We start from the raw sequence: 57,671 nt of genomic DNA on the forward strand, positions 1-57,671 counted from the left end.
TTTATTGCCGCTGAGTTTGACCGCCAGCTGACGGAAGCTGTGTACCAGCAGCGCTAAAGACGAAATAGTGAGAGAGGTTCCTGCTGCCATCGCCAGCGCGGACAGCATGCCCCAGCCGAACACGCCAATCACCTTACTGAAAAGCAGCACCATGATGGCACCCGAGCACGGGCGCATACCCATCGAGAGAACAATCATCAACCGCGCGCGCCAGTCGTCGCCGTTCTGCAACTGTTCTTGCGTGGGCAAATGCTGATGCCCGCAGCCGCAGTGTTCATCATGAACGTGGTGCGGCGTAAAGGATTTGAACGTTGGCTTTCGCAGCAGCGCGCGCAGCTTTTTCAGCGCCCGCCAGCAGAGGATCAGCCCCAACACGCCGACCAGCGCGTAGCTGCCCTTCTCAAGCCAGAAACTGCTCATGTGCAGCTGGCGCGCGGGAAGCTGTAACAGCGAAAGGACGACCACGACTAGCGCTATCGCCACGCCGCCCTGAAGCAGCGAGGAGGCCAGCGTCAGGCCGATACTTGATTTCAGCTTTGACGGATGCGTGGCGAGCCAGGTTGTGATGACAATTTTGCCGTGCCCCGGCCCCAGCGCGTGCAGCACGCCATAGATAAAGCTGAACGCCAGCAAGGAACCGCCCGCCTTTGTCGGATTCTCCGCCACCGCCTTCAGCAGACCACTCATCTGCTGGTTGACCTCACGCTGCCAGATAATGCTTTTCATCATGACCTGCGGCCAGGCCTGCCAAAGCCACATCGCGCCGCAAAGGGCGAACAGCAAAAAGATCGCCAGCGGCCAGAGGTGAAGCCAGCGGCGCTGTTTTCGAACCGGAGAGGAGATCACTGACATTGTAACGTCACCTCCTGCGCGAACTGTTTACCCAATTCCATGTCCTCAGGCGGGGCATCTTCCTTGTCGAGAGAGACCGCAAAGTTCAGCGTCTCTTCGCTGGGCTTCGGGGTATGAACGCCGATTTTGCAGCTTTTTTGCAGCGCGTCCGGCAGCCGCACGTCGCTGTCTTTGCCATAGCGCATGTCGACATAGTAGGTAGGGTCAAAAGTGGAAAAGCGGTACGTTTGCCCCGCCAGCGGCTGAGGGTGCGCCAGCGGGAGCACGAACGTCAGCACCGCCCGGTGCCCGTCGCGCGTCATCCCGTATTCCGTGGGTCGGTTCAGAAATTTGACCTTTTGCCCGTTATGCCAGAACTCGGTGAAGTAGTGCTGGCCGAGCACGTTGGCCATCACTTCTGCCGCCAGCTTTTTCCATATTTCGTCACCGGGCTTCGCGTTTCCCGCATCATAGAGCAGATCGGCCGAGGTGATTTCATCCATCGTCCAGCGCATTTTCAGGCCGCTGAGCTGCGTGCCGTCGGTGACCAGCTCGGTCTGGAGGTCAATAAAACTGTGAGGGTGTGCGCTGGCGGTGAAGCTGATAACCGCCAAAAATAACGCCATCGCACTTTGTTTAACTGTTTGCATCAATTCCTCACGTCAAAAATTCTGTGATGTTCCCCAGCAATCCTGAATGAAAGGCCTGCCGGCGCGCTTTTCAGCGTTCATCCTTTAGCTATTCTTATCAAACATTCACACTGGATACCCGACAGATGATGACGACGCTTGAAATTCCATCTGTGCTTTCCAGTTCGCAGCGCCGCTGCCAGGTGCTTTTGATGCTTTACCTGCCCGATGCTGCCGTCACCGCACAGAGCATAATTGCTGCCAACGGCGTGGACGACGCGATGGCACGGCAAGATATAGCCGAGACGCGCGATGAAATCCAGCGCTATCACCGGCTGGATATCGTCACGCACCACGACGGCAGCTACCGGATTGAAGGCACAGCCCTGAATCAGCGTTTATGCCTGCTGCACTGGCTGCGCCGGGCGCTGCGGCTTTGCCCGCAGTTTGTCTCGCACCAGTTTACCCCCGCATTAAAAACCGCGCTTAAACAACACGGCATCGCGCGTCCGCTTTACGACGATGCGAACCTGCGGGCGCTGATCGGCTTCTGCTCTCGCAAGCTGCAGCGCCAGTTTGAATGCCGCGACGTCCAGTTTTTACAGCTCTATCTGCAATACTGCCTTATTCAGCACCAGCTCGGGAATACGCCGCAGTTTTCCCACGTTCAGCGCAGCTGGACCCAGTCGAGAGGGGAGTATTTTACGGCGCAGGAGATCGTGCGCCACTGGAGACGGCGCGTCCCGCAGGGTGCCCACGGGGATGAACAGCTGTTTCTGGCGCTGCTGTTTATGATGCTCCGCACGCCCGACCCGGTGCTCGATAAACACCAGCAGGATCAGCGATTGCGCCGGGCCATCGTACGCATGGTCGCCCGCTTTCGCTCGCAGACCGGGATGAACTTCAGCGATGAGCAAGGGCTCACCGATCAGCTGTATATCCACCTTGCTCAGGCGCTGGACCGCTCGCTGTTTGAGATCGGCATCGATAATAGCCTGCCGGAGGAGATCCACCGTCTCTATCCCCGGCTGTTACGCACCACGAAGGAAGCGCTGTTTGAGCTGGAAGCGGAGTTTGGGCTGCGTTTTTCCGATGAAGAGATGAGCCTCGTGGCTGTGATTTTCGGTGCCTGGCTGATGCAGGAGACCGATCTGCACGAAAAACAGGTGATCCTGCTGACGGGAGAAGATAAAGCCAGTGAGGACCTGATTGAACAGCAGCTTCGCGAGCTGACCCTGTTGCCGCTCAACATTCGCTATCTGACGCTGCAGGCTTTTCAGAAAGAGGGGGCACCGCGCGAGGCCGCGCTGGTTATCACCCCCTACCCTACGGCCCTGCCGCTGTTCTCGCCGCCGTTGATTCATGCCGTTGAGACATTGAACGCGCAGCAGCAAGAACATATTCGCGCCATGCTGGAATCGTAGTTACGCGCGTGCGGCCACTTTCGGTCGAACAAACATTGCCGGTAGCGCCACCAGCGCCATTACCCAGAACACGCCATGCCCCAGGTGCTGGTAAAGGAACCCCGCAAAGACCGTCATGATCGCGATACTGCCCCCCATGGCTACCGCAGAATAGACGGCCTGCAGACGAATAACGTCTCCGCCCTCGCGCGCTGCGATATAGCGCATGGCCGCCAGATGGCACACGGTAAAGGTGCCGCAGTGAAGGATTTGCGCCACAATCAGCCACGGCAGATCGGTCGTCCAGCCCATAATCCCCCAGCGCGCCACGCCGCACACGGCGGAAAGCAGCAGCAGGTCACGTGCGCCAAAGCGTCGAAACAGCTTCTTGCTCAGGGCGAAAATAATGACTTCGGCCACCACGCCCAGCGACCAAAGATAGCCCACTGCAGAAGCAGAATATCCCGCTCCCTGCCAGTAGATGGCGCTGAAGCCATAGTACGCCGCATGTGCCCCCTGAAGCAGACAGACACACGCCAGAAAACGCCAGCTCTGTGCAACCAGGCTCCGCCACGCGGGCCAGCCCGCGCTCTCCTGATGGCGACTTTCCCCTTGCGGCATCACCGACGGTCGCAGCAGCATGCCCAGCAGCATCGAGGCAATACCGATACTCAGCAGGGCAAGAATGGCGCGGTAATCGTAAAGGCTGACCAGTTTCCCCACCAGCGCAGAGCCAATCACAAAGGCGATAGAGCCCCACAGGCGCACGCGACCGTAGTCCATGGTGATCTGCTTTTGCCAGGTGTTCGCCAGGGCATCCGTCAGCGGTACCAGCGGCGAGAAGAACAGGTTAAAGCCGACCATCACCACCATCAGCCAGGCAAACTGGTGGCTGACCCAGAAGCAGGCCACAAAGACCAGGGTCAGCAGAGCAAGAATGCGCACGGCCTTGATCAGTAAGGAGGGATCGCTGACGCGCGGGGCAATCAGCAGGCTGCCGAGGAAACGCGCCACCAGCCCGGCCCCGAGCAGGACACCGATGGTCTCGGGCGTCAGGCCGATACCCTTAAGCCAGACGCTCCAGAAAGGCAGAAAAATGCCGTAGCTAAAGAAATAGGTGAAATAACTGAGCGCCAGCCAGCGCGTGGAATGCAAGACCATGAATCCCTCCCGAAATCGAGGCCATAGTCTGGCGAGAATATAAAAATTAAGCAAGTAGATAGCCTGCTATAAATTAACGAAAATTTAACATCTTGTGCAATCGTCTGGCTTATGGCAGGGAATGAAAATATGTATTACGTTTAAATTACTCCACTTGCAGAGGTTTTTCTGCCATGAACTCACTACGTTATCTCGATTTCGGCCAGTCACGTCACCTGCTGCTGCTCATTGGCCGCATCGCACTTGTCGTGCTGTTTATTATCTTTGGTTATCCAAAACTGACGGGGTTTAGCGGCACCGTACAATACATGACCTCGCTGGGAACGCCGATGCCCATGCTGGCGGCCATTATTGCGGTAGTGATGGAAGTGCCTGCCGCCATTCTGATCGTACTGGGCTTTTTCACACGTCCTCTCGCGGTACTGTTTGTGTTCTATACCCTGGGCACGGCGATTATCGGTCACCATTACTGGGATATGACCGGTGATGCGGTCTTGCCGAATATGATTAACTTCTATAAGAACGTCAGTATTGCTGGCGCCTTTATTTTGCTGGCCATTGTTGGGCCGGGGGCTATTTCCCTGGACCGGCGTTAAGCCATAAAAAAAGGCCGCAAGCGCGGCCTTTTTTATTTCTGCAGGGCAGAGGAATTATGCGTAGACCGGGAAGCGTGCGCAGATATCCAGAACTTTACCTTTGACGCGCTCGATAACCGCTTCGTCATTGATGTTGTCCAGAACGTCGCACATCCAGCCAGCCAGCTCTTTCACTTCCGCTTCTTTGAAGCCGCGGCGAGTTACGGCCGGAGAACCGATACGGATACCGGAGGTCACGAACGGGCTCTTAGGATCGTTTGGCACGCTATTTTTGTTCACGGTGATGTTGGCGCGGCCCAGGGCAGCGTCAGCTTCTTTACCGGTCAGGTTCTTATCAACCAGATCCAGCAGGAACAGGTGGTTTTCAGTACCGCCGGATACCACTTTGTAGCCGCGGTTCAGGAACACTTCCACCATCGCTTTGGCGTTCTTAGCAACCTGCTGCTGGTAAACCTTGAACTCTGGCTCCATCGCTTCTTTCAGCGCTACCGCTTTTGCCGCGATAACGTGCATCAGCGGGCCACCCTGCGCGCTTGGGAACACCGCGGAGTTCAGTTTTTTGTACAGCTCTTCGTCACCGCCTTTCGCCAGGATCAGGCCACCGCGTGGACCCGCCAGGGTTTTGTGGGTGGTGGTGGTCACAACGTGAGCGTGTGGAACCGGGTTCGGGTAAACGCCTGCGGCAATCAGACCCGCAACGTGCGCCATGTCAACGAACAGGTAAGCACCGATGCTGTCTGCGATTTCACGCATTTTTGCCCAGTCAACGATACCGGAGTAAGCAGAGAAGCCACCGATGATCATCTTCGGCTTGTGCTCTTTAGCCTGCTTCGCCATGTCTTCGTAGTCAATTTTACCGGACTCATCAATACCGTAAGGGATGATGTTGTACAGTTTGCCGGAGAAGTTAACCGGGGAGCCGTGAGTCAGGTGGCCGCCCTGCGCCAGGTTCATACCCAGAACGGTATCGCCCGGCTGCAGCAGCGCGGTGTAGACCGCGAAGTTAGCCTGAGAGCCAGAGTGCGGCTGCACGTTTGCATAGTCAGCGCCAAAAAGTTCTTTCGCACGGTCGATAGCCAGCTGCTCAACGATATCAACGTACTCGCAACCGCCGTAATAGCGTTTGCCCGGGTAACCTTCAGCGTATTTGTTGGTCAGCTGAGAACCCTGCGCCTGCATAACGCGCGGGCTGGTGTAGTTTTCGGAGGCGATCAGTTCGATGTGCTCTTCCTGACGTACTTTTTCCTGCTCCATAGCCTGCCACAGTTCGGCATCATAATCGGCAATGTTCATTTCACGCTTTAACATCCGCATCTCCTGACTCAGCTAACAAGTAAATTTTGGCCTGAAAAGGCAGTCCTGTTGGACGACGGGCAACAGTATAACTGATTAGTTCTGTGATAACAGGTCTTGACAAACGATTTTACGCAAACGTTTTCCTACCCGCCACGCAAGGGTTTGAGGAATAAAGCTCTCGCCCTTTCCGGCGGATTTCTTTTCAGGTTTGTGATGCATATTTTTCATCTTGCAAAGAACCATTTACAACGCAGGGGTATTTTTTATAAGATGCATTTAAAATACATCATTAAAGTCACATCGGAAGGAAGCAGCTATGCTCGACGCTCAAACCATCGCTACCGTAAAGGCCACCATTCCCCTGCTGGTGGAAACCGGCCCTAAACTCACCGCCCATTTCTACGATCGCATGTTCACGCACAACCCGGAGCTCAAAGAAATTTTCAACATGAGCAACCAGCGTAACGGCGATCAGCGTGAAGCGCTGTTCAACGCCATCGCGGCCTACGCCAGCAATATTGAAAACCTGCCAGCATTGCTGCCTGCGGTGGAAAAAATCGCGCAGAAACATACCAGCTTCCAGATCCAACCTGAACAGTACAACATTGTGGGCGGACACCTGCTGGCAACCCTGGACGAGATGTTCAGCCCGGGTCAGGAGGTGCTGGACGCCTGGGGTAAAGCCTACGGGGTACTGGCAAACGTGTTTATCAACCGTGAAGCGCAGATCTACAGCGAAAACGCCAGCAAGAACGGCGGCTGGAAAGGCACGCGCGCGTTCCGCATCGTTGAGAAAACGCCGCGCAGCGCATTAATCACCAGCTTCGAATTTGAGCCGGTGGACGGTCAAACGGTGGCCGATTACCAGCCAGGGCAGTATCTGGGCGTGTGGCTGAAGCCTGAAGGATTCCCGCATCAGGAGATCCGCCAGTATTCCCTTACCCGCAAGCCAAACGGCAAAGGCTACCGCATTGCGGTGAAGCGTGAGGACGGCGGTCAGGTTTCCAGCTGGCTGCACAACGAAGCTAACGTGGGCGACGTGGTGCATCTGGCCGCGCCGGCGGGCGATTTCTTTATGGCCGTTGACACCAATACGCCGGTCACGCTGATCTCTGCGGGCGTCGGCCAAACGCCGATGCTGGCGATGCTCGATACGCTGGCAAGATCACACCACGGGGCGCAGGTTAACTGGTTCCATGCAGCCGAAAACGGCGACGTGCACGCTTTTGCGGATGAGGTGAAAACGCTCGGGGCCTCCCTGCCGCGCTTCACCGCGCACACCTGGTATCGCCTGCCGACGGAAGCTGACCGCGCAGCTGCCCGCTTTGACAGCGAAGGTCTGATGAATCTTAGCCAGCACGAAGGCCTATTCAGCGCACCGGACATGCAGTTCTACGTCTGTGGACCGGTGGCGTTTATGCAGTATGCCGCGAAGCAGCTGGTTGAGCTGGGCGTGAACAAGGACAACATTCATTACGAATGCTTCGGCCCGCATAAGGTGCTGTAATGCAAAAAGCCCCTCGTTTGAGGGGCTTTTTTCGTCGGATGGCGGCTGCGCCTTACCCGGCCTGGAAAATATTTAAATCGCCGCGTCGTCTTCTTCGCCGGTACGGATACGGATCACGCGCGCCACGTCGAAGACGAAGATTTTACCATCGCCAATCTTGCCGGTCTGCGCCGTGCGGATAATGGTGTCCACACAGGTATCGACGATATCGTCGCTGACCACGATTTCAATTTTCACTTTCGGCAGAAAGTCGACCATGTACTCTGCGCCACGGTAAAGCTCGGTGTGGCCCTTCTGACGACCAAAACCTTTCACTTCCGTCACGGTCATCCCGGTGATGCCGACTTCCGCCAGCGCTTCACGCACATCATCCAGTTTGAAAGGTTTAATAATCGCATCAATCTTTTTCATGGTGGGTCCTTAAACTCTTGCCTGTAAGCTGCCTCGTAATCGATTGCTCACAGTATCATATTCAAGCGAATTTTGCGGTACTACTCTTTAAAATCGTTCGCTTCAAGCTCATGACGTGACAGCAGCTTGTAGAATTCGGTGCGGTTGCGTCCGGCCATGCGCGCCGCGTGGGTCACGTTGCCTTTAGTGATCTGCAATAGCTTGCGCAGATAGTTCAGTTCGAACTGATTGCGCGCTTCTGCAAACGTCGGCAGAGCCGTGTTTTCCCCTTCCAGCGCCTGCTCCACCAGCGCGTCGCTGATCACCGGTGACGAGGTCAGCGCCACGCACTGCTCAATCACGTTCACCAGCTGACGCACGTTACCCGGCCAGCTTGCGGCCATCAGCCGCTTCATCGCATCGGTGGAAAATGCGCGCACGAACGGTTTATGGCGGTCGGCCGCCTGGCGCAAAAGATGGTTCGCCAGCAGCGGAATGTCTTCCGCACGTTCCGCAAGCGCAGGGATCTTCAGATTAACCACGTTCAGACGGTAGTAGAGATCTTCGCGAAACTCGTTGCGGGCCATCACTTTTGGCAGATCGCGATGGGTCGCCGAAATAATTCGCACGTTAATATCGATATCGCGGTTGCTGCCCAGCGGGCGCACTTTGCGCTCCTGCAGCACGCGCAGCAGCTTGACCTGCAGCGGCGCGGGCATGTCACCAATCTCGTCCAGGAACAGCGTGCCACCTTCCGCGGCCTGGAATAGCCCTTCCCGGCTGCTTACCGCCCCGGTGAATGCGCCGCGGGCGTGACCAAACAGTTCGGATTCAAGCAGCTGCTCCGGGAGCGCGCCACAGTTAATCGCAATAAAAGCGTTCTTGCTGCGCGGGCTGGCGTTATGGATCGCCTGCGCCAGGATCTCTTTCCCGGTTCCGCTCTGGCCGTTGATGAGCACGCTGACGTCAGACTGCGCCACCATCCTCGCCTGCTCTAGCAGGCGCAGCATCACGGGGCTGCGGGTGACGATAGACTCCCGCCACGCCTCATCCCCCGCCGGAGCAGCATGTTCCAGCGCGCTGTCGATAGCCTTATACAGCGCGTCTTTGTCCACCGGCTTGGTCAGAAAGCTGAATACCCCCTGCTGCGTCGCGGCAACCGCATCCGGGATAGACCCGTGCGCGGTCAGGATAATCACGGGCATACCCGGCTGCTGCTTCTGGATCTCCGCGAACAGCTGCAGGCCGTCCATTTCATCCATCCGCAGGTCGCTTATCACCAGATCGATTTTCTCGCGGCTGAGAATTTTCAGCCCCTCCAGCCCGCTTTCCGCGGTCACGACGCTGTAGCCCTCACTCACCAGACGCATCCCCAGCAGCTTTAATAGCCCGGGATCGTCATCCACCAGTAAGAGATGGGCTGGTTTACGGCTCGTCATGCTTCACGTCCTCTTGTTTCGGCGTATCGCTGTCCGGCGCAGCGGATGAACTCCCCGGCTGATATTTACGCGACGAGAGCTGTCTTTCGATATCGGTCAGGTTCTCCAGCTTACGCGTCGTGGTATCCAGCTGGGTACGTAAATGTTGCTGCTGCTGACGCAGCGTATCAAGCTCGCTGTCGGTTGACTGTTGCAGCTTGCTGTAGCGGGAGCGCTCTTCAGAAAGCTGAAGCTGTAGCGTCTGGCCATCGCGCCAGAGCTGGTATACCGGGCGTACCTGTACGGGTAGATTGACCACAAACGTGTCCAGTCGGGTTACATTGACGCGGCGTTCGATGGGGGTGATTTTGGCATCAGCCAGCAAAATGCCGCGCTTGAAAGCGTCCTGCCAGGTGTCGTCGTCCAGCATCGCCGCCTTCGAGCGGGCGTCTACCGGCGCCAGACGCTGGGCGCAATCTATTCCACGCAGCCAGAAAAGCGGGTTGCTTTCGACGTCATGCCCTGACAGGTTCCAGATGTCTTCGCAGCGGGTCGAGAGGAAATCGGCCAGCTGGTTATCGGGCCATTTATCTTCTTGTTTATCGCTAATGGCACTTTGCGGCACATGGGAAACACACCCTGCCAGAAATAAACAGGGCAGGCTCAGGCGAAGCGTGCGGCGGGAAAACACCGCGCGTACGGCGCGGGAAAAAACGTGTGACATACTCACCAGACATAGATTCATTTTATTGATTTTTCCGGCTCAGGGGCAGTTCAATACGGAAGCAAACATCCGAACGTTCGTCCGTGGCAATGTTTAGCTCACCCTGCATGCGTCGTATGCAGTCCCGGGCAATGCTCAAGCCCAGACCGCTTCCTTTCACCGCACCTTTCCGCTGATGACTCCCCTGGAAAAAGGGCTCGAAGATCATGGCTTTTTCGTCATCGGGGATCGGGGTGCCGGTGTTAGCGACGTCGATAAACACCCGGGAACCCTTCGTATAGCTTCGGATATAAATGTTACCGGATTCAGTACCATAGTGCACCGCATTGGAATAAAGATTATCCAGCACGCTCATTAGCAGCATGGGTTCAGCCAGACAGGTCGGCGCATTCAGCTCTACACCGGTATGCATCATTTTAGCTCTTGCTGGCAAGCTATGGGCGGATATCACCATATCCACCAGCGGTTCAATTTCGACGTTTTCCAGTACGACCGCCCCATCTGCCAGCTTGCGGTTGTAATCCAGCAGTTGCTCAATCAGCTTCTGTAGATTCCGGCTGCTGTTATCCAGGATCTCGACAATTTCTTTCTGTTCGGGCGTAAGCGGCCCTGCAACTTCATCCGCCAGCAGTTCCGTTCCTTCGCGCATGCTGGCCAGCGGCGTTTTAAGCTCATGGGAGATATGGCGCAGGAACTGATGACGCTGTGATTCAAGCCACGCCAGGCGCTCGGACAGCCAGATAATGCGCTGGCCTACGGATCGCAGCTCGCGAGGACCTTTAAAGGCGACCGTATCCCCGAGCGATTTCCCCTCCCCCAGGCGGTTGATCATCCGCTGGATACCCTTCACCGGGCCGATGATCATGCGGGTAAAGAGCAGAACCAGCCCGAGGCTCACCAGGAACAGCACCAGCGCCTGCCAGCCGAAGAACTGGCCGCGCTCGGCAATCTCCTGCTGAAGCTGCTGACCGCGGGAGAAGATCACCGTACGCGTTGACTGCACCATCTCGGTGTTGGCACTGGCAAAAGCTTCGAGGCGTGCGGCGGCAGCGGAATCCGGGCCGCTGTTGCTGCATTGCAGCTGCGCGAGATCGTTCAGATCCTGACGTAACGCCTGATACAGCCTGTCGTCAGGCAAAACCCCCGCATGAGCGTCCAGCATTTCGCTGTAGCGTTTGCGCTGACTCTGATAAACCTTTTCCAGCGTTCGATCGTCAAGCACGCAATACTGACGATAGCTACGCTCCATCTCCAGGGCGGCGTTGGTCATCGCTTCACTGCGTCTGGCGTCGATGAGCGTCGTGCGATTGGTCAATGCCGCCTGCGCGCTCAGCGCGTTCAGACTTTGCCACGCCTGCCAGGCAAGGATCAGCAGCGGCAGCAGAATCAGCAGGAAGGCCATCATGACGAGCTGCCGCAGGGAGCGGGGGAAAACGGGCCAGCGTTTCAACGCATTACTCTCTTAATGGGGGTTTACGCAGAGCGTAACTGAGTCTGCCCTTCAGATACAACAAAGCCGGGTAAAAACCCGGCTTTGTCATGGAATGAGGCGGTGCCTAACTCGACGTTTCGCCCTGGCCTGATAAAGCATCGCTATGATCAGTAGTTGGACGGCAGGCACCTTTTTGTGCGTCATTCGAAGTTTATGTAGCGCTTCCCGAAGGGGCTGACATAAGAAGGTGAATGAGCCACTGGTTAATATTATGCAACACCCGTGCCAGAATGCAAAACAAAATATTAACATATTGAAATATAACGCTTTTACTCGTTAAGTTTGTTAATTATCGGTTGAATGATTTTCAGGCTAAGTGTCGCTATTAAGCAACACCTTAACGGAAACCTTTCCTGCCATATATATATCAATAACTTAAATGTCTCTTTTTGGAGACACTTAAGTTGCCGGTCTGTCGCAATTATGCGACACAAATAAAAAAGCCCGGTTGAGCTTTCGCTTACCGGGCCTGGAAGGATGTGGGACTAAAACTTAACCCAATTGCTTACGCGCATTGCGGAAGATACGCATCCATGGGCTGTCCTCGCCCCAGTTTTCCGGGTGCCAGGAGTTGCTCACGGTGCGGAACACGCGTTCCGGATGCGGCATCATGATGGTCGCGCGACCGCTTTCGCTGGTTACCGCCGTAATACCGTTAGCGGAGCCGTTCGGGTTAGCCGGGTAGGTTTCCGTGACTTTGCCGAAGTTATCGACAAAGCGCAGTGCCACCAGGCCTTTGCTCTCCAGCTGAGCCAGATGCGCAGCATCACGCACTTCTACCTGACCTTCGCCGTGGGACACCGCGATTGGCATCTGTGAACCGACCATTCCCTGCAGCAGCAGAGACGGGCTCTGGGTCACTTCCACCAGGCTGAAGCGCGCTTCGAAGCGGTCAGACTGGTTACGAACAAAGCGCGGCCAGGCTTCACTGCCCGGGATCAGTTCGCGCAGGTTAGACATCATCTGGCAGCCGTTACACACGCCCAGCGCCAGGGTCTGCGGACGGTGGAAGAAGGTTTCGAACTCGTCGCGCACGCGGCTGTTAAACAGGATGGACTTCGCCCAGCCTTCGCCTGCGCCCAGCACGTCGCCGTAGGAGAAGCCGCCGCACGCCACCAGCGCCTGGAAATCTTCCAGACCGGTACGTCCGGCCAGCAGATCGCTCATGTGGACGTCGATAGCGTCAAAGCCCGCGCGGTGGAAGGCCGCAGCCATCTCAACGTGGGAGTTAACGCCCTGCTCGCGCAGCACCGCCACTTTTGGACGCGCGCCGGTCGCAATGTACGGCGCAGCGATGTCTTCGTTAATATCGAAGGAGAGCTTCACGTTCAGGCCAGGATCCTGGTCATTGGCCTTCGCGTTGTGCTCCTGATCGGCACATTCCGGGTTATCACGCAGGCGCTGCATCTGCCAGGTGGTTTCCGCCCACCACATGCGCAGCGTGGTGCGGCTTTCGCTGAACACGGCATGGCCGTCTGCTTCAATGACGAAGCGGTCGCCCTGAACGGCTTTACCCAGATAGTGCACGCAGTCTGCCAGTCCGTGCTTCGCCAGAATCGCTTCAACCGCATCGCGATCCGCCGCACGCACCTGAATCACGGCGCCCAGCTCTTCGTTGAACAGCGCAGCCAGACGGTCTTCGCCAAGCGTAGCGATGTTGGCTTCCACGCCACAGTGGCCGGTGAAGGCCATCTCTGCCAGGGTCACCAGCAGGCCGCCGTCGGAACGGTCATGGTAGGCCAGCAGCTTACGCTGCGCCACCAGCGCCTGGATGGCGTCGTAGAAGCCTTTCAGCTGCGCAACGTCGCGCACATCGGCAGGCTTGTCGCCGAGCTGACGGTAAACCTGCGCCAGCGCGGTGGCGCCCAGCGCGTTGTGGCCTTTACCCAGGTCAATCAGCAGCAGGGCGTTGTCTTCGGTCGCAAGCTGCGGCGTAACGGTGTGACGCACGTCTTCCACGCGGGCAAACGCGGTGATCACCAGCGACAGTGGAGAGGTCATCTCGCGCTGCTCGTTGCCTTCCTGCCAGCGGGTTTTCATCGACATGGAGTCTTTGCCCACCGGAATGGTCAGGCCGAGGGCTGGACACAGCTCCTCACCCACCGCCTTCACGGCTTCATACAGGCCAGCATCTTCGCCAGGGTGGCCGGCTGCGGCCATCCAGTTTGCGGAGAGCTTGATACGTTTAATGTCGCCAATCTGCGTCGCGGCGATGTTGGTCAGCGCTTCACCGACCGCCAGACGGGCAGATGCGGCGAAGTCCAGCAGCGCCACCGGGGTGCGTTCGCCCAGCGCCATCGCTTCGCCGTAGTAGCTGTCGAGGCTCGCGGTGGTCACGGCGCAGTTCGCCACCGGGATCTGCCAAGGGCCGACCATCTGGTCGCGGGATACCATACCGGTCACGGTACGGTCGCCGATGGTCACCAGGAAGGTTTTCTCTGCCACAGCAGGCAGGTGCAGCACGCGGTTAACCGCTTCTGCCACGGTGATGCCCTGGCGATCCAGCGCTTTGCCCGCCGCCTTACGGGTCTGCACGTCGCGGGTCATCTTCGGCGTTTTACCGAGCAGGACGTCGAGCGGCAGATCGATCGGCTGATTGTCGAAATGGGTATCGCTCAAGGAGAGATGCTGCTCTTCGGTCGCTTCACCGATGACGGCATACGGCGCGCGCTCGCGGCGGCACAGCTCGTCAAACAGCGGCAGCTGGTCCGCCGCAACGGCCAGCACGTAGCGCTCCTGGGATTCGTTACACCAGATTTCCAGCGGGCTCATGCCCGGTTCATCGCTCAGGATGTCGCGCAGGTTGAAGCGACCGCCGCGGCCGCCGTCGCTCACCAGCTCCGGCATGGCGTTGGACAAGCCGCCCGCGCCTACGTCATGAATGAAGAGGATTGGGTTGGCATCACCCAGCTGCCAGCAGCGGTCGATCACTTCCTGGCAGCGGCGCTCCATCTCAGGGTTGTCACGCTGCACGGACGCGAAGTCGAGATCCGCATCAGACTGGCCGGAGGCCATCGAAGAGGCCGCACCGCCGCCCAGACCGATGTTCATCGCCGGGCCGCCGAGTACGATCAGCTTCGCGCCGACGACGATCTCGCCTTTCTGCACGTGATCGGCACGGATGTTGCCGATCCCGCCTGCCAGCATGATCGGTTTGTGGTAGCCGCGCAGCTCTTCGCCGTTGTGGCTGTCCACTTTCTCTTCATAGGTACGGAAGTAACCGTTCAGCGCCGGACGGCCAAACTCGTTGTTAAACGCCGCGCCGCCCAGCGGACCTTCGGTCATGATATCCAGCGCGGTCACGATGCGCTCTGGCTTGCCGAAATCTTCTTCCCACGGCTGTTCAAAGCCAGGGATGCGCAGGTTGGAGACGGAGAAACCGACCAGACCCGCTTTTGGTTTCGCCCCACGACCGGTCGCCCCTTCGTCACGGATTTCGCCGCCGGAGCCGGTCGCCGCACCCGGCCATGGGGAGATCGCCGTCGGGTGGTTGTGGGTTTCCACTTTCATCAGAATATGCGCAGGCTCCTGATGGAAGTCATAGCGCCCTGCTTCGCGATCGGCGAAGAAGCGGCCCACCTCGGAACCTTCCATCACCGCGGCGTTGTCTTTATAGGCAGACAGCACGTGGTCAGGGGTTTGTTCCATGGTGTTTTTGATCATTTTGAACAGCGACTTCGGCTGCTGTTCGCCGTCGATGATCCAGTCGGCGTTGAAAATCTTATGGCGGCAGTGCTCAGAGTTGGCCTGCGCGAACATGTAGAGTTCGATGTCGTTCGGGTTGCGGTTGAGCTTAACGAACGCGTCCTGCAGGTAGTCAATTTCGTCTTCTGCCAGCGCCAGGCCGAGACGCAGGTTGGCGTCGATCAGCGCCTGGCGGCCCTGCCCCAGCAGGTCCACGCTCTGTACCGGCGCAGGCTGATGGTGGGAGAAAAGCTTCTGTGCGTCATCGAGAGAGGCAAATACGCTCTCCATCATGCGGTCGTGCAGCTCAGCCGCAACCGCCTGCCACTGCGCGTCGCTCAGGGTTGAGGCTTCCACGTAGTACGCCACGCCGCGCTCCAGACGGTTAATCTGGCTCAGGCCACAGTTGTGGGCGATGTCGGTGGCTTTGGAAGACCAGGGGGAGATGGTGCCCGGACGCGGCGTCGCAAGGATCAGTTTGCCGGTTGGCGTATGGCTGCTGAGGCTTGGGCCATACTTGAGCAGGCGTTCCAGCTGTACGCGCTCCTCTGCATTCAGGGGGGCATTCAGGTCAGCAAAATGGACATACTCAGCGTAAATATTGCTTACCGGAAGGTCGGCCGCCTGAAAACGTGCCAGCAGTTTAGTGATACGGAAGGCAGACAGTGCAGGCGAACCACGCAGAATTTCCATCATAAGTCTCTCGTCTTCGAAGCGCCGGGGCGCTTACAGTGTGCGCAAGGGGGGAAAACGGGCGTCATTATAGAGAATCCTGAGCGCCGACGAAACCGTTTGCGTCGAAATAAAATTTGCCCAGAGGTTTAACAATAGATGTGACCTGTCTCTCTAATTGGTTGCCAAGTGGCGCAAGTTTACGCAAAATGCCGCTCATTCAATGGCAAACCTTATTATTAACATGGCTACAGCAAACTGAGGCAACCGGCGTCGCAGAGAATTAACTAATTGAAAAAATTAAAGATTAATTATCTGCTCATCGGCATTGTAACGTTGCTGTTGGCAGTGGCCCTCTGGCCTTCTATCCCCTGGTTCGGCAAAGCCGAAAACCGTATCGCCGCCATTCAGGAGCGGGGGGAATTGCGCGTCAGTACCCTCAACTCCCCGCTCATTTACAGCGACATCAACGGCAAAATCATTGGTCTGGATTATGAGCTGGCACAACAGTTCGCCGATTATCTTGGCGTGAAGCTTAAAATCACCGTCCGCCAGAATATAAATCAGCTTTTTGACGACCTCGATAACGACGATGCCGACATGCTTGCCGCCGGGCTGGTGTATAACAGCGAGCGCAGCAAGAACTACCAGCCGGGCCCGACCTACTATTCCGTTTCGCAGCAGCTAGTTTACCGCGTCGGGAGCCTGCGCCCGCGCTCGCTGGCTTCGATTAACGATCGGCAGCTGACGATTGCGCCCGGCCACGTGGTGATTGACGACCTGCGTGAGCTCAAGGAGAAAAAATATCCCGACCTGAGCTGGACGGTGGATCCGAAACTCGGCACGACGGAGCTGCTTGAGCAGGTAAAAGACCAGAAAGTGCCCTACACCATTGCCGATTCGGTCGCAATCAGCCTGTTCCAGCGCGTGCACCCTGAAATCGCCGTGGCGCTGGACGTTACCGACGAGCAGCCCGTGACCTGGTTTAGCCAGCTTGATGACGATCAGACCTTCTCTGCCGCGATGCTTGATTTTTTCAACACCATCAATGAAGACGGTACCCTGGCGCGTCTGGAGGAGAAGTACCTCGGGCACGGCGATGACTTTGACTACGTTGACACCCGCAGCTTCCTGCGCGCGGTAGACAGCGTCCTGCCGGACCTGCAGCCGCTGTTCGAAAAATACGCCCAGGAAATTGACTGGAAACTGCTGGCGGCTATTTCGTATCAGGAATCCCACTGGGATACCCAGGCCACGTCCCCGACTGGCGTGCGTGGTTTGATGATGTTAACCAAAAATACCGCGCTGAGCCTGGGCGTGAATGACCGTACCGATGCCGAACAAAGCATCAGCGGCGGCGCGCGTTATCTGCAGGATATGATGGCCAAAGTACCGGAAACGGTGCCGGAAGAGGAGCGGATCTGGTTCGCGCTGGCGGCCTACAATATGGGCTATGCGCATATGCTGGATGCGCGAGCATTAACGGCCAAAACGAAAGGCAACCCGGACAGCTGGTCAGACGTAAAGCAGCGCCTGCCGCTGCTGAGCCAGAAGCCATGGTATAACAAACTGACATACGGCTACGCGCGCGGGCATGAAGCCTACGCCTACGTGGAAAATATCCGTAAATATCAGATTAGCCTGGTCGGGTATCTGCTGGAGAAAGAGAAAGAGGCGACAGAGGCCAAACGGCTGGCTCAAAGCTACCCTGTCGTGGCGCCGGACGAACTTAATCGCCCAACAGCTTCAATTCTGCCTTTTGCTGCTTTTTCTGCTGACGGCGCATTCGAAAGAAATCACTTAATAGCCCCGAACACTCTGGTGCGAGCACCCCGCCGATAGTCTTCACCTGGTGGTTCATTCCGGGGTGCCCCAACACGTCCATCAGTGAGCCGGCCGCGCCGGTTTTTTCATCCCGCGCCCCGAAAACCAGAGTCCCGATCCGGCTGTGCACCATCGCCCCGGAACACATCACGCACGGCTCCAGCGTCACATACAGCGTGGTATCAAGCAGGCGATAGTTTTGCAGCACCAGACCGCCCTGACGAAGCGCCATAATTTCGGCGTGCGCGGTAGGATCGTGGCGGCCAATCGGACGGTTCCACCCTTCGCCAATCACCTGGTTATTGTGGACCAGCACGGCGCCTACGGGCACTTCGCCCTCGTCCCAGGCACGCTGAGCGAGCGTTAGCGCGTGGCGCATCCAGTATTCATGATTGTATTCAGGGTTGGACAACGGTTGATACTCCAGTCGAAAAGCGGCGGCATTATACACACCCCTTATGGATAAGACTATTCGAGTTGCTGGAGTTCACCTGACGGCGTGACGCGCCAGCGATGCTGGCAAAAATAGAGCAGCGGGTTGTCCTGTTTACTGTCGCTGTAGCCGCTGTACAGGCGCAGCGGCGTACCAATGCGTTTCTCCAGCTGGACCACTTTTTCATGCCCCAGACAGCGCAGGGTTAGCACCCAGCCGCCGTAACCGCGGGCAATTTGCGTGGCGATAAGATTAACGCGCGGAAGCCAGGGGGTATCAAAGTAGACCTGCTCCACAAGCGTCTGCGGGGAGCCTGTAATCAGCCAGATGTCGGCATCGTTCGCGTCGAGGTAGCTGGTCAGGCGCGCCTGTACAACAGGAAAGGCCGCAACGTGACCGCGAAACCAGTGCGCAAAATCCTTTTCGAGCTGTTTGAGCCGCGCTTCGCTGTGCCCAAAGGTACATCCCCACAGCAGCAGACTCATCGGCCATCGCGCCGCACGGCCTTTCACCAGCAGCGCGATACCGATAACCGGTAAGAGCGGTAGCACGAGCAACGCATTCAGAGGCTGACGCCGCAGCAGGTAACGCATAAACGTACCAAACATATCCTGCTGATGCAGCGTTCCATCCAGATCGAAAAAGACAACGCGACGCGCGTGATTTGCCAAACCTTACTCCTCTGGGTCGTTGAATCCTAATAGCCAGGTAAAAAGGAACCCGGCGATCACCGCTACTAAATAGCCTAACAGATAGAGCATCACTTTTCCGGTCACGATGGTTAATGCCAGCGGTAAACCGGAAAGCCCAAAGGTGATCACGGTGGCGACTTTCCAGTAGCTGATCAGCGCCCCGCCTACCGCTCCGCCCAGACAGGCCGCGAGGAAAGGTTTACCCAGCGGCAGCGTAACGCCGAAAATCAGCGGCTCGCCGATGCCGAGCAGGCCGACCGGGAGCGCGCCTTTAATCATTTTCTTCAGACGCGCGTTGCGGGTTTTCATCAGGACGGCAATCGCCGCGCCGACCTGCCCCACGCCCGCCATCGACAGGATAGGCAGCAGCGCGTTATAGCCGTGCGCCTGCACCAGCTCGACGTGGATCGGCACCAGCCCCTGGTGCAGGCCGGTCAGCACCAGCGGCAGGAAGGTACCGGAAAGCACAGCGCCAACCAGCAGCCCGCCGCGGTCAATCGCCAGAGACGCACCGTGGGCGATGGCTTCAGAGATCCACCCGCCTAACGGCTGGAGGGCCACAATCGCTACGCTACCGGTAATCAGGGTGGTCAGCAGCGGGTTGAGGATAAGCTCAATCGAGCCTGGCAAAACCGCGCGCAGCCGTTTCTCGATCCAGCACATCAGGATGACCACCAGCAGCACCGCGATCACCCCACCGCGGCCCGGCTGAAGCGCCTCGCCAAACAGCGTTATCTGCGCCAGCTGCGGGCTGGACAAAATGCCCGCCATCACCCCGCCCATCGCCAGCGATCCGCCAAACACCTTCGCGGTATTCACCCCAACCAGAATGTTCATGATGGCGAACACCGCGCTGCCGAAGATCCCGAGAATCCCCAGCAGGTTCGGATACTGCGTGGCGAAATCCCCCACGATATCCGGCCGCTTGAGGATATTGATGATCCCGGTGATCAGGCCCGAGGCAATAAACGCCGGGATCAGCGGAATAAAGACGTTGGCCAGCTGTCGCAGCGCATCGCTCATCGGGGCTTTGTATTTGGCTTTCGCCTGCGCTTTGGTGCGCTCAGTATCGTCAATCGACACGCTCGCGCTAACGCCCATCAGCGCGCGCATGGCGTCAACAACCTGCGCCGCTTTCCCTGGGCCGACGATCAGCTGGTGCTGCTGGCCCTGCTTCACGTAACCGCTGACGCCGGATAGCTGCTTCAGACCCGGCACGTCAAGCTGGTCGTCGTCATGCACCTCGACGCGCACGCGCGTCATGCAGTTTTCGAGACGCTGAATATTTTTTTCCCCGCCTATCCCCTGAAGGATATCGCTGGCGAGCGCTGCTGTTTTGTCCATACACGCCTCTGTTAGTGTTCTAATGCCGCCCGTAAGAAGCCGTTATGCGCATCGAGTTTTGCTCTCGCGGTCGCCGCATCCAGCCCGCTTAAAATCATCAGAATGGCAGGTTTAACATCATGATCGGTTTGTTTGAGTACCGCTTCGGCCTCTTCACGGCCTGCGCCCGTCGCCTCCATCACCATGCGGCAGGCTCTGTCCACCAGCTTGACGTTGGTGGCCCGCATATCCACCATCAGGTTCTGATACACCTTACCGAACTTCACCATCGCGCCGGTGGAAATCATATTGAGCACCAGCTTTTGCGCGGTCCCGGACTTGAGGCGCGTGGAGCCGGTCAGCGCTTCCGGCCCGACCACCGGAGAGATAGCGATAGCGGCCACCTGCGCAATCGGGGAGCCCGGATTACAGGAGATGGCCACCGTCGTGCAGCCGGTCTGGTTGGCGTATTCCAGGCCGCCAATGACGTACGGCGTGCGCCCGGATGCCGCCAGACCGACCACCAGATCCTTCTCCGTCAGATTCAGCGCCTTCAGGTCATCCTCGCCCAGCTGTTTGTTATCTTCCGCCCCTTCAACGGCTTTCAGCAGCGCACCGGGACCACCGGCAATTAACCCAACGACCAGACCATGCGGCACCCCAAAGGTGGGCGGACATTCTGACGCATCCAGGACCCCAAGACGCCCGCTGGTACCCGCCCCCATGTAGATAATGCGTCCGCCGGCCTTAAGGGCTTCCGCCGCCGCATCGACCGCTTTCGCCACCTCGGGTAATGTCTCTTTCACTGCCTGCGCGACCAGCGTATCCTGTTGATTAAAGCGGTTAACCAGCTCCAGGGTGGAGAGCGCATCCAGATCCATGGTTTGCGGGTTACGCGTTTCAGAAACAAGTGAGCCAAGATTCATTTTTGCACCTCAAGAATTTTTAATTCATAACAATCACACTATAATGGAATATAAAATTCATTCAGGCGAGCAAAATTCGTATTTGCGCAGATAATCACATTTTCGCCAGGAGACCGTATGAACTGTTTAATTCGCATTCGCCAGCGCTACGCAGGCTTTGCCCAAAGCGACAAGAAGCTGGCGGATTTTCTGCTTTCTCAACCCGATCGCGCGCGCCACCTCAGCTCGCAGCAGCTGGCGAGTGAAGCCGGCGTGAGCCAGTCGAGCGTGGTGAAATTTGCCCAGAAGATTGGCTTTAAGGGATTCCCCGCCCTCAAGCTGGCTATCAGTGAAGCGCTGGTCAGCAACCCCAATCCGCAGTCCATGCCGGTGCATAATCAGATCCGCGGAGACGATCCGATGCGGCTGGTTGGAGAAAAGCTGATCAAAGAGAACGTGGCGGCCATGCATGCGACGCTCGATGTGAATACCGAAGAGAAGCTGCTGGAGAGCGTGGCGATGCTGCGCGGCGCGCGGCGAATCATTCTGACCGGCATCGGCGCGTCCGGACTTGTGGCGCGTAACTTTGGCTGGAAGCTGACAAAAATTGGCCTTAACGCCATCGTCGAACAGGATATGCACGCCCTGCTGGCGACCGTACAGGCGATGGATCCTGACGATCTGCTGCTGGCCATCTCCTATTCCGGCGAGCGTCGTGAAATCAACATGGCCACCGATGAAGCGCTGCGCGTCGGCGGTAAAATTCTGGCGATCACCGGTTTTACGCCGAATGCCCTGCAGCAGCGGGCCACGCGCTGTTTATATACCATTGCCGAGGAGCAGGCCACGCGCAGCGCGGCTATCTCGTCCACCAGCGCACAAATGATGCTGACGGACCTGCTGTTTATGGCGCTGGTGCAGCAGGATCTGGAGCGAGCGCCAGAGCGCATTCGCCACAGCGAAGAACTGGTAAAGAAACTGGTTTGACGCGTATAATGCCCGCCCAGTTTGTGTTGTTTCTGAGAATTTCCTGATGGCGCTGTTAATTACCAAAAAATGCATTAATTGCGATATGTGCGAGCCCGAATGCCCGAACCAGGCCATTTCGATGGGCGACAGCATTTATGAGATTAACAGCGACCGCTGCACCGAATGTATCGGCCACTATGAAACGCCGACCTGCCAGAAGGTGTGCCCGATCCCCAATACCATCCTGAAGGATCCGGCGCACGTCGAGAGCGAAGAGCAGCTGTGGGATAAGTTTGTCCTGATGCACCACGCGGACAAACTTTAACTTTCGATGATCACCGTCGCGCTGGCATAGTGGCGTTCATCCGCGATCGTCACGTGCATGTGATTCACGCCCAGCTTCTCTGCAAGCTTTTGCGCCTCGCCCCATAAACGCAGGCTTGGCTTACCCAGCTCATCGTTAAACACTTCAAACTGGTTGAACGCCAGACCGTTACGAATGCCGGTCCCGAAGGCTTTGGCCGCCGCCTCTTTTACCGCAAAGCGCTTTGCCAGAAAACGCACCGGCTGTTGATGCGCTTCCCAGATGGCCCATTCGTTATCGCTCAGCACGCGCCTTGCGAGGCGATCGCCGCTGCGGGCGATCACCGCTTCAATGCGGGCTATTTCAACGATATCGGTACCCAAGCCCAGAATGGCCATTACTGACGCGCTTCCTGCATCAGGCGTTTCATTTCTGTAACCGCCTCTTTCAGGCCGCTCATCACCGCGCGGCCAATGATCGCGTGACCGATGTTCAGCTCGTGCATTTCCGGAATGGCGGCAATGGCCTTCACGTTATGGTAGGTCAGGCCGTGACCGGCATTGACCTTCAGGCCCAGGCTTGAGGCATACGTGGCCGCCTTAGCAATACGCTCCAGCTCTTTCGCCTGCTCGGCATCGTTTTTGGCATCGGCATAGCAGCCCGTGTGGATTTCGATATACGGCGCGCCCACGTCGGCCGCCGCTTTAATCTGGGCGAAATCAGCGTCAATAAACAGAGAAACCAGGATACCGGCATCCGCCAGGCGCTTGCAGGCATCGCGCATTTTGTCGAGCTGGCCGGCCACATCCAGACCGCCTTCGGTGGTCACTTCCTGGCGTTTTTCCGGCACCAGGCAGCAGAAATGCGGCTGAGTCTCACAGGCAATCGCCAGCATCTCTTCGGTGACCGCCATCTCCAGATTCATACGGGTGTCCAGCGTCTGGCGCAGAATGCGCACGTCGCGGTCGGTGATGTGGCGGCGGTCTTCACGCAGATGAACGGTAATGCCGTCGGCGCCAGCCTGTTCAGCGATAAATGCCGCCTGAACCGGATCGGGATACGCCGTGCCGCGCGCATTACGCAGCGTGGCGATATGATCGATGTTGACGCCTAACAGTAATTCAGCCATGACAATCCTCGGTTTTCTTTTCGATTCTGTGGTCTAACGTTTCGGCACAAACTGCCTGAATAATTCGCGGCTCTTTAAGGGCTTGCCGCCAAGATACGGCTTGAGGGCAATCCGGGTAAAGCGTTTTGCTGCGCGCAGGGTATCCCGATCGGGAAACTCGCGCTCATACAGCGCCCGGAGCTGGCGCCCGGTAAAGGTGCTGTTGTCGATCACGACGCTGGCAATAAAGCCTTTTTCTTCGCGGTAGCGGTAGGTCATGGAGTCTTCCACTTCGTCACCGCTGCCCGCACAGTGCAGAAAATCGACCCCGTACCCAAGATGACCCAGCAGCGCCAGTTCAAAACGCCGCAGCGCAGGCTCGGGCGTGCCGGTTGCGCCAGCCAGCGCCTGGATACAGTGCAGATAATCAAAGAAAAGTTCAGAGAAGCGAGTCTCATGTTCAAGAACGCGAGAGATGAGTTCATTGACATACAGACCGCTGTAGAGCGTGATGCCGGAGAGAGGAAGCGCCAGGGAGACGGCTTCGGCGCTGCGCAGGGTTTTAACTTCCCCTCGCCCACCAAAGCGAACCAGCAGCGGCGTGAAAGGCTGTAGGGCGCCTTTCAGGTTAGAACGTTTGGAACGTGCGCCTTTGGCAACAAGGCGCACGCGGCCCGACTCTTCCGTGAAGACGTCCAGCATCAGGCTGGTTTCGCTCCAGGGACGACTATGCAGAACGAAGGCGCGCTGCCATCCTTCCATCATACTCGTCGTCTTGAGTTACTGGTCTTCGCCGTAACCGAGGCTGCGCAGAGCACGCTCATCATCGGCCCAGCCAGATTTCACTTTCACCCACAGTTCGAGGTGAACCGGCGCTTCGAACATCTCCATCATGTCCTTACGGGCTTCAATGCCGATGGTTTTGATCTTGGCGCCTTTATTGCCGATCACCATCTTCTTCTGCCCTTCGCGCTCAACGAGGATCAGGCCGTTGATGTCGTAGCCGCCACGCTCGTTGCTCTGGAAACGCTCGATCTCCACCGTCACAGAATACGGCAGTTCAGCGCCCAGGAAACGCATCAGCTTTTCACGAATGATTTCAGACGCCATAAAGCGCTGAGATCGATCGGTGATGTACTCTTCCGGGAAGTGATGAATCGCTTCCGGCAGATGCTTACGCACGATGCCCGCGATGGTGTCCACGTTCAGACCCGTCTCTGCAGACAGCGGAACGATGTCGAGGAAGTTCATCTGGCTACCCAGCCACTGCAGATGCGGCAGCAGATCGGCTTTTTCCTGCACGTTGTCCACTTTGTTGACCGCGAGGATGACCGGCGTTTTGCCGTCACGCAGCTTGTTCAGCACCATCTCGTCGTCCGGCGTCCAGCGGGTGCCTTCCACAACGAAGATCACCAGCTCCACGTCGCCAATCGAGCTGCTCGCCGCCTTGTTCATCAGACGGTTGATGGCACGCTTCTCTTCCATGTGCAGGCCCGGGGTATCGACGTAGATCGCCTGATACGCGCCTTCAGTATGGATACCGACGATGCGGTGACGCGTGGTCTGCGCCTTACGCGAGGTGATAGAAATCTTCTGCCCAAGCAGATTATTCAGAAGAGTGGATTTGCCAACGTTCGGACGTCCGACGATGGCAATAAATCCGCAATAGGTCTTTTCTTCGCTCATTCCAGCTCCAGCATTTTTAACGCCTGTTCGGCGGCAGCCTGTTCAGCCTTACGACGGCTTGAACCTGTGCCCACCACCGGTTCACTCAGGCCACTGACCTGGCAATGGATGGTAAATTCCTGATCGTGCGCTTCGCCACGAACCTGCACCACCAGATAAGACGGCAGCGGCAGATGACGTCCCTGCAAATACTCCTGCAGACGCGTTTTCGGATCTTTTTGTTTATCGCCCGGGCTGATTTCGTCCAGACGGGTCTGATACCAGTTAAGGATCAGCTTTTCTACGGTCTGGATATCGCTGTCCAGGAACACACCACCAATTAATGCTTCGACCGTATCGGCAAGAATAGATTCACGACGGAAGCCGCCGCTTTTCAGTTCACCCGGCCCAAGACGCAGACATTCGCCCAGTTCAAATTCGCGCGCGATTTCCGCAAGGGTATTACCCCGAACCAGTGTGGCGCGCATGCGGCTCATATCCCCTTCATCCACACGCGGGAAACGATGATAAAGCGCATTCGCAATCACGAAACTTAAAATAGAGTCGCCTAAAAACTCGAGACGCTCATTATGTTTGCTGCTGGCACTGCGGTGGGTTAATGCCTGTTGCAACAACTCCTGATGATGAAAAGTGTAGCCCAGCTTCCGTTGAAGCCGATTAATTACGATGGGGTTCATGCGATACCAATAAATGAATGCGTCAAAAATGCAGCACACGAAACCGACCTGAGAAAACCAACGCGGTTTCGTGTGCCGTGGCACCCTTGCAGGGCCAACCTTAAACTTCGGGGGAATATTCTATACACAACGACAGGGGATGTCGTTAGTTCGAAGAGATTTATCGTGGAAATAATTCACGTAGCCGCTAATTAAAGCGGCTACGCGTTCATTTATTGAGAATTAATGGATTCCGCCGATACGATTCAGGCGTACACCGGTCGGCCATTCGCCTTCCTGCTTCTCAAAACTCATCCAGATGGCGGTAGCTTTACCGACCAGATTCGCTTCCGGCACAAAGCCCCAGTAACGGCTGTCCGCTGAGTTATCGCGGTTGTCACCCATCATGAAGTAATGCCCTGGCGGTACAATCCAGCTCGCGAGCTGCTGGCCCGGCTGACGATAGTACATACCCAGCTGATCCTGCGCGATCGGCACGGTGAGGATTCGGTGCGTCACATCGCCCAGCGTCTCTTTACGCTCAACCAGACGAATGCCGTCCTCTTTGGTTTCACCTTTCGGTACCTGGAAGAATCCGCTGGTCGCTTCGCCGCCGTTACGACGAGCAAAGGTCTGCACAAAATCACTTGGCTCAACGTTTGAGTAGGTGACTGGCAGCGCGTTTTCGCATGCGGTACCGGAGCTGCAGCCCGGCTGAACGGTGACTTCTTTCGCAACCGGATCGTAAGTCACTTTATCACCCGGAAGACCTACCGCGCGCTTGATGTAGTCGAGGCGCGGATCTTCCGGATATTTGAACACCACGATGTCGCCGCGTTTCGGATGACCGGTTTCGATCAGCGTTTTCTGGTAGATCGGATCTTTAATGCCGTAGGCAAACTTCTCTACCAGAATAAAATCACCGATCAGCAGCGTTGGCATCATTGAACCTGATGGGATCTGGAACGGCTCGTAAATAAACGAACGTACGACCAGCACAATCGCCAGCACCGGAAATACCGAGGCGCCCGTTTCCAGCCAGCCCGGTTTCGGGCCGACTTTCTTCAGGGTTTTCGCGTCAATCTCATCGCCAGTGGCTGCCTGTGCGGCAGCCTGACGTTCGCGACGTTTTGGGGCGAAGATAAACTTATCCAGACACCACAGCAGACCTGTCACCAGGGTAGCAATGACCAGGATCAGGGCAAACATGTTCGCCATGCCAACTCCTTAGGGTTATTTGCCGTCTTTACCAACATGAAGGATGGCAAGGAATGCTTCCTGCGGCAGCTCGACGTTACCGACCTGCTTCATACGCTTCTTACCTTCTTTCTGCTTCTGCAGCAGCTTTTTCTTACGGCTGACGTCACCGCCATAGCACTTCGCCAGTACGTTTTTACGCAGCTGTTTCACGGTGGAACGCGCGATAATATGGTTGCCAATGGCCGCCTGAATCGCGATATCGAACTGCTGACGCGGGATCAGATCTTTCATCTTCTCAACCAGCTCGCGGCCACGGTATGGCGCATTGTCGTTGTGGGTGATCAGCGCCAGCGCATCCACACGCTCTCCGTTGATCAGCACGTCCACACGCACCATGTTGGAGGCCTGGAAGCGTTTGAAGTTGTAATCCAGTGACGCATAGCCACGGGAGGTCGACTTCAGACGGTCGAAGAAGTCGAGTACCACTTCCGCCATCGGGATTTCGTAGGTCAGCGCCACCTGGTTACCGTGGTAAACCATGTTGGTCTGCACGCCGCGCTTCTCAATACACAGCGTAATGACGTTGCCCAGGAACTCCTGCGGCAGCAGCATGTGACATTCGGCAATCGGCTCACGCAGCTCGTGAATATTGTTCAACGGCGGCAGCTTGGATGGGCTGTCGACGTAGATCACTTCTTTCGAGGTGGTTTCAACTTCATATACTACCGTCGGCGCGGTGGTGATCAGGTCCAGATCGTATTCACGCTCCAGACGCTCCTGAATGATCTCCATGTGCAGCAGACCAAGGAAGCCGCAGCGGAAGCCGAAGCCCAGCGCCGTTGAGCTTTCTGGCTCATAGAACAGGGAGGCATCGTTCAGGCTCAGCTTGCCAAGCGCATCACGGAAGTTTTCGTAGTCGTCAGAGCTAACCGGGAACAGGCCCGCGTAAACCTGCGGCTTCACCTTTTTAAAGCCTGGCAGCGCTTTATCTGCCGGGTTACGCGCACCCGTCAGGGTATCACCCACCGGCGCGCCGAGGATGTCTTTGATGGCGCAGACCAGCCAGCCTACCTCGCCGCATGTCAGCTCGGTGCGGTCAACCTGTTTTGGCGTGAAGATACCCAGACGGTCGGCGTTATAGACCTGTCCGGTACTCATAACCTTGATTTTGTCGCCTTTGCGCATGGTGCCGTTTTTAATACGCACCAGGGAGACAACGCCCAGATAGTTATCGAACCAGGAGTCGATAATCAGCGCCTGCAGCGGGGCATCCGGATCGCCTTCCGGGGCCGGAATATCACGCACCAGACGTTCCAGCACGTCGGTGACGCCGACACCGGTTTTCGCGGAGCAGCGCACGGCATCGGTCGCGTCAATGCCGACAATATCTTCAATCTCTTCCGCTACGCGCTCAGGATCGGCGGCTGGCAGGTCGATCTTGTTCAGAACCGGCACAACTTCGAGATCCATTTCCATCGCGGTGTAGCAGTTTGCCAGGGTCTGGGCTTCAACGCCCTGCCCGGCATCCACCACCAGCAGCGCGCCTTCACAGGCCGCGAGCGAGCGTGAAACTTCATAGGAGAAGTCAACGTGGCCTGGGGTGTCGATAAAGTTTAGTTGATAGGTTTCACCATCAGCCGCTTTGTAATCAAGCGTAACGCTCTGCGCTTTAATGGTGATACCGCGTTCGCGTTCCAGGTCCATGGAGTCCAGAACCTGGGCTTCCATTTCACGATCAGACAGGCCACCGCAAATCTGGATAATACGGTCAGACAGCGTCGACTTACCGTGGTCAATGTGAGCAATGATCGAAAAGTTACGTATGTTCTTCATATAGTTAAATAATTATGCCTTACGAATTCCTGGAGGCCGCTGTTCTTAGCCTGACGTTTTTCAGTGCGAAAACGCAGCATTCTACACTACATCCTCGCTACCTGGAAATGCACTTAGAGACTGGTATAGCGTGAAGAAAGGACGTTTTCTGTTTTAGGGTGTAAAAAAAGATAAAGCCCGATGGATCACCGGGCCTCAGAAGAGAGCGTTTCAACACGAAGCTGGTCTGGCGCCAGCCCAACGCTGAGAATGACAGGCTGCCACTCCTCGCGCGCGGCGAGTGTTGGGGAGAGACCTTTGGCAAGCCAGAATCCCCCTACGCCACCCAATGCGGCACCGCACATAGCGGCCACATCGGTACCAAACAGCATCTGAAACAGACCACCCATGATAAACAGGCCGACCAGCGGAGAGAGATACACCAGCATAGCGGAGCTGAGCAGGCTGCCTTCCGCGATGCCCAGTTCCACCTTCTGCCCGGCCATCAGCGGCTGTTCGCTTGGCACTGAAATCGTGTGCGATGTTTGTGGTCCGAGCTTGTTCAGCACGCGGCTGCCGCAACCGGCTCGGGATGCACAGCTATTGCATGAGGCTTTAACATCGCAGCTCACCAGCGCAATGCCGTTTTGCCACGAGACTACCGTCGCCCACTCTTTGATCATTGTGCGGCCCTGAATTTAATGCTGTCGGAGATGCGCTTCGCCGTTTGCGGAGGGAGTTCTCCCACAATGGTGATCTCTGCATTATCGCGTACCGTTGTACTCACCGTACGGCGCCCGGTACGCAGCATTTGTTCAGCGCTGTTTGCCGTTGCGCGATTGATATTCACCGAGAAGCTAAACAAACCATCTGAATAGAGGCGCGATTCCACCGGCGTTTCAATCGTTGGCAGCTGACGACGGCTGCTGGACACTTCGCTAAACCCTTGTGGGATCCAGGCAGGTACCCAGTTGAAATTAACGGAATCCCCGGCAGGAACAGAAAGTAGCGGCGGCAGGCTGGCCTTAGCCAGATTCTGCATGCTGTTGCCAACCTGATTGTTCACGCTGAAGGAGATAACGCGGAACTGTTCCAGCGTTTCACCGTCACGGTCAAGCAGGTCTACACGCATCGGGAGTTTAGTTTCAGCGTCGATCCAGACAATATAGCTGTAACGCGTTCCATCCCGGGCGACAACGCGGATCACCTCGCAAAGTCTGTCCGCAATACGCGTACGCCCTACCGAAATAAAATCGTAGTAAGGGGCAAGCCGTTTGAAGTCGGTGTAAATGAGTGACGGCAGGGAATCAACGATATAGTCGCCATTCAGCGTGAAAGGCTCCAGGCCGGGCTCGAAATAGCTGATTTCGTTACCACGCTGGACAACTTCCCGACGCGGACCATCCATCTGTAAAAGCTGGGCGAGCGGCTGGTTATCAAGACGGGCATGGCGATAGCGTAACGACTCGACGCCCTGCTTGTTGATGCTGATAAATGCCAACTCGTAATTGAGTGACTGGCTGGCCAGATTCATTTGCTGCAACAACGCCCCGGATGATACATCAGCCGAGGCGTTGGCAGAGAAGAACAGGCTACCCGCCATCAGAGACATGGCGAACCAAAGTTGCTTCATTACTGCGATTGCGTTCCTAAAGTTTGGTTTCCGGGCACCTGCACAGCAGCTTGCTGTGTCTGCGCCTGCTCAAACTGAAGCTGTTCAGAGTGCAGACGACGCTGCAACTCGTAATCCTGCAACATCGCATTAATGCGACGGCGCTGCTCCTGAACCTGCTGTTGCTGGCCGCCGCTGGCGGAAGCATCAGCCGGTACGCCCAGGCTTACCGGGCTGGCTTTGCCCATCATCGGCAGTGTGTTAAACACTGGCGCTTCTGGCTGCTGATTAGTTTCAGACTGAGTATTATAGTGCTGGACGCCAACAATAACTGCAAGCGATACGCATGCAGCCACACCCATTTGGGTAAGCTGGCTGGCCCACGGGCGCACCTTTTGCCAGAATGGCATTTTCTGCCACTGGTGAGGTGCGGGTTGAGCTTCAGGAATCAGCGGAGTGGTCTGATGAACAGGCTCATTCTCAATCGCCGCCATTACGCGGGCTGAGATATCGAAATGGAGAACCTCGCCGGTGTCACCGCGAAGGGTGTCACGGATGAGATGGTAACTCTCCCAGGTCTCTTGCATTTCGGGAGAATGAGACAGCTCGTTGAGCAGCTCACTATCTACCGTTTCACCATCCATTAAAGCGGAAAGTTTTTCTTTCTGCATGCCTAATACCTTTTCCAGTATCCCGCTATCGTCAACGCCTGATAAGCGGTTGAACTTTATTATCAATAGCTTCTCGCGCACGGAAAATTCGTGAACGTACCGTGCCGACCGGACAATCCATGATAGCGGCTATCTCTTCATAGCTCAGACCATCAAGCTCCCGTAACGTAATTGCCATGCGTAAATCTTCCGGGAGCGACTCGATCGTGCGAAAAACGATTTGTCTCAGTTCTTCTGACAACATTAAGTTCTCAGGGTTCGAAATTTCTTTCAATGCGCCGCCACTTTCGAAGTTTTCGGCGTCGATTGCGTCCACATCACTAGAAGGCGGACGACGGCCCTGAGCGACCAGATAATTCTTAGCCGTATTGACCGCAATACGGTACAGCCAGGTATAAAAAGCACTATCTCCCCGGAAAGAATCCAGCGCGCGATAGGCCTTAATAAAAGACTCTTGCACCACATCAGGCACATCGCCTGACGGTACATAACGGGAAACCAGGCTCGCCACCTTATGCTGGTAGCGCACCACCAGTAGGTTAAAGGCTTTCTGATCTCCCTTCTGGACCCGTTCAACCAGGACCTGGTCCGTTAACTGCTCGCTCATCCGAGGTAATGTCTCCCCAAACCTAAATTCCACGCGTTATCGAAACGCCACTCTAAAAATACCGCACTTTGAGCAAGCACCGAATTAGAGTGTCTGATCTTCAATAAGTTCCGTAACGCCTTTGTTTTTGTTCATCGCGCCGCAGACTGTTCATTTTCTCTCATTATAAGTCTGTTCACGATACGCACCAGTTTCTGACAAGAAACATCTTTTTCCCGCCAGAAGAGTAACGCAACACAGGCTTTATTTCACCACAAAATCTGACGCTAACGATCTGCTTCGCAAAATAATTTCACTCATTTACCCTCCGTTTACCTCAACTTAAGCGTTTAGCCATTGCAACAGTCGCTAAAAAAATACGTGCGATATATCGCATTCGAGTGCTATTCTGACCCAACACTGTTTAGTAAATTAAACAACAATCATGAACACAACACCTGAACTCCATTGTGATGTACTGATCATCGGCAGCGGTGCTGCCGGTCTCTCTCTGGCGCTGCGCCTGGCCGAGCATCAAAACGTTATCGTTCTGAGTAAAGGGCCGATAAGCGAGGGTTCCACGTTTTATGCCCAGGGTGGCATTGCCGCGGTGTTTGATGAGACAGACAGCATTGCATCCCACGTTGAAGATACGCTGATTGCCGGGGCCGGGATCGTGGATGCACACGCCGCAGAGTTTGTCGCCAGCAATGCCCGTCATTGCGTGCAGTGGCTCATCGACCAGGGCGTCTTATTCGATACGCAGGTTCAACCCAACGGTGAAGAGAGCTACCACCTGACGCGCGAAGGCGGCCATAGCCACCGCCGCATCCTGCACGCAGCAGATGCCACCGGAAAAGAAGTGGAAACCACGCTGGTCGGTAAAGCACTGAACCATCCTAATATTCGGGTTCTTGAGCGGAGTAATGCCGTTGACCTGATTATCTCTGACAAGATTGGCCTTCCCGGCACGCGTCGCGTGGTGGGCGCCTGGGTCTGGAACCGTAATAAAGAGAAGGTGGAAACCTGTCAGGCAAAGGCTGTAGTACTGGCTACGGGCGGGGCCTCCAAAGTGTATCAGTACACCACGAACCCGGACATTGCCTCCGGAGACGGTATCGCTATGGCCTGGCGCGCCGGCTGCCGGGTGGCGAATCTTGAGTTCAATCAGTTTCACCCAACCGCCCTGTTCCACCCTCAGGCGCGCAACTTCCTGTTGACGGAAGCCCTGCGCGGCGAAGGCGCCTATCTGAAACGCCCTGACGGCACCCGCTTTATGCCGGACTTTGACGCCCGTGGCGAACTGGCTCCCCGCGATATCGTTGCTCGCGCCATCGATCATGAAATGAAGCGTCTTGGCGTTGACTGCATGTATCTTGATATCAGCCATAAGCCAGCAGCGTTTATTCGCCAGCATTTTCCAATGATTTATGAAAAGCTGCTCAATCTTGGCATTGATTTAACGCGCGATCCGGTGCCGATTGTGCCAGCCGCCCACTATACCTGCGGTGGCGTAATGGTTGACGATCATGGGCGTACCGATGTGGACGGACTTTATGCTATCGGTGAGGTCAGCTATACCGGGCTTCACGGCGCGAACCGTATGGCTTCTAACTCGCTGCTTGAATGTCTGGTGTACGGCTGGTCGGCCGCAGAAGACATCACGAAGCGCATGCCCTACGCCCGCGAGACTGAGCACCTGCCAGCCTGGGATGAAAGCCGCGTGGATAACCCGGACGAGCTGGTCGTGATCCAGCACAACTGGCATGAACTACGGCTGTTTATGTGGGACTACGTCGGAATTGTGCGCACCACAAAACGTCTTGAACGCGCATTGCGCCGCATCACTATGCTGCAGCAGGAAATTGATGAGTATTATGCCAATTTCCGCGTATCCAATAATCTGCTGGAGCTGCGCAATCTGGTGCAGGTTGCCGAGCTGATCGTCCGCTGCGCGATGATGCGTAAAGAGAGCCGCGGGCTGCACTACACCCTGGACTACCCGAATCAGCTTGCTGAGTCCGGCCCGTCGATACTCGCCCCGCAGGTTTACATAAACAGATAAAACGCCTGGGTCAGGGCAGTGTAATCTTCGGAATAACGCTGGTCTGGCCCACGGATCACCATTCGATCGTTAAAGCATTCCCCCTCTTTCGGCGAGAGCGCCAGCAGTACGCGGTGCGGCAGTCGTCCTTCCGTATCCGAAATATCGGTACGCAGGCGTAACGTCCAGCCGATCTCCTGCGCGATACCGATGAACGTGTTGCCGGTACTCTCAGGCAGGACCACGCAGAAAAAACCTTCTTCGGAGATAAGCTCGGCAGCACTGGTGAGCAGGGCCTTGTGATCGAGGGAACCGGTATAACGCGCCTGCTCACGCTCGGGGGTACCGCACTCAACGCCGGGCTCGTAGTAAGGAGGGTTGCTGACGATCAGATCGTAACGCGCGGTTTGTTCAGGCGCCCAGGCGAGCACATCGGCGCATTCCACTTTCATGCGGGCAGCCCAGGGGGATTCGGCTACATTTTCATTCGCCTGATCTGCCGCTCGCGCATCCAGCTCGACGGCATCAATGGTGACATGCTCTTCCGTGCGCTGCGCCAGCATTAACGCCACCAGCCCGCTGCCGGTACCGATATCAAGAATACGCTTAACCCCTGCGACAGGCGCCCATGCACCCAGTAAAATACCGTCCGTACCGACCTTCATGGCACAGCGATCGTGAGCGACAAAAAATTGTTTAAACGTAAAACCATCGCGGCGCAGCTGCGCTTTGAGTTGAGACATGTCGGGGCAACCTTCTAAGTGAAACTGGAGTAGCATAGGGGAAAGCGAAGTGGCCGAAAAGCGATATCCATACAAACAGATGAAGATTACAGCCGTAACGTCTATAATCAGCGCCCCACACAGAGGTAGAACATGACTGTAACGACTTTTTCCGAACTTGAACTCGATGAAAGCCTGCTCAATGCACTTGAGAGCAAAGGCTTTACACGCCCGACCGCCATTCAGGCAGCGGCCATTCCGCCTGCGCTTGAGGGCCGCGATGTGCTCGGTTCTGCGCCAACCGGCACGGGGAAGACAGCAGCCTATTTGCTGCCTGTGTTGCAGCATCTGCTCGACTTTCCGCGTAAAAAATCTGGCCCGCCGCGTATTTTAATCCTGACGCCGACGCGCGAACTGGCAATGCAGGTTGCCGATCACGCGCGTGAACTCGCGGCAAATACTCATCTGGATATCGCCACCATTACCGGCGGCGTCGCGTACATGAACCACGCAGAAGTGTTCAGCGAAAACCAGGACATCGTCGTTGCGACGACGGGCCGCCTGCTGCAGTACATTAAAGAAGAGAACTTCGACTGCCGCGCGGTTGAAACGCTGATCCTCGACGAAGCCGACCGCATGCTGGACATGGGCTTTGCACAGGATATCGAGCACATTGCCGGGGAAACACGCTGGCGTAACCAGACGATGCTGTTCTCTGCCACCCTCGAAGGGGAAGCGATTAAAGACTTCGCCGAGCGTCTGCTGGAAGATCCGGTAGAAGTGTCGGCGACGCCGTCCACCCGTGAGCGTAAGAAGATCCACCAGTGGTACTACCGCGCGGACAACCTTGAGCACAAGGTCGAATTGCTGAAACACCTGCTGAAGCAGGAAGATGCGCTGCGCACAATCGTGTTTGTGCGTAAGCGCGAGCGCGTGCACGAGCTGGCAGAAATGCTGCGTAACGCCGGGATCAACAACTGCTATCTTGAAGGCGAGATGGCGCAGATCAAGCGTACCGAAGGCATTAAGCGCCTGACCGACGGTCGCGTTAACGTGCTGGTTGCTACAGACGTGGCCGCTCGCGGGATCGACATTCCGGACGTCAGCCATGTGATTAACTTCGATATGCCGCGCAGCGGCGATACCTATCTGCACCGTATTGGCCGTACCGGTCGCGCGGGCCGCAAAGGTATTGCTATCTCACTGGTTGAAGCGCATGACTACCTGCTGCTGCAGAAAATTGGCCGCTATGTTGACGAGCCGCTGAAAGCGCGCGTTATTGATGGCCTGCGCCCAACCACGCGTGCGCCGAGTGAAAAAATGACGGGTAAACCGTCCAAGAAAGCGCTCGCGAAACGTGCTGAGAGAAAAGAAAAAGAAAAAGAGAAACCGCGCGTGAAGCAGCGCCACCGCGACACCAAGAATATTGGTAAGCGACGTAAGCCAAGCTCTGCCGCACCAGAGACGAAAACTGAAGAGTAAAAAAAGCCGGGGAAATCCCCGGCTTTTTTATTCCCCCCTGCTGAAGCCGTTACAGGCTTTCAGTAAAGGTACGGGCGATGACGTCGCGCTGCTGTTCTGGGGTCAGAGAGTTGAAGCGTACCGCATAACCAGACACGCGAATGGTCAGCTGTGGATATTTTTCTGGGTGCTCAACCGCGTCCATCAGCGTTTCGCGACGCAGTACGTTTACGTTAAGGTGCTGACCACCTTCCACGCGCACTTCCGGTTTCACTTCCATTGGAATTTCACGGTACTCGATTTCGCCCAGTTTGTTCACCGGCACGATTTCATCTTCAGCAAAACCCGCTTTCGCAACGACACAACGCGCTTCGTTTTTCTCGCTGTCCAGCAGCCAGAAAGAGTTGAGCAGATCGTCATTTGCAGCTTTAGTAATCTGGATACCTGTAATCATGTGTTGCCTCCCTTAGGCTACATTAACTGATGTCGGCCTCTCGCGGCCAATTGGTAAAACCATTGTTTCTTGTGTGTATATATATCATTCACACCCCGGTGATTTATTGATTTAAATCAACAAAAACACCAACCACACAAAGAGTGTGGCTTGAATTTATTGTTTTAGATCAATTTCATGACCTTACCAATTCAATTTTACCTGCACATTTTCAACATAAATTTAGCCACTTAGCGCACATTTCAGCGTGTAATTTTGCTCATCGGGGTTAAACAGGTAAGCTAGTCACAGATTGAGATTCGCAGGAGAGCGAGATGACAACACCTTTAACCTGGCATGACGTGCTGGCAGAAGAAAAGCAGCAGCCTTATTTTATCAATACGCTGAGCACCGTTGCCGCTGAGCGTCAGTCAGGACAGACGATTTACCCGCCGCAGAAAGACGTGTTCAACGCCTTTCGCTACACCGAACTGAGCGATGTGAAAGTGGTCATTCTGGGCCAGGATCCCTATCACGGCCCGGGCCAGGCGCATGGGCTGGCATTTTCCGTACGTCCGGGCGTGGCGATCCCCCCTTCTCTGCTCAACATGTATAAAGAGCTTGAAGGAACCGTGCCCGGGTTTACCCGGCCAAACCACGGCTACCTGGAAAGCTGGGCGCGTCAGGGAGTGCTGTTACTGAATACGGTACTCACCGTACGGGCTGGCCAGGCGCACTCGCACGCCAGCCTGGGCTGGGAGACGTTCACCGATAAAGTCATCAGCCTGATCAACGAGCATCGTGAAGGGGTCGTGTTTTTACTCTGGGGATCGCATGCGCAGAAGAAAGGGGCGATTATTGACCGTCAGCGCCATCACGTGTTGAAAGCGCCGCACCCGTCACCGCTGTCTGCACATCGCGGTTTCTTTGGCAGTAATCATTTTGTTCTGGCGAACGAATGGCTGGAAAAACGTGGCGAAACGCCCATTGACTGGATGCCTGTGCTACCGGCTGAGAGCGAGTAGTAATTGAATGTGCCGGGTATGCCCCGGCACATGAAGAGGCTTATGCCTTATTCTGACGCCACCACTCGGCCAGCAGTACGCCGGTCGCAACGGATACGTTCAGACTTTCCACATTGCCTGTCCCATCGATTGAGACGCTCAGATCCGCACTGGAGAGCGCCGCGTCAGACAGACCATCGCGTTCCTGACCTAATACCAGCACCATTTTACGCGGCAGCGTCGCTTTAAACAGCGGCGTACCGGCATGGCTCGAGGTGGTCACGATGGAATAGCCCGCTTTACGGAACTGCTCAAGAGCATCCAGCACGCTGTCGCCGGTGATCGGCTGCACGTGCTCGGCTCCGCCTTCCGCAGTACGGATCGCGGCACCGGATTCCAGCAGTGCAGCATCCTGCAACAGCACGCCTTTCACGCCAAAGTGCGCGCAACTGCGCATCATTGCGCCCAGGTTATGCGGGTTGCCCACATCTTCCAGCGCCAGCACGCAGTCATCGGCATCCGCCTGGCTGACCCACTGCTGCACGGTCGTGCCGTTACGTTTTTTGATCAGGAAGCAAACGCCGCCGTGGTGTTCAGTACCGGAGGCTTTGGTCAGCTCGGCATCATCAACCACGTGGTAAGCTTTCCGGTTCGCGGCCATCCAGCGCAGGGCTTCTTTGAAGCGCGGGGTTACGCTCTGGATAAACCAGGCGCGGACGATACACTCAGGACGGCTCTGGAACAGCGCCTGGCAGGCGTTTTCACCATACACGCGAGTCTCTTCCGCACGCTGGCGGCGCAGCACTTCCGGGTCGATAAAGCTTTTACCGCTGATACCGCCGTGATCGGCTTTTTCCGGCGTCTCATCGCCAGGGGCGCGAGAAACGGTACGCCACGGGGAGGCATTATCACGTGAGAAGTCTTCCCGCGGCCGGTCATCGCGTGGACGGTCACTACGCGGGCGGTCGGAACGCGGACGGTCATCGCGTTTGCGATCGTCACGTTTGCGGTCATCACCGCGGTTATTTCTGTCATCGCGGGCGGGGCGACGGCCACCGTCAGCACGAGAAGAAGACGCCGGACGCCCGCCACCTTTTCCGGTACGCGGATTTTGGGTGCGTTTATCAGAGTCATCATCACTGCGGACATACATCACTTTGACCTTGCCGCTTTTGTTTTTCATTTCGTCGTTCATGCTTTTCTCCACCAGCGCTGCGCGAAGCGCGCAGATTACCCGATGTGCCAGCGCATAGCCATAATTTCGTACAAAAGCCTGTGACTATTGTTCTCATTGAATAAAACGCATTGTTGTTTCAAACAGGCTCATTGATAATATGTAACATATTAGAAACATTATCGGCGTTCCGCCGCTGTCCCACGGCTCTATCAGAGGTTAGTTATGAATACCGTATGTGCCAACTGTCAGGCTCTTAACCGCATTCCGGACGATCGGATGGAAGATGGTGCGAAATGCGGACGTTGCGGCCATGAATTGTTTGATGGTGACGTCATTAACGCAACGGGTGCTACGCTGGACAAACTCCTCAAGGACGATCTTCCTGTCGTGGTCGATTTTTGGGCGCCATGGTGCGGTCCTTGCCGTAGCTTCGCGCCAATCTTCGAAGATGTGGCCGAAGAGCGAAACGGAAAAATGCGGTTCGTTAAGGTCAACACTGAAGCTGAGCCCGAACTGAGCGCCCGTTTTCGCATCCGCAGCATCCCGACCATTATGATTTTTAAAAATGGTGAGGTGATCGATATGCTCAACGGTGCAGTTCCAAAAGCACCTTTTGAAAGCTGGTTAAACGAGTCGCTGTAACATTCACGGGGTACATCTTGTGCCCCGCTGCCGCCTCTGCGAAAATAGGGTTTTTCCTGCATTTCGCCCATGACTGATAACGCTGTTCTTCAACTACGCGCCGAACGCCTTGCGCGCGCCACTCGACCGTTCCTCGCCCGAGGCAACCGTATTCGCCGCTGTCAGCGCTGCCTGCTGCCGCTGAAGGTTTGCCTGTGCGAGACGCTGGCCCCGAGTACGGCACAGAGCCGTTTTTGTCTGGTCATGTTCGATACCGAGCCGATGAAACCCAGCAATACGGGACGCCTTATCGCCGATATTCTCCCGGATACTGCGGCTTTTCAGTGGTCCCGAACGGACCCCCCTCAGGCCCTGCTCGACTTAGTGGCTAGTCCGGACTATCAGCCGATGGTCGTTTTCCCCGCCTCTTATGCAGGCGTGGATCGCCAGGTGCTTTCGACGCCGCCATCCGGTAAACCGCCGCTATTTATTATGCTGGACGGCACCTGGACCGAAGCGCGAAAAATGTTTCGCAAAAGCCCGTATCTCGACGCGCTGCCGGTTATTTCTGTCGACCTTTCCCGCGTCTCCGCCTACCGCCTGCGTGAAGTGCATGCTGACGGACAATACTGCACCGCCGAAGTGGCCATTGCGCTTCTGGATCTGGCGGGTGATACCGCTGCGGCTGGCGCCCTGGGCAACCATTTCTCCTGTTTCCGGGAACGCTATCTGGCGGGAAAAACCGTTCATAAGGGCAGCGTCACAGCAGCCGAGACGGAAAGCGTTTAAAATCATCAGGTCGCTTGCATTCACAGGAGGCCTGCATGAGCCAGCGAGGGTTAGAAGCGCTACTTCGTCCTAAATCCATTGCCGTCATCGGCGCATCAATGAAACCGGATCGTGCTGGCTATCTGATGATGCGCAACCTGCTGGCCGGGGGATTTAATGGTCCCGTTATGCCCGTCACGCCCGCGTATAAGGCGGTTCAGGGAGTGCTTGCATGGCCTGATGTACAGAGTCTGCCTTTCGTACCCGATCTGGCCGTACTGTGTACAAATGCGAAACGGAATCCGGAGCTGCTGGAATCACTCGGCAAGAAAGGCTGTAAAACCTGCATTATTCTCTCGTCTCCGCCTGAACAGAAAGTCGAGCTTCTGGCCTGCGCCAGCCGCTATCAAATGCGCATTCTTGGGCCAAACAGTCTCGGCCTGCTCGCTCCCTGGCAGGGCTTAAATGCCAGCTTCTCTCCGGTTCCGATCCGCAAAGGCAAGCTCGCGTTTATCTCGCAGTCGGCTGCGGTATCGAACACTATCCTCGACTGGGCGCAGCAGCGTGAAATGGGATTCTCCTACTTCATTGCCCTGGGCGACAGCCTGGATATCGACGTTGATGAGCTACTGGATTTTCTGGCACGTGACGGCAAAACCAGTGCAATCCTGCTTTATCTTGAGCACCTCAGCGACGCGCGTCGTTTTGTCTCGGCTTCTCGAAGCGCTTCGCGCAATAAGCCGATCCTGGTGATCAAAAGCGGGCGAAGCCCTGCGGCACAGCGCCTGCTGCATTCGCATTCCGGCATGGATCCCGCCTGGGACGCCGCCATCCAGCGCGCGGGGTTGCTGCGGGTGCAGGATACACACGAACTTTTTTCCGCCGTTGAGACGTTAAGCCATATGCGCCCGTTGCGCGGCGAGAAGCTAATGATCGTTAGTAACGGTGCCGCCCCTGCCGCGCTCGCTCTGGATGAGCTATGGCGGCGCTTCGGCAAGCTGGCAACGCTAAGTGAAGAGACGCTGCAGCGCCTGAAAGAAGCGCTTCCGACCAGCGTGACGCCCGGCAACCCGCTTGATTTGCGCGATGACGCCAGCAGCGACCGCTACATCAAGGCAATTTCAATTTTGCTGGATAGCCAGGATTTCGATGCGCTGATGATTATCCACTCACCCAGCGCGGTCGCGCCGGGCAGTGAAAGCGCGCGCGCGCTCATTGAGGCCGTACGCAACCATCCGCGAGGCAAATATGTCACCCTGCTCACCAACTGGTGCGGTGAGTTTTCTTCTCAGGAGGCGCGGCGCTTGTTCAGCGAGGCCGGGCTGCCAACCTACCGCACGCCGGAAGGCACCATCACCGCGTTTATGCATATGGTGGAATATCGCCGTAACCAGAAACAGCTGCGCGAGACGCCGGCGTTGCCCGGGAATTTGACGGCCAATACCGTTGACGTTCACAGGCTGTTGCAGCAGGCCATTGAAGAAGGCGCGACCTCGCTGGATACACATGAGGTCCAGCCGATTCTGGGCAGCTACGGGATGCAAACCCTGCCGACCTGGATCGCCAGCGACAGCGCTGAGGCCGTGCATATTGCCGAGCAGATTGGCTATCCGGTTGCCCTGAAGCTGCGCTCCCCGGATATCCCGCATAAGTCGGATGTGCAGGGGGTCATGTTGTACCTGCGCACGGCAACGGAGGTGCAGCAGGCAGCTGATGCCATCTTCGATCGTGTGAAAATGGCCTGGCCGCAGGCGAGGATCCATGGATTGCTGGTGCAAAGTATGGCCAACCGCGCTGGTGCTCAGGAATTACGGGTGGTGGTTGAACACGATCCCGTCTTCGGTCCGCTCATCATGCTGGGAGAAGGCGGCGTTGAGTGGCGTCCGGAAGAGCAGGCCGTGGTGGCGTTGCCGCCTCTTAACATGAATCTGGCGCGTTATCTGATTATTCAGGCGATTAAAAGTAAAAAGATCCGCGGCCGGAGCGCGCTGCGTCCGCTCGATATTGCCGGGCTAAGTCAGTTCCTGGTGCAGGTCTCTAACCTGATTGTAGATTGTGCCGAGATCCAGCGGCTGGACATTCATCCGCTGCTCGCCTCCGGCAATGAGTTTACGGCGCTGGACGTGACTCTGGATATCGCACCATTCGAAGGAGACAGAGAGAGTCGCCTGGCAATCCGCCCGTATCCCCTGCAGCTGGAGGAGTGGGTTGAGATGAAAAATGGTGAACGCGCCTTGTTCCGCCCTATTCTGCCGGAAGATGAGCCCCAGCTGCGAGCCTTTATCTCTCAGGTCACGAAAGAGGATCTTTATTATCGCTATTTTAGCGAAATCAACGAATTTACCCACGATGATTTAGCCAATATGACCCAGATCGACTACGATCGAGAAATGGCGTTTGTTGCCGTTCGTCGCGCCGATAAGGGTGATGAGATCCTCGGCGTTACGCGTGCGATTTCTGACCCGGATAACGTCGATGCGGAGTTTGCGGTGCTGGTGCGCTCCGATCTTAAAGGCCTGGGTCTGGGAAGACGGTTGCTGGAAAAACTCATCAGTTATACGCGAGATCACGGATTGTTACGCCTTAATGGCATTACTATGCCTAACAATCGCGGTATGGTGACCCTGGCGCGAAAACTTGGGTTTGACGTTGATATTCAGCTTGACGAAGGTATTGTTGCCTTGTCCCTTAGTCTGACATCAGCCAGCAAACGCGAGTAAGCTACTGGAAATGTTACCCACTTTGGACGGGACTGGTGGTATCATTGTCCGCTTATGTTGTTTGCATGGTACAGACAACCCTTCAATGAACAGAGAAGATACGCACTGTGATGTTGTCAAAATTTAAGCGTAATAAACATCAACAACACCTTGCTCAACTACCGAAGATTTCTCAGTCAGTTGATGATGTAGAGTTCTTTTACGCTCCCGCTCATTTTCGGGAGACGCTTCTGGAAAAGATTGCCAGCGCCACACGACGCATTTGCATTGTGGCACTGTATCTTGAACAGGATGAAGGCGGGCGCGCGATCCTGAACGCGCTCTATGACGCCAAACGTCAGCGCCCGGAACTTGATGTTCGCGTGCTGGTAGACTGGCATCGAGCTCAGCGTGGCCGTATTGGCGCTGCCGCGTCAAACACCAATGCTGACTGGTATTGCCGTACGGCGCAGGAAAATCCTGGCGTCGATGTGCCTGTTTATGGCGTCCCGGTTAATACCCGTGAAGCGCTCGGCGTCCTTCATTTCAAGGGATTCATCATTGATGACAGCGTGCTGTACAGCGGCGCCAGCCTCAATGATGTCTACCTTCATCAGCTCGATAAATATCGCTACGACCGCTACCATCTGATCCGTAATCCGCAGATGGCCGATATCATGTTTAACTGGGTTGATAAAAATCTGGTCCACGGCCGTGGCGTTAACCGCCTTGACGATCCCGAGCGTCCTAAAAGCCCGGAAATCAAAAACGATGTTCGCGCCTTCCGCCAGGAGCTGCGTGATGCGGTCTATCATTTCCAGGGCGATGCGAACAACGAAGAGTTATCCGTTACACCGCTGGTAGGACTCGGCAAATCAAGCCAGCTGAACAAAACGATCTTCCATCTGATGCCGTGTGCGGAGCAGAAACTCACCATCTGTACGCCGTACTTTAACCTTCCTGCCGTGCTGGTGCGTAATATCATTCAGCTGCTGCGCGACGGTAAAAAAGTGGAAATTATCGTTGGTGATAAAACGGCAAACGACTTCTTCATTCCTGAAGATCAGCCGTTCAAAATCATCGGTGCGCTGCCTTATCTCTATGAGATTAACCTGCGTCGTTTCCTGAGCCGCTTACAGTATTACGTCAACACTGACCAGCTGGTTGTGCGTCTCTGGAAAGATGAAGACAATAGTTACCATCTGAAAGGCATGTGGGTCGACGATGAGTGGATGTTGCTGACCGGTAACAACCTGAACCCGCGCGCATGGCGACTGGATCTGGAAAACGCTATCCTGATTCATGACCCGCAGCATGAGTTAGCCGCCCAACGTGAACGCGAGCTGGAGCTGATTCGCACCCATACGACCGTGGTGAATCACTACCGCGAACTGCAGAGCATTGCCGATTATCCGGTAAAAGTTCGCAAGCTTATTCGCCGCTTACGTCGTATCCGTATCGACCGACTTATCAGCCGTATTCTGTAATATCCAGGCCCTGTCACCCGCAGGGCTTTTTTATGGAGCCCGTTGATGCGTATTCCTCTGTTACTGAGCGTCCTTTTCCTGAGTGGCTGTAGCCATATGGCCAACGATAGCTGGTCCGGACAGGATAAAGCACAGCATTTCCTCGCTTCCGCGATGTTGTCCGCAGCCGGTAATGAATATGCCCAGCATCAGGGATACAGCCGGGACCGTAGCGCGGCGATCGGGCTGATGTTCTCAGTAGGTCTTGGGGCATCAAAAGAACTGTGGGATAGCCGCCCCGCAGGGAGCGGCTGGAGCTGGAAAGATTTCGCCTGGGATGTTGCCGGCGCAACGACCGGCTACGCCGTGTGGCAAATGGCGCGCTATTAAAGTCGGATACCTTTCCCTTTGCGATGCAGCATCAGGGAAACAATAAAAGCCAGAGCCCCCATACCCGTTACGTACCAGAAGAATGTCGTTTCGCTTCCCCATGACTTAAGCGACAACGCAACGTACTCCGCCGATCCGCCAAACACCGCGTTGGCTACCGCATAAGAAAGCCCTACTCCTAACGCACGAACCTGCGCCGGGAACATCTCGGCTTTCAGTATCCCGCTGATTGAGGTATAGAAACTGACAATCACCATCGCCACCATCACCAGCGCAAACGCGGCATATGGCGAAGTCACATGCTGAAGGGCAGACAGAATAGGTACGGTACATAACGCCGACAGCCCGCCAAAAATCAGCATCGACGTTCGTCGACCGATTTTATCCGAGAGCGCACCGATAATAGGTTGTATGAGCATAAAGACAAACAGCGCCACGGTCATGACTACGCTGGCAACGTTTGCGTGCATGCCGGTGGTGTTCACAAGGTACTTCTGCATATAGGTGGTGAACGTGTAGAAACTAAGAGAGCCGCCCGCGGTGAAGCCCAGCACCATCAGGAAAGCTTTGCGGTTACGCCATAACCCTTTGAATGTTCCCGCCTCCTTCAGCATCCTGACCTCTTTCTGAGAGGTTTCATCTAGCTGACGGCGTAGCCAAAGTGCAACAACCGCCAGTACAGCGCCCATTGCGAAAGGGATCCGCCATCCCCAGGCGTGAAGCTGTTCGTCCGTCAGAATTTGCTGCAGGATCACCACCACAAGAATGGCCAGCAGCTGACCGCCAATCAGCGTGACGTACTGGAATGACGCGTAAAAACCTTTACGACCTTCCAGTGCAATTTCACTCATGTAGGTTGCACTGGTACCGTATTCACCGCCCACCGATAATCCCTGGAATAAGCGGGCCAGCAAAAGTAGCGCCGGTGCCCAGGTACCAATCGATGCATATCCCGGTAAGCAGGCGATCACCAGCGAGCCAAAGCACATCATGCACACCGAGATCAGCATAGAGGCCTTACGCCCGCGACGATCCGCAATGCGGCCAAACAGCCAGCCCCCGATGGGTCGCATCAAGAATCCTGCGGCAAATACCCCTGCCGTTTGAAGCAGCTGCGTTGTGGTGTTGCCGGAGGGGAAGAAGATATGTGCGAAGTAGAGTGAACAGAATGAGTAGACGTAAAAGTCGAACCATTCAACCAGATTCCCTGAAGAGGCGCTGACGATTGCCCATACCCTTCTTCGGGTATCACTGTGACCCAGCGTCCCGTTTGATGTCATGCTTTCTGTCATTGTGATTATGCTCCTGCCATAAACTGCGGCGTATTGAGCCAGGAGACTCAATAACCTCGTAAATGAAATGTTATAATTTTGTTATAAACCACATTGAGACAGAGATCACACATTCCATTAGCAGGATAAGGGATTAAGAGAAAGGCCAGAGTGGGAAAACAAAAGCAAAAAACCCCGCACCTTACGGTACGGGGTTCTTCTAATTGATGCCTGGCAGTTCCCTACTCTCACATGGGGAGACCCCACACTACCATCGGCGCTACGGCGTTTCACTTCTGAGTTCGGCATGGGGTCAGGTGGGACCACCGCGCTAAAGCCGCCAGGCAAATTCTGTTAAATCTGTATCAGGCTGAATTTGATTGTTCTGTCTCTTCGCCAAAACACCTTCGGCGTTGTAAGGTTAAGCCTCACGGTTCATTAGTATCGGTTAGCTCAACGCATCGCTGCGCTTACACACCCGACCTATCAACGTCATAGTCTTTAACGTTCCTTCAGGAGACTTAAAGTCTCAGGGAGAACTCATCTCGGGGCAAGTTTCGTGCTTAGATGCTTTCAGCACTTATCTTTTCCGCATTTAGCTACCGGGCAGTGCCATTGGCATGACAACCCGAACACCAGTGATGCGTCCACTCCGGTCCTCTCGTACTAGGAGCAGCCCCCCTCAATTCTCCAGCGCCCACGGCAGATAGGGACCGAACTGTCTCACGACGTTCTAAACCCAGCTCGCGTACCACTTTAAATGGCGAACAGCCATACCCTTGGGACCTACTTCAGCCCCAGGATGTGATGAGCCGACATCGAGGTGCCAAACACCGCCGTCGATATGAACTCTTGGGCGGTATCAGCCTGTTATCCCCGGAGTACCTTTTATCCGTTGAGCGATGGCCCTTCCATTCAGAACCACCGGATCACTATGACCTGCTTTCGCACCTGCTCGAGCCGTCACTCTCGCAGTCAAGCTAGCTTATGCCATTGCACTAACCTCCTGATGTCCGACCAGGATTAGCTAACCTTCGTGCTCCTCCGTTACTCTTTGGGAGGAGACCGCCCCAGTCAAACTACCCACCAGACACTGTCCGCAACCCGGATCACGGGTCTACGTTAGAACACCAGCCATTAAAGGGTGGTATTTCAAGGACGGCTCCACGCAGACTGGCGTCCACGCTTCAAAGCCTCCCACCTATCCTACACATCAAGGACCAGTGTTCAGTGTCAAGCTATAGTAAAGGTTCACGGGGTCTTTCCGTCTTGCCGCGGGTACACTGCATCTTCACAGCGAGTTCAATTTCACTGAGTCTCGGGTGGAGACAGCCTGGCCATCATTACGCCATTCGTGCAGGTCGGAACTTACCCGACAAGGAATTTCGCTACCTTAGGACCGTTATAGTTACGGCCGCCGTTTACCGGGGCTTCGATCAAGAGCTTCGCGTTGCCGCTAACCCCATCAATTAACCTTCCGGCACCGGGCAGGCGTCACACCGTATACGTCCACTTTCGTGTTTGCACAGTGCTGTGTTTTTAATAAACAGTTGCAGCCAGCTGGTATCTTCGACTGATTTCAGCTCCACCCGCAGGGGCTTCACCTACATATCAGCGTGCCTTCTCCCGAAGTTACGGCACCATTTTGCCTAGTTCCTTCACCCGAGTTCTCTCAAGCGCCTTGGTATTCTCTACCTGACCACCTGTGTCGGTTTGGGGTACGATTTCGTGTTACCTGATGCTTAGAGGCTTTTCCTGGAAGCAGGGCATTTGTTACTTCAGCACCGTAGTGCCTCGTCATCACACCTCAGCGTTAATAAACGACCGGATTTACCTGGTCGTTCCGCCTACATGCTTAAACCGGGACAACCGTCGCCCGGCTAACATAGCCTTCTCCGTCCCCCCTTCGCAGTAACACCAAGTACAGGAATATTAACCTGTTTCCCATCGACTACGCCTTTCGGCCTCGCCTTAGGGGTCGACTCACCCTGCCCCGATTAACGTTGGACAGGAACCCTTGGTCTTCCGGCGAGCGGGCTTTTCACCCGCTTTATCGTTACTTATGTCAGCATTCGCACTTCTGATACCTCCAGCATGCCTCACAGCACACCTTCAACGGCTTACAGAACGCTCCCCTACCCAACAACGCATAAGCGTCGCTGCCGCAGCTTCGGTGCATGGTTTAGCCCCGTTACATCTTCCGCGCAGGCCGACTCGACCAGTGAGCTATTACGCTTTCTTTAAATGATGGCTGCTTCTAAGCCAACATCCTGGCTGTCTGTGCCTTCCCACATCGTTTCCCACTTAACCATGACTTTGGGACCTTAGCTGGCGGTCTGGGTTGTTTCCCTCTTCACGACGGACGTTAGCACCCGCCGTGTGTCTCCCGTGATAACATTCTTCGGTATTCGTAGTTTGCATCGGGTTGGTAAGCCGGGATGGCCCCCTAGCCGAAACAGTGCTCTACCCCCGAAGATGAATTCACGAGGCGCTACCTAAATAGCTTTCGGGGAGAACCAGCTATCTCCCGGTTTGATTGGCCTTTCACCCCCAGCCACAAGTCATCCGCTAATTTTTCAACATTAGTCGGTTCGGTCCTCCAGTTAGTGTTACCCAACCTTCAACCTGCCCATGGCTAGATCACCGGGTTTCGGGTCTATACCCTGCAACTTAACGCCCAGTTAAGACTCGGTTTCCCTTCGGCTCCCCTATACGGTTAACCTTGCTACAGAATATAAGTCGCTGACCCATTATACAAAAGGTACGCAGTCACACCACGAAGGTGCTCCCACTGCTTGTACGTACACGGTTTCAGGTTCTTTTTCACTCCCCTCGCCGGGGTTCTTTTCGCCTTTCCCTCACGGTACTGGTTCACTATCGGTCAGTCAGGAGTATTTAGCCTTGGAGGATGGTCCCCCCATATTCAGACAGGATACCACGTGTCCCGCCCTACTCTTCGAGTTCACAGCCTGTGTGCTTTCGTGTACGGGACTGTCACCCTGTACCGTGCGACTTTCCAGACGCTTCCACTAACACACAAGCTGATTCAGACTCTGGGCTGCTCCCCGTTCGCTCGCCGCTACTGGGGGAATCTCGGTTGATTTCTTTTCCTCGGGGTACTTAGATGTTTCAGTTCCCCCGGTTCGCCTCGTTAACCTATGTATTCAGTTAACGATAGTGCAACGAATTGCACTGGGTTTCCCCATTCGGACATCGCCGGGTCAAAGGTTCATATCACCTCGCCGGCGCTTTTCGCAGATTAGCACGTCCTTCATCGCCTCTGACTGCCAGGGCATCCACCGTGTACGCTTAGTCGCTTAACCTCACAACCCGAAGATGTTTCACTTCAAGATTGCGAAAATTTGAGAGACTCGAACACACCATTAAGATGTGTCGTTTCAATTTTCAGCTTGATCCAGATTTTTAAAGAGCAAATATCTCAAACATGACTCGCAAGTCAGTTTTGAGATATGACGGCAGGTGACTTTCACTCACGAACCAGCAAGTGGCGTCCCCTAGGGGATTCGAACCCCTGTTACCGCCGTGAAAGGGCGGTGTCCTGGGCCTCTAGACGAAGGGGACGTGTAGTCTCAATCGCAAGACGCCTTGCTATTTACTTTTCATCAGACAATCTGTGTGAGCACTACAAAGGCAGGTTCTTTAAGGTAAGGAGGTGATCCAACCGCAGGTTCCCCTACGGTTACCTTGTTACGACTTCACCCCAGTCATGAATCACAAAGTGGTAAGCGCCCTCCCGAAGGTTAAGCTACCTACTTCTTTTGCAACCCACTCCCATGGTGTGACGGGCGGTGTGTACAAGGCCCGGGAACGTATTCACCGTAGCATTCTGATCTACGATTACTAGCGATTCCGACTTCATGGAGTCGAGTTGCAGACTCCAATCCGGACTACGACGCACTTTATGAGGTCCGCTTGCTCTCGCGAGGTCGCTTCTCTTTGTATGCGCCATTGTAGCACGTGTGTAGCCCTACTCGTAAGGGCCATGATGACTTGACGTCATCCCCACCTTCCTCCAGTTTATCACTGGCAGTCTCCTTTGAGTTCCCGGCCTAACCGCTGGCAACAAAGGATAAGGGTTGCGCTCGTTGCGGGACTTAACCCAACATTTCACAACACGAGCTGACGACAGCCATGCAGCACCTGTCTCAGAGTTCCCGAAGGCACCAATCCATCTCTGGAAAGTTCTCTGGATGTCAAGAGTAGGTAAGGTTCTTCGCGTTGCATCGAATTAAACCACATGCTCCACCGCTTGTGCGGGCCCCCGTCAATTCATTTGAGTTTTAACCTTGCGGCCGTACTCCCCAGGCGGTCGACTTAACGCGTTAGCTCCGGAAGCCACGCCTCAAGGGCACAACCTCCAAGTCGACATCGTTTACGGCGTGGACTACCAGGGTATCTAATCCTGTTTGCTCCCCACGCTTTCGCACCTGAGCGTCAGTCTTTGTCCAGGGGGCCGCCTTCGCCACCGGTATTCCTCCAGATCTCTACGCATTTCACCGCTACACCTGGAATTCTACCCCCCTCTACAAGACTCTAGCCTGCCAGTTTCGAATGCAGTTCCCAGGTTGAGCCCGGGGATTTCACATCCGACTTGACAGACCGCCTGCGTGCGCTTTACGCCCAGTAATTCCGATTAACGCTTGCACCCTCCGTATTACCGCGGCTGCTGGCACGGAGTTAGCCGGTGCTTCTTCTGCGGGTAACGTCAATCGATGAGGTTATTAACCTCACCGCCTTCCTCCCCGCTGAAAGTACTTTACAACCCGAAGGCCTTCTTCATACACGCGGCATGGCTGCATCAGGCTTGCGCCCATTGTGCAATATTCCCCACTGCTGCCTCCCGTAGGAGTCTGGACCGTGTCTCAGTTCCAGTGTGGCTGGTCATCCTCTCAGACCAGCTAGGGATCGTCGCCTAGGTGAGCCGTTACCCCACCTACTAGCTAATCCCATCTGGGCACATCTGATGGCAAGAGGCCCGAAGGTCCCCCTCTTTGGTCTTGCGACGTTATGCGGTATTAGCTACCGTTTCCAGTAGTTATCCCCCTCCATCAGGCAGTTTCCCAGACATTACTCACCCGTCCGCCGCTCGCCGGCAAAGTAGCAAGCTACTTTCCGCTGCCGCTCGACTTGCATGTGTTAGGCCTGCCGCCAGCGTTCAATCTGAGCCATGATCAAACTCTTCAATTTAAGTTTGATGCTCGTGAATTAAACTTCGTAATGAATTACGCATGTTCACTCAGAGACTTGGTATTCATTTATTGTCCGAAGACATTAAGAATCCATGTCACTTTGAGTGCCCACACAGATTGTCTGATAAATTGTTAAAGAGCAGTGCCGCTTCGCTTTTCGCAGCGGCGCGGGGTGTGCATATTACGCCTTCCCGCTTCAGAGTCAAGCGTTTATTTACGCTATTCTCTGCTGACCTGGCGGCCTGTGTGCCGTTGTTCCGTGTCAGTGGAGGCGCATTATAGGGAGTAATTCTGAACCTGCAAGGATAAAGTGAAATTTATTTACTGACTGCTCACTTTCCAGGCAAAACCAACTCCAGACCTCAATTTTCGCCTGGTTTTTAAACAAAAACGAGCCGCAAGCGGCTCGTTTTTGCGTTTTGTGACTTACTGCACTGCCACAATGCGATCGTCGTTGGCTTCCAGACGGATAACTTTGCCAGGAATCAGCTCCCCGGAGAGGATCTGTTGCGCCAGCGGGTTTTCGATCTGCTGCTGGATAGCGCGTTTCAATGGACGCGCACCGTACACCGGATCGTAACCGTTCTTACTCAGCAGCTTCAACGCATCGTCGGAGATGTGAATTTCATATCCACGTTCTTCCAGACGTTTGTACAGACGCTGCAGCTGGATCTGCGCAATCGACGCAATGTGTTTCTCACCCAGAGGATGGAATACCACCACTTCATCAATACGGTTGATGAACTCCGGACGGAAGTTATGGCTTACCACACCCAGCACCAGATCCTTCATGTGGCTGTAGTCCAGTTCACCGAAACGTTCCTGAATCAAATCGGAACCCAGGTTCGAGGTCATAATGACAACCGTATTACGGAAGTCGACCGTTCTCCCCTGCCCGTCGGTCAGACGCCCATCATCCAGCACCTGAAGCAGGATGTTGAACACATCCGGATGCGCTTTTTCCACCTCATCCAGCAGGATGACGGAATAAGGACGACGGCGCACCGCTTCCGTCAGGTACCCACCTTCTTCATAACCCACATATCCCGGAGGCGCCCCGACCAGACGCGAGACGGAGTGTTTCTCCATAAATTCGGACATGTCGATACGCACCATCGCATCGTCGCTGTCGAACATAAAGTTAGCCAGCGCTTTGCACAGCTCGGTTTTACCGACACCCGTCGGCCCCAGGAACAGGAACGAACCAATCGGGCGGTTTGGATCGGACAGCCCTGCACGGCTACGACGAATAGCGTTCGATACCGCCTCAACCGCTTCGTTTTGACCAATCACACGATTGTGGAGATCGTTCTCCATGCGCAGCAGTTTTTCACGCTCGCCTTCCAGCATGCGCGCCACGGGAATACCGGTCCAGCGCGCCAGGACTTCCGCGATCTCGGCATCCGTCACTTTATTACGCAACAGACGCATCGTTTTACCTTCTGACTGCGTCGCTATCTCAAGCTGTTTTTCCAGCTCAGGAATTTTGCCGTACTGCAGTTCAGACATCCGAGCCAGATCGCCCACGCGTCGCGCCTGCTCAATGGCAATTTTTGCCTGTTCGAGTTCAGCTTTAATGGTCTGCGTACCGGAAAGGGAGGCTTTCTCGGCTTTCCACTCTTCTTCCAGCTCAGAATACTGGCGCTCTTTATCGTCCAGCTCTTCATTGAGCATATCGAGGCGTTTCTTACTGGCTTCATCAGACTCTTTCTTCAGCGCCTGCTGTTCCAGCTTGAGCTGAATGATGCGTCGGTCGAGTCGGTCCAGCTCTTCCGGCTTCGAGTCAATCTGCATACGAATGCTCGACGCCGCTTCATCAATCAGGTCGATCGCTTTATCCGGCAGCTGACGGTCAGCAATATAACGATGCGAAAGCGTCGCCGCCGCAACGATGGCCGGGTCAGTGATCTGTACATGGTGGTGCAGTTCATAGCGCTCTTTCAGACCACGCAGGATCGCGATGGTATCTTCAACGCTTGGCTCGGCAACAAACACTTTCTGGAAACGACGTTCCAGCGCAGCATCTTTCTCAATGTACTGACGGTACTCGTCCAGCGTAGTGGCACCGACGCAGTGAAGTTCACCGCGCGCCAGCGCAGGTTTCAGCATGTTCCCGGCATCCATCGCGCCGTCCGCTTTACCCGCGCCGACCATGGTGTGCAGTTCATCGATAAACAGAATGACGTTGCCTTCCTGCTTCGCCAGGTCGTTAAGCACGCCTTTAAGGCGCTCTTCGAACTCGCCGCGGTATTTCGCACCGGCCACCAGCGCGCCCATATCCAGCGCCAGTACGCGACGGCCTTTCAGCCCTTCCGGCACTTCACCGTTCACAATACGCTGCGCCAGCCCTTCAACGATGGCGGTTTTACCGACACCCGGTTCACCAATCAGCACCGGGTTGTTCTTGGTACGACGCTGCAGTACCTGAATGGTACGACGAATTTCTTCGTCACGGCCGATCACCGGGTCAAGTTTGCCCTGTTCAGCACGCTCGGTCAGATCGACCGTAAATTTCTTCAAAGCCTGACGTTGGTCTTCGGCTCCCTGATCGTTCACGCTTTCACCTCCGCGCATGTTCTCAATAGCCTGAGTCACATTGGCGATGGTCGCACCGGCGGATTTCAGCAGGTCGGTCAAGGTACCGCGTGATTCAAGCGCCGCCAGAACAAACAGCTCTGACGAAATAAAGTTGTCCCCACGTTTTTGCGCCAGCTTGTCGCAAAGGTTCAGGACGCGCACCAGATCCTGCGACGGCTGAACGTCGCCGCCGGTCCCTTCGACCTGCGGTAAACGGCTCAGCGCCTGATCGATAGCGGTGCGTAACTGGCCAGCATTAATGCCAGCGGACGTTAATAAAGGACGTACCGATCCCCCTTCCTGATTCAGCAAGGCGCTCATTAAATGAAGAGGTTCGATAAATTGATTGTCGTGCCCCAGTGCGAGGGACTGGGCATCGGCGAGAGCAAGCTGGAATTTATTAGTAAGACGATCCAGACGCATAACTCCTCCCATAACAGGTCAAATTTGCTACTGGAGATTAAATGAGGTCATCCCTCAATTATTCAAGGTTAATGACCTGAATTATGTGAAAAGAAAACGGCACGTGCCGGATCGTCTTGATTCTTTAGGTTATATCAGCCAAATGAAACTTGCCATACGCCCCGTCGTCTTGTCGCGGCGATAAGAGAAAAAATCACCCTTTTCGGTGAATGTACAGCGATCGCCGCCGAAGATCTGCATTATGCCGACGCTGTTCAGGCGCTGACGAGCAAGCTGGTAAATATCGGCCAGATATTTATCTCCGGAAGGCAGGAAGGCGTCCGCCGCTTGCGGATCTTTATCCATAAAGGCTTCGCGAACCTCCGGCCCCACTTCAAAAGCGCGAGGACCAATGGCCGGGCCAAGCCAGGCCATAATATTAGCGGGCTCATCCTTAAAGCAGGCGACGGTTTCTTCGAGCACGCCTTCACACAGTCCACGCCAGCCCGCGTGTGCTGCTGCCACCTCGGTGCCTGCGCGGTTGCAGAACAGCACCGGCAGACAATCGGCGGTCATTACGGCACAAACGGTTCCCGGAGTATTGCTGTAAGAGGCATCAGCACGTTTAGAAGCATAGGGTTCCCCCGTCAACTTCAGCACCGCCTTGCCATGAACCTGTTCCAGCCAGACCGGTTTTGAAGGCAGGTTCCCCGCAGCAAACAGACGCCTGCGGTTCTCTTCCACGTGTTCCAGGTTATCGCCACAGTGCGCGCCGAGGTTCAACGACTCCCACGCGCCCTGGCTAACACCTCCAGTGCGGGTTGAACTGCAGGCAGCCACGCCGGCAGGCAATGGCCACTCCGGGACAATCAGTTTGGTCATAACCAGTCCACTTGATCCTTATGTTCTTCGAAATCAGCACGCATTGCGTCAATAAGGTCCACCATATCCTGCGGGATAGGCGCATGCCACTCCATCTGAATACCGGTGATCGGATGGTAAAGGCGCAGCATGGTCGCGTGCAGCGCCTGACGATCGAATTTACGCAATACGCTGATGAACTCATCCGACGCGCCCTTAGGCGGACGTGGACGACCACCGTAGACCTGATCCCCCACCAGCGGATGGGTAATGTGGGCCATATGCACGCGGATCTGGTGAGTACGCCCGGTCTCCAGACGCAGACGCAGACGCGTATGAATGCGGAAATGTTCCATAATGCGATAGTGCGTCACGGCGGGTTTACCCATCGGATGCACCGACATATGGGTACGCTTGGTGGGGTGACGGCTGATGGGCTCTTCTACCGTACCGCCTGAGGTCATATGCCCAATGGCTACCGCCTCATATTCACGGGTGATTTCGCGCAGCTGCAGCGATTCCACCAGACGGGTCTGCGCAGGAACGGTCTTCGCCACCACCATCAAACCGGTAGTGTCTTTATCCAGACGGTGCACGATGCCCGCGCGCGGAACATCCGCGATCGGCGGATAGTAATGGAGAAGCGCGTTAAGTACCGTACCGTCAGGATTCCCCGCCCCCGGATGAACAACCAGGTCGCGCGGCTTGTTGATTACCAGAATGTCATCATCTTCATAGACGATGTCCAGTGGGATATCCTGCGGCTCGAAGCGGATTTCCTCTTCGATTTCAGCATTGATGGCGACAGCTTCCCCACCTAACACTTTCTCTTTTGGTTTGTCCCAGATCTTGCCGTTTACCATCACGCGCTGGTCAAGGATCCATTCTTTTATGCGTGAACGCGAATAATCAGGGAACAATTCGGCCAAAGCCTGATCTAAGCGTTGACCGAGCTGATTTTCGGAGACTGTTGCGGTGAGTTCTACTCGTTGTGCCATAAACTGCTTCTTCGTTTAACGTTGGGTTTTACGGCTTTGCCGTTTAATATAGTGTGCTATTGTAGCTGGTCTTAATCGGGAGCAGGAACAGAGTTTCTCCCGGACAAACATTTGAGGAAAGTCAAAACGTCATGACGCGCATGAAATATCTGGTGGCAGCGGCCACGTTGAGCCTGGCTTTGGTGGGCTGCTCCGGTTCAAATGAACAGGTCCCTGACAATCCGCCGAATGAAATCTATGCGACTGCACAACAAAAGTTGCAGGACGGTAACTGGAAACAGGCGATAACGCAACTGGAAGCGTTGGATAATCGCTATCCATTTGGTCCGTATTCGCAGCAGGTACAGTTAGATCTCATCTACGCATACTATAAAAATGCCGATCTGCCGCTGGCTCAGGCAACCATCGATCGTTTCATGCGTCTGAACCCGACTCATCCTAACATCGACTACGTGATGTACATGCGCGGCCTCACCAACATGGCTCTGGACGACAGTGCGCTGCAGGGCTTCTTCGGCGTGGATCGTTCCGACCGTGACCCGCAGCATGCGCGTGATGCCTTCAATGACTTCTCCAAGCTGGTGCGCGGCTATCCAAACAGCCAGTACGTGACTGACGCCACCAAACGTCTGGTGTTCCTGAAAGATCGTCTGGCGAAATATGAATACTCCGTGGCGGAATATTATACCCGCCGTGGCGCATGGGTTGCCGTGGTTAACCGCGTAGAAGGTATGCTGCGCGATTACCCGGATACTCAGGCAACGCGCGACGGCCTGAAGCTGATGGAAAATGCTTACCGTCAGATGCAGATGACCGCTCAGGCTGAAAAAGTGGCGAAAATCATCGCCGCGAACAGCAGCAACACCTGATTTTGCCTCAATGCAAAACGGCAGCCCGCTGGCTGCCGTTTTTTTATTCGTTTCTGAGCATCGCTGAAGCACCTTAGCCTCAACACATCCTGTCAACTATGGCCCCAATTTATGCCTTCTACAAGGTAAATCTCACCTCTTCCTGCCCTGCCTCACAAAAAAGATTCCCTGACAAAAACCGACAAAATAACGTGATCTAAATCACGCATTTTGACATTGGGTCGGGTATGCTGGAATCACCAAGACGGAAAGACAAGAGGTAAAATTTATGACAATGAACATTACCAGTAAACAAATGGAAATTACTCCGGCAATTCGCCAGCACGTCGCAGACCGTCTCGCCAAACTGGATAAATGGCAAACTCATTTGATTAATCCACATATCATCCTGTCCAAGGAGCCGCAGGGTTTCATCGCTGACGCAACTATCAATACTCCAAACGGCCATCTGGTCGCCAGCGCAAAACACGAGGATATGTACACCGCTATTAACGATTTGATCAACAAGCTGGAACGGCAGCTCAATAAAGTGCAACACAAAGGTGAAGCCCGTCGCGCCGCAACGTCGGTGAAAGACGCCAGCTTCGCGGAAGAAGTTGAAGAAGAGTAATCCTTTAAATTGAGTGTACCGCCAACGCGCCTTCGGGCGCGTTTTTTGTTTTTTATTGACAGGGTGAAAACAGTACGGGTACTTTAACGGTATCAATCACAGGATGACTTTATGAAACTTACGCCGTTCTTCTTCGCATTCTTTTTTACCTTCCCCTGAACGGGAGGCGTTTCGTCGTGTGATAAAGAATGCGAAGACGAACAACAAGGCCTCCCACACCGGGGGGCCTTTTTTATTGATAACGATAAAATGAGACAGGCAACACTATGACACCGGAAAACCCGTTACTGGATCTGCGCATAAAAATCAGCGCGCTGGATGAGAAACTGCTGGCGCTGCTGGCCGAACGCCGCGCCCTTGCCGTTGAAGTAGGCAAAGCCAAGCTGGACTCCCATCGTCCGGTCCGTGATATCGACCGCGAGCGGGATCTTCTGGAACGTCTCATTCAGCTCGGCAAAGCGCATCACCTCGATGCCCACTACATAACCCGGTTGTTCCAGCTCA

The 57,671-nt window shown here is 55.5% G+C and carries 50 protein-coding genes, 1 tRNA gene, 3 rRNA genes and 1 other annotated feature (2 of these 55 cut by a window edge); of the genes, 18 read left to right on the top strand and 36 right to left on the bottom strand.

Annotated elements, in window-relative coordinates; genetic code table 11:
* On the bottom strand, nt 1–852 hold the 5' portion of the coding sequence (locus tag PUP35_RS16460) for a nickel/cobalt transporter (RefSeq protein ID WP_274240626.1). 129 nt of this gene lie to the left of the window's left edge; the window shows 852 of its 981 coding nt (coding positions 1–852); its start codon is at nt 850–852; the stop codon falls past the left edge of the window.
* A complete protein-coding gene (locus tag PUP35_RS16465) occupies nt 843–1,481 on the bottom strand; it encodes a DUF1007 family protein (RefSeq protein ID WP_274240627.1) in 639 nt (212 codons plus the stop codon). The genes PUP35_RS16460 and PUP35_RS16465 overlap by 10 nt, the downstream gene beginning before the upstream one ends.
* A 125-nt stretch (nt 1,482–1,606) precedes the next feature.
* On the opposite strand from PUP35_RS16465, the gene csiE reads away from it, so the two are divergent.
* On the top strand, nt 1,607–2,884 hold the full coding sequence (gene csiE, locus PUP35_RS16470; protein WP_133294930.1) for a stationary phase inducible protein CsiE: 1,278 nt from the start codon (nt 1,607–1,609) through the stop codon (nt 2,882–2,884).
* Here the strand turns inward: csiE and PUP35_RS16475 are convergent, their stop codons facing one another.
* Complete coding sequence (locus tag PUP35_RS16475) at nt 2,885–4,024, bottom strand: 3-phenylpropionate MFS transporter (protein WP_045908544.1); 1,140 nt, start codon at nt 4,022–4,024, stop codon at nt 2,885–2,887. It lies immediately after the preceding gene.
* A 173-nt stretch (nt 4,025–4,197) separates the two neighbouring features.
* Between PUP35_RS16475 and PUP35_RS16480 the strand changes: the two genes are divergently transcribed.
* The gene (locus PUP35_RS16480) at nt 4,198–4,620 is read left to right on the top strand and encodes a DoxX family protein (protein ID WP_274240628.1); all 423 of its coding nucleotides are present in this window, start codon (nt 4,198–4,200) and stop codon (nt 4,618–4,620) included.
* Between the two features lie 54 nt (nt 4,621–4,674).
* Here the strand turns inward: PUP35_RS16480 and glyA are convergent, their stop codons facing one another.
* A complete protein-coding gene (gene glyA / locus PUP35_RS16485; protein ID WP_008502165.1) occupies nt 4,675–5,928 on the bottom strand; it encodes a serine hydroxymethyltransferase in 1,254 nt (417 codons plus the stop codon).
* A 304-nt stretch (nt 5,929–6,232) separates the two neighbouring features.
* Here glyA and hmpA point away from each other — a divergent pair, with 304 nt between their 5' ends.
* Nucleotides 6,233–7,423, top strand: coding sequence for an NO-inducible flavohemoprotein (gene hmpA / locus PUP35_RS16490; RefSeq protein WP_274240629.1), 1,191 nt, complete (start codon nt 6,233–6,235; stop codon nt 7,421–7,423).
* A gap of 72 nt (nt 7,424–7,495) precedes the next feature.
* Here hmpA and glnB read toward each other — a convergent pair whose 3' ends face one another.
* From glnB to purL, 5 genes are all read right to left on the bottom strand, one after another.
* Nucleotides 7,496–7,834, bottom strand: coding sequence for a nitrogen regulatory protein P-II (gene glnB, locus PUP35_RS16495; protein WP_003860685.1), 339 nt, complete (start codon nt 7,832–7,834; stop codon nt 7,496–7,498).
* Nucleotides 7,835–7,914: 80 nt separating this feature from the next.
* Nucleotides 7,915–9,252: a two-component system response regulator GlrR gene (gene glrR / locus PUP35_RS16500; RefSeq protein ID WP_021241871.1), complete on the bottom strand. Its 1,338-nt coding sequence runs from the start codon at nt 9,250–9,252 to the stop codon at nt 7,915–7,917.
* Nucleotides 9,239–9,976, bottom strand: coding sequence for a two-component system QseEF-associated lipoprotein QseG (gene qseG, locus PUP35_RS16505; protein ID WP_127731972.1), 738 nt, complete (start codon nt 9,974–9,976; stop codon nt 9,239–9,241). Before qseG ends, glrR begins: the two co-directional genes overlap by 14 nt.
* Before the next feature lies 1 nt (nt 9,977).
* Nucleotides 9,978–11,405 carry a two component system sensor histidine kinase QseE/GlrK gene (gene qseE / locus PUP35_RS16510; protein ID WP_127731974.1) on the bottom strand — a complete coding sequence of 476 codons (1,428 nt, stop codon included), beginning with the start codon at nt 11,403–11,405 and terminating at the stop codon, nt 9,978–9,980.
* A 534-nt stretch (nt 11,406–11,939) separates the two neighbouring features.
* On the bottom strand, nt 11,940–15,827 hold the full coding sequence (gene purL, locus PUP35_RS16515) for a phosphoribosylformylglycinamidine synthase (protein ID WP_115876016.1): 3,888 nt from the start codon (nt 15,825–15,827) through the stop codon (nt 11,940–11,942).
* 267 nt (nt 15,828–16,094) lie between these two features.
* Between purL and mltF the strand changes: the two genes are divergently transcribed.
* Nucleotides 16,095–17,645: a membrane-bound lytic murein transglycosylase MltF gene (gene mltF / locus PUP35_RS16520; protein WP_111965132.1), complete on the top strand. Its 1,551-nt coding sequence runs from the start codon at nt 16,095–16,097 to the stop codon at nt 17,643–17,645.
* Here the strand turns inward: mltF and tadA are convergent.
* Genes tadA through murQ form a run of 4 tightly spaced genes read right to left on the bottom strand, consistent with a single transcriptional unit; the run spans nt 17,533 to nt 21,001 of the window.
* A complete protein-coding gene (gene tadA, locus PUP35_RS16525; RefSeq protein ID WP_248183544.1) occupies nt 17,533–18,039 on the bottom strand; it encodes a tRNA adenosine(34) deaminase TadA in 507 nt (168 codons plus the stop codon). The genes mltF and tadA overlap by 113 nt on opposite strands.
* Nucleotides 18,040–18,095: 56 nt before the next feature.
* Nucleotides 18,096–18,731 (bottom strand): phosphatidylglycerophosphatase C, encoded by a 636-nt coding sequence (yfhb, locus tag PUP35_RS16530; protein ID WP_039263757.1) that lies wholly within the window; start codon nt 18,729–18,731, stop codon nt 18,096–18,098.
* Nucleotides 18,732–18,734: 3 nt separating this feature from the next.
* A complete protein-coding gene (locus PUP35_RS16535) occupies nt 18,735–20,096 on the bottom strand; it encodes a PTS transporter subunit EIIC (protein ID WP_274240630.1) in 1,362 nt (453 codons plus the stop codon).
* Between the two features lie 11 nt (nt 20,097–20,107).
* Nucleotides 20,108–21,001, bottom strand: a complete 894-nt coding sequence (gene murQ, locus PUP35_RS16540; RefSeq protein ID WP_274240631.1) for an N-acetylmuramic acid 6-phosphate etherase — start codon at nt 20,999–21,001, stop codon at nt 20,108–20,110.
* A 117-nt stretch (nt 21,002–21,118) separates the two neighbouring features.
* Here murQ and PUP35_RS16545 point away from each other — a divergent pair, with 117 nt between their 5' ends.
* Both PUP35_RS16545 and PUP35_RS16550 read left to right on the top strand, forming a co-directional pair.
* Nucleotides 21,119–21,967 carry a MurR/RpiR family transcriptional regulator gene (locus PUP35_RS16545; protein ID WP_023333056.1) on the top strand — a complete coding sequence of 283 codons (849 nt, stop codon included), beginning with the start codon at nt 21,119–21,121 and terminating at the stop codon, nt 21,965–21,967.
* Nucleotides 21,968–22,013: 46 nt separating this feature from the next.
* Entirely contained in the window at nt 22,014–22,274 is a 261-nt protein-coding gene (locus tag PUP35_RS16550; RefSeq protein ID WP_008502177.1) for a YfhL family 4Fe-4S dicluster ferredoxin, read from the top strand.
* Here PUP35_RS16550 and acpS read toward each other — a convergent pair.
* The 12 genes from acpS to rseD form a co-directional block, all read right to left on the bottom strand.
* Nucleotides 22,271–22,651, bottom strand: coding sequence for a holo-ACP synthase (gene acpS / locus PUP35_RS16555; protein ID WP_023294331.1), 381 nt, complete (start codon nt 22,649–22,651; stop codon nt 22,271–22,273). The two genes, PUP35_RS16550 and acpS, sit on opposite strands and share 4 nt — an antisense overlap.
* Nucleotides 22,651–23,382, bottom strand: coding sequence for a pyridoxine 5'-phosphate synthase (gene pdxJ, locus PUP35_RS16560; protein WP_274240632.1), 732 nt, complete (start codon nt 23,380–23,382; stop codon nt 22,651–22,653). The genes acpS and pdxJ overlap by 1 nt, the downstream gene beginning before the upstream one ends.
* 33 nt (nt 23,383–23,415) lie before the next feature.
* Nucleotides 23,416–24,123 (bottom strand): DNA repair protein RecO, encoded by a 708-nt coding sequence (recO, locus tag PUP35_RS16565; RefSeq protein WP_115876088.1) that lies wholly within the window; start codon nt 24,121–24,123, stop codon nt 23,416–23,418.
* A gap of 18 nt (nt 24,124–24,141) precedes the next feature.
* Nucleotides 24,142–25,047: a GTPase Era gene (gene era, locus PUP35_RS16570; protein ID WP_087449597.1), complete on the bottom strand. Its 906-nt coding sequence runs from the start codon at nt 25,045–25,047 to the stop codon at nt 24,142–24,144.
* Complete coding sequence (gene rnc / locus PUP35_RS16575; protein ID WP_003860711.1) at nt 25,044–25,724, bottom strand: ribonuclease III; 681 nt, start codon at nt 25,722–25,724, stop codon at nt 25,044–25,046. The genes era and rnc overlap by 4 nt, the downstream gene beginning before the upstream one ends.
* A gap of 222 nt (nt 25,725–25,946) precedes the next feature.
* Nucleotides 25,947–26,921: a signal peptidase I gene (lepB, locus tag PUP35_RS16580; RefSeq protein WP_274240633.1), complete on the bottom strand. Its 975-nt coding sequence runs from the start codon at nt 26,919–26,921 to the stop codon at nt 25,947–25,949.
* Between the two features lie 15 nt (nt 26,922–26,936).
* Nucleotides 26,937–28,736 (bottom strand): translation elongation factor 4, encoded by a 1,800-nt coding sequence (gene lepA / locus PUP35_RS16585; RefSeq protein WP_023308849.1) that lies wholly within the window; start codon nt 28,734–28,736, stop codon nt 26,937–26,939.
* Nucleotides 28,737–28,921: 185 nt separating this feature from the next.
* On the bottom strand, nt 28,922–29,398 hold the full coding sequence (gene rseC / locus PUP35_RS16590; RefSeq protein ID WP_023308850.1) for a SoxR-reducing system protein RseC: 477 nt from the start codon (nt 29,396–29,398) through the stop codon (nt 28,922–28,924).
* Nucleotides 29,395–30,348 carry a sigma-E factor regulatory protein RseB gene (gene rseB / locus PUP35_RS16595; protein ID WP_023308851.1) on the bottom strand — a complete coding sequence of 318 codons (954 nt, stop codon included), beginning with the start codon at nt 30,346–30,348 and terminating at the stop codon, nt 29,395–29,397. The genes rseC and rseB overlap by 4 nt, the downstream gene beginning before the upstream one ends.
* Entirely contained in the window at nt 30,348–30,998 is a 651-nt protein-coding gene (gene rseA, locus PUP35_RS16600) for an anti-sigma-E factor RseA (protein WP_008502186.1), read from the bottom strand. The genes rseB and rseA overlap by 1 nt, the downstream gene beginning before the upstream one ends.
* A 31-nt stretch (nt 30,999–31,029) precedes the next feature.
* The gene (gene rpoE, locus PUP35_RS16605; protein ID WP_006176728.1) at nt 31,030–31,605 is read right to left on the bottom strand and encodes an RNA polymerase sigma factor RpoE; all 576 of its coding nucleotides are present in this window, start codon (nt 31,603–31,605) and stop codon (nt 31,030–31,032) included.
* Nucleotides 31,602–31,685, bottom strand: a complete 84-nt coding sequence (gene rseD, locus PUP35_RS22050) for a rpoE leader peptide RseD (RefSeq protein ID WP_223605340.1) — start codon at nt 31,683–31,685, stop codon at nt 31,602–31,604. Before rseD ends, rpoE begins: the two co-directional genes overlap by 4 nt.
* Nucleotides 31,686–32,029: 344 nt before the next feature.
* On the opposite strand from rseD, the gene nadB reads away from it, so the two are divergent.
* The gene (nadB, locus tag PUP35_RS16615) at nt 32,030–33,649 is read left to right on the top strand and encodes an L-aspartate oxidase (RefSeq protein ID WP_143345407.1); all 1,620 of its coding nucleotides are present in this window, start codon (nt 32,030–32,032) and stop codon (nt 33,647–33,649) included.
* Here the strand turns inward: nadB and trmN are convergent.
* On the bottom strand, nt 33,634–34,371 hold the full coding sequence (trmN, locus tag PUP35_RS16620) for a tRNA(1)(Val) (adenine(37)-N(6))-methyltransferase TrmN (RefSeq protein ID WP_271368244.1): 738 nt from the start codon (nt 34,369–34,371) through the stop codon (nt 33,634–33,636). The two genes, nadB and trmN, sit on opposite strands and share 16 nt — an antisense overlap.
* 132 nt (nt 34,372–34,503) lie before the next feature.
* Here trmN and srmB point away from each other — a divergent pair, with 132 nt between their 5' ends.
* On the top strand, nt 34,504–35,832 hold the full coding sequence (srmB, locus tag PUP35_RS16625) for an ATP-dependent RNA helicase SrmB (RefSeq protein WP_023344704.1): 1,329 nt from the start codon (nt 34,504–34,506) through the stop codon (nt 35,830–35,832).
* Between the two features lie 49 nt (nt 35,833–35,881).
* Here the strand turns inward: srmB and grcA are convergent, their stop codons facing one another.
* The gene (grcA, locus tag PUP35_RS16630; protein WP_047652709.1) at nt 35,882–36,265 is read right to left on the bottom strand and encodes an autonomous glycyl radical cofactor GrcA; all 384 of its coding nucleotides are present in this window, start codon (nt 36,263–36,265) and stop codon (nt 35,882–35,884) included.
* Between the two features lie 314 nt (nt 36,266–36,579).
* Between grcA and ung the strand changes: the two genes are divergently transcribed.
* Nucleotides 36,580–37,269, top strand: coding sequence for a uracil-DNA glycosylase (gene ung / locus PUP35_RS16635; RefSeq protein ID WP_023333064.1), 690 nt, complete (start codon nt 36,580–36,582; stop codon nt 37,267–37,269).
* Between the two features lie 40 nt (nt 37,270–37,309).
* On the opposite strand, the gene PUP35_RS16640 is transcribed toward ung, so the two are convergent.
* Nucleotides 37,310–38,443 carry a tRNA/rRNA methyltransferase gene (locus tag PUP35_RS16640; protein WP_127731988.1) on the bottom strand — a complete coding sequence of 378 codons (1,134 nt, stop codon included), beginning with the start codon at nt 38,441–38,443 and terminating at the stop codon, nt 37,310–37,312.
* A 204-nt stretch (nt 38,444–38,647) separates the two neighbouring features.
* On the opposite strand from PUP35_RS16640, the gene trxC reads away from it, so the two are divergent.
* The 5 genes from trxC to PUP35_RS16670 all read left to right on the top strand — a co-directional run bounded on the left by trxC (nt 38,648) and on the right by PUP35_RS16670 (nt 44,369).
* Nucleotides 38,648–39,067: a thioredoxin TrxC gene (gene trxC / locus PUP35_RS16645; RefSeq protein WP_111965120.1), complete on the top strand. Its 420-nt coding sequence runs from the start codon at nt 38,648–38,650 to the stop codon at nt 39,065–39,067.
* Between the two features lie 69 nt (nt 39,068–39,136).
* The gene (locus tag PUP35_RS16650) at nt 39,137–39,835 is read left to right on the top strand and encodes a tRNA-uridine aminocarboxypropyltransferase (RefSeq protein ID WP_274240634.1); all 699 of its coding nucleotides are present in this window, start codon (nt 39,137–39,139) and stop codon (nt 39,833–39,835) included.
* A gap of 35 nt (nt 39,836–39,870) precedes the next feature.
* Nucleotides 39,871–42,534, top strand: coding sequence for a bifunctional acetate--CoA ligase family protein/GNAT family N-acetyltransferase (locus PUP35_RS16655; RefSeq protein ID WP_274240635.1), 2,664 nt, complete (start codon nt 39,871–39,873; stop codon nt 42,532–42,534).
* 110 nt (nt 42,535–42,644) lie between these two features.
* Entirely contained in the window at nt 42,645–44,000 is a 1,356-nt protein-coding gene (gene pssA, locus PUP35_RS16665) for a CDP-diacylglycerol--serine O-phosphatidyltransferase (protein ID WP_115876029.1), read from the top strand.
* A gap of 45 nt (nt 44,001–44,045) precedes the next feature.
* Nucleotides 44,046–44,369: a YfiM family lipoprotein gene (locus tag PUP35_RS16670; RefSeq protein WP_032643716.1), complete on the top strand. Its 324-nt coding sequence runs from the start codon at nt 44,046–44,048 to the stop codon at nt 44,367–44,369.
* On the opposite strand, the gene PUP35_RS16675 is transcribed toward PUP35_RS16670, so the two are convergent.
* The 8 genes from PUP35_RS16675 to rluD form a co-directional block, all read right to left on the bottom strand.
* On the bottom strand, nt 44,366–45,661 hold the full coding sequence (locus PUP35_RS16675; RefSeq protein WP_127731993.1) for an MFS transporter: 1,296 nt from the start codon (nt 45,659–45,661) through the stop codon (nt 44,366–44,368). The genes PUP35_RS16670 and PUP35_RS16675 overlap by 4 nt on opposite strands.
* 208 nt (nt 45,662–45,869) lie before the next feature.
* A 5S ribosomal RNA gene (gene rrf / locus PUP35_RS16680) occupies nt 45,870–45,985 on the bottom strand.
* A 72-nt stretch (nt 45,986–46,057) separates the two neighbouring features.
* A 23S ribosomal RNA gene (locus PUP35_RS16685) occupies nt 46,058–48,963 on the bottom strand.
* 183 nt (nt 48,964–49,146) lie between these two features.
* Nucleotides 49,147–49,222, bottom strand: a tRNA-Glu gene (locus PUP35_RS16690).
* 84 nt (nt 49,223–49,306) lie between these two features.
* Nucleotides 49,307–50,848 (bottom strand): 16S ribosomal RNA (locus PUP35_RS16695).
* Together the 16S, 23S and 5S rRNA genes with 1 tRNA gene alongside form the textbook arrangement of a ribosomal RNA operon.
* A 428-nt stretch (nt 50,849–51,276) precedes the next feature.
* Nucleotides 51,277–53,850 (bottom strand): ATP-dependent chaperone ClpB, encoded by a 2,574-nt coding sequence (gene clpB, locus PUP35_RS16700; RefSeq protein WP_274240636.1) that lies wholly within the window; start codon nt 53,848–53,850, stop codon nt 51,277–51,279.
* 129 nt (nt 53,851–53,979) lie between these two features.
* Complete coding sequence (gene yfiH / locus PUP35_RS16705; RefSeq protein WP_274240637.1) at nt 53,980–54,711, bottom strand: purine nucleoside phosphorylase YfiH; 732 nt, start codon at nt 54,709–54,711, stop codon at nt 53,980–53,982.
* On the bottom strand, nt 54,708–55,688 hold the full coding sequence (gene rluD, locus PUP35_RS16710) for a 23S rRNA pseudouridine(1911/1915/1917) synthase RluD (protein WP_008502468.1): 981 nt from the start codon (nt 55,686–55,688) through the stop codon (nt 54,708–54,710). Before rluD ends, yfiH begins: the two co-directional genes overlap by 4 nt.
* 131 nt (nt 55,689–55,819) lie before the next feature.
* Here rluD and bamD point away from each other — a divergent pair, with 131 nt between their 5' ends.
* The 4 genes from bamD to pheA form a co-directional block, all read left to right on the top strand.
* Nucleotides 55,820–56,557: an outer membrane protein assembly factor BamD gene (gene bamD, locus PUP35_RS16715; protein ID WP_023308867.1), complete on the top strand. Its 738-nt coding sequence runs from the start codon at nt 55,820–55,822 to the stop codon at nt 56,555–56,557.
* A 268-nt stretch (nt 56,558–56,825) separates the two neighbouring features.
* Nucleotides 56,826–57,167, top strand: coding sequence for a ribosome-associated translation inhibitor RaiA (raiA, locus tag PUP35_RS16720; RefSeq protein ID WP_003863162.1), 342 nt, complete (start codon nt 56,826–56,828; stop codon nt 57,165–57,167).
* 110 nt (nt 57,168–57,277) lie between these two features.
* Nucleotides 57,278–57,403 (top strand) — a sequence feature (Phe leader region).
* Entirely contained in the window at nt 57,279–57,326 is a 48-nt protein-coding gene (gene pheL / locus PUP35_RS16725; protein ID WP_100249759.1) for a pheA operon leader peptide PheL, read from the top strand. (Overlaps the previous feature by 48 nt.)
* Nucleotides 57,404–57,433: 30 nt before the next feature.
* Nucleotides 57,434–57,671 carry the beginning of a bifunctional chorismate mutase/prephenate dehydratase gene (gene pheA / locus PUP35_RS16730; protein WP_274240638.1) on the top strand. 923 nt of this gene lie beyond the right edge of the window, so 238 of the gene's 1,161 nt are visible here — the first part of the coding sequence; its start codon is at nt 57,434–57,436; its stop codon lies off the right edge, out of view.

This window comes from Enterobacter sp. S-33, assembly GCF_028735835.1.
Classification (GTDB): domain Bacteria; phylum Pseudomonadota; class Gammaproteobacteria; order Enterobacterales; family Enterobacteriaceae; genus Enterobacter; species Enterobacter vonholyi.

Coding starts and splice junctions, on each gene's coding strand:
- hmpA (WP_274240629.1), top strand. CDS start 6,233: ATGCTCGACGCTCAAACCATCGCTACCGTAAAGGCCACCATTCCCCTG.
- PUP35_RS16640 (WP_127731988.1), bottom strand. CDS start 38,443: ATGAACGACGAAATGAAAAACAAAAGCGGCAAGGTCAAAGTGATGTAT.
- yfiH (WP_274240637.1), bottom strand. CDS start 54,711: ATGACCAAACTGATTGTCCCGGAGTGGCCATTGCCTGCCGGCGTGGCT.
- PUP35_RS16670 (WP_032643716.1), top strand. CDS start 44,046: ATGCGTATTCCTCTGTTACTGAGCGTCCTTTTCCTGAGTGGCTGTAGC.
- lepB (WP_274240633.1), bottom strand. CDS start 26,921: ATGGCGAACATGTTTGCCCTGATCCTGGTCATTGCTACCCTGGTGACA.
- glrR (WP_021241871.1), bottom strand. CDS start 9,252: ATGACGAGCCGTAAACCAGCCCATCTCTTACTGGTGGATGACGATCCC.
- nadB (WP_143345407.1), top strand. CDS start 32,030: ATGAACACAACACCTGAACTCCATTGTGATGTACTGATCATCGGCAGC.
- bamD (WP_023308867.1), top strand. CDS start 55,820: ATGACGCGCATGAAATATCTGGTGGCAGCGGCCACGTTGAGCCTGGCT.
- glnB (WP_003860685.1), bottom strand. CDS start 7,834: ATGAAAAAGATTGATGCGATTATTAAACCTTTCAAACTGGATGATGTG.
- pssA (WP_115876029.1), top strand. CDS start 42,645: ATGTTGTCAAAATTTAAGCGTAATAAACATCAACAACACCTTGCTCAA.
- raiA (WP_003863162.1), top strand. CDS start 56,826: ATGACAATGAACATTACCAGTAAACAAATGGAAATTACTCCGGCAATT.
- recO (WP_115876088.1), bottom strand. CDS start 24,123: ATGGAAGGATGGCAGCGCGCCTTCGTTCTGCATAGTCGTCCCTGGAGC.
- PUP35_RS16650 (WP_274240634.1), top strand. CDS start 39,137: ATGACTGATAACGCTGTTCTTCAACTACGCGCCGAACGCCTTGCGCGC.
- qseG (WP_127731972.1), bottom strand. CDS start 9,976: ATGAATCTATGTCTGGTGAGTATGTCACACGTTTTTTCCCGCGCCGTA.
- lepA (WP_023308849.1), bottom strand. CDS start 28,736: ATGAAGAACATACGTAACTTTTCGATCATTGCTCACATTGACCACGGT.
- csiE (WP_133294930.1), top strand. CDS start 1,607: ATGATGACGACGCTTGAAATTCCATCTGTGCTTTCCAGTTCGCAGCGC.
- era (WP_087449597.1), bottom strand. CDS start 25,047: ATGAGCGAAGAAAAGACCTATTGCGGATTTATTGCCATCGTCGGACGT.
- rseC (WP_023308850.1), bottom strand. CDS start 29,398: ATGATCAAAGAGTGGGCGACGGTAGTCTCGTGGCAAAACGGCATTGCG.
- PUP35_RS16550 (WP_008502177.1), top strand. CDS start 22,014: ATGGCGCTGTTAATTACCAAAAAATGCATTAATTGCGATATGTGCGAG.
- PUP35_RS16480 (WP_274240628.1), top strand. CDS start 4,198: ATGAACTCACTACGTTATCTCGATTTCGGCCAGTCACGTCACCTGCTG.
- rseB (WP_023308851.1), bottom strand. CDS start 30,348: ATGAAGCAACTTTGGTTCGCCATGTCTCTGATGGCGGGTAGCCTGTTC.
- grcA (WP_047652709.1), bottom strand. CDS start 36,265: ATGATTACAGGTATCCAGATTACTAAAGCTGCAAATGACGATCTGCTC.
- rpoE (WP_006176728.1), bottom strand. CDS start 31,605: ATGAGCGAGCAGTTAACGGACCAGGTCCTGGTTGAACGGGTCCAGAAG.
- murQ (WP_274240631.1), bottom strand. CDS start 21,001: ATGAATCTTGGCTCACTTGTTTCTGAAACGCGTAACCCGCAAACCATG.
- PUP35_RS16675 (WP_127731993.1), bottom strand. CDS start 45,661: ATGACAGAAAGCATGACATCAAACGGGACGCTGGGTCACAGTGATACC.
- purL (WP_115876016.1), bottom strand. CDS start 15,827: ATGATGGAAATTCTGCGTGGTTCGCCTGCACTGTCTGCCTTCCGTATC.
- rseA (WP_008502186.1), bottom strand. CDS start 30,998: ATGCAGAAAGAAAAACTTTCCGCTTTAATGGATGGTGAAACGGTAGAT.
- ung (WP_023333064.1), top strand. CDS start 36,580: ATGACAACACCTTTAACCTGGCATGACGTGCTGGCAGAAGAAAAGCAG.
- glyA (WP_008502165.1), bottom strand. CDS start 5,928: ATGTTAAAGCGTGAAATGAACATTGCCGATTATGATGCCGAACTGTGG.
- rnc (WP_003860711.1), bottom strand. CDS start 25,724: ATGAACCCCATCGTAATTAATCGGCTTCAACGGAAGCTGGGCTACACT.
- PUP35_RS16655 (WP_274240635.1), top strand. CDS start 39,871: ATGAGCCAGCGAGGGTTAGAAGCGCTACTTCGTCCTAAATCCATTGCC.
- pdxJ (WP_274240632.1), bottom strand. CDS start 23,382: ATGGCTGAATTACTGTTAGGCGTCAACATCGATCATATCGCCACGCTG.
- PUP35_RS16465 (WP_274240627.1), bottom strand. CDS start 1,481: ATGCAAACAGTTAAACAAAGTGCGATGGCGTTATTTTTGGCGGTTATC.
- clpB (WP_274240636.1), bottom strand. CDS start 53,850: ATGCGTCTGGATCGTCTTACTAATAAATTCCAGCTTGCTCTCGCCGAT.
- PUP35_RS16475 (WP_045908544.1), bottom strand. CDS start 4,024: ATGGTCTTGCATTCCACGCGCTGGCTGGCGCTCAGTTATTTCACCTAT.
- rluD (WP_008502468.1), bottom strand. CDS start 55,688: ATGGCACAACGAGTAGAACTCACCGCAACAGTCTCCGAAAATCAGCTC.
- srmB (WP_023344704.1), top strand. CDS start 34,504: ATGACTGTAACGACTTTTTCCGAACTTGAACTCGATGAAAGCCTGCTC.
- trmN (WP_271368244.1), bottom strand. CDS start 34,371: ATGTCTCAACTCAAAGCGCAGCTGCGCCGCGATGGTTTTACGTTTAAA.
- PUP35_RS16545 (WP_023333056.1), top strand. CDS start 21,119: ATGAACTGTTTAATTCGCATTCGCCAGCGCTACGCAGGCTTTGCCCAA.
- acpS (WP_023294331.1), bottom strand. CDS start 22,651: ATGGCCATTCTGGGCTTGGGTACCGATATCGTTGAAATAGCCCGCATT.
- trxC (WP_111965120.1), top strand. CDS start 38,648: ATGAATACCGTATGTGCCAACTGTCAGGCTCTTAACCGCATTCCGGAC.
- PUP35_RS16535 (WP_274240630.1), bottom strand. CDS start 20,096: ATGGACAAAACAGCAGCGCTCGCCAGCGATATCCTTCAGGGGATAGGC.